The sequence below is a fragment of the Kribbella sp. NPDC059898 genome, assembly GCF_042730855.1.
Lineage (GTDB): Bacteria > Actinomycetota > Actinomycetes > Propionibacteriales > Kribbellaceae > Kribbella.
In genome coordinates, this window is the sequence record NZ_JBHWKR010000020.1 from 54,967 (window position 1) to 110,375 (window position 55,409).

At 70.1% G+C, this 55,409-nt stretch carries 50 protein-coding genes (1 of these 50 running past the window's edge); 35 read left to right on the top strand and 15 right to left on the bottom strand.

Annotated features, from left to right (window positions below; all coding sequences use genetic code 11):
- Positions 1-162, top strand: partial view of a class I SAM-dependent methyltransferase gene (locus tag ACFV9C_RS39765; RefSeq protein ID WP_380202284.1) — the 3' end only. Its footprint begins 678 nt before the window's first position; 162 of the gene's 840 nt are visible here — the last part of the coding sequence; its start codon lies off the left edge, out of view; it ends in the stop codon at positions 160-162.
- Here the strand turns inward: ACFV9C_RS39765 and ACFV9C_RS39770 are convergent.
- Complete coding sequence (locus ACFV9C_RS39770; protein WP_380202286.1) at positions 116-787, bottom strand: uridine kinase; 672 nt, start codon at positions 785-787, stop codon at positions 116-118. The genes ACFV9C_RS39765 and ACFV9C_RS39770 overlap by 47 nt on opposite strands.
- Entirely contained in the window at positions 774-1,262 is a 489-nt protein-coding gene (locus tag ACFV9C_RS39775; RefSeq protein WP_380202288.1) for a hypothetical protein, read from the bottom strand. The genes ACFV9C_RS39770 and ACFV9C_RS39775 overlap by 14 nt, the downstream gene beginning before the upstream one ends.
- Before the next feature lie 88 nt (positions 1,263-1,350).
- On the opposite strand from ACFV9C_RS39775, the gene ACFV9C_RS39780 reads away from it, so the two are divergent.
- Positions 1,351-1,842 (top strand): SseB family protein, encoded by a 492-nt coding sequence (locus ACFV9C_RS39780; protein WP_380202290.1) that lies wholly within the window; start codon positions 1,351-1,353, stop codon positions 1,840-1,842.
- A 51-nt stretch (positions 1,843-1,893) separates the two neighbouring features.
- On the opposite strand, the gene ACFV9C_RS39785 is transcribed toward ACFV9C_RS39780, so the two are convergent.
- The 3 genes from ACFV9C_RS39785 to ACFV9C_RS39795 form a co-directional block, all read right to left on the bottom strand.
- On the bottom strand, positions 1,894-4,356 hold the full coding sequence (locus tag ACFV9C_RS39785; protein WP_380202292.1) for an FtsX-like permease family protein: 2,463 nt from the start codon (positions 4,354-4,356) through the stop codon (positions 1,894-1,896).
- An 84-nt stretch (positions 4,357-4,440) separates the two neighbouring features.
- The gene (locus ACFV9C_RS39790) at positions 4,441-5,190 is read right to left on the bottom strand and encodes an ABC transporter ATP-binding protein (RefSeq protein WP_380202294.1); all 750 of its coding nucleotides are present in this window, start codon (positions 5,188-5,190) and stop codon (positions 4,441-4,443) included.
- Positions 5,187-5,612, bottom strand: a complete 426-nt coding sequence (locus ACFV9C_RS39795) for a DUF1707 domain-containing protein (RefSeq protein ID WP_380202296.1) — start codon at positions 5,610-5,612, stop codon at positions 5,187-5,189. The genes ACFV9C_RS39790 and ACFV9C_RS39795 overlap by 4 nt, the downstream gene beginning before the upstream one ends.
- Positions 5,613-5,754: 142 nt before the next feature.
- On the opposite strand from ACFV9C_RS39795, the gene ACFV9C_RS39800 reads away from it, so the two are divergent.
- Together ACFV9C_RS39800 and ACFV9C_RS39805 are read left to right on the top strand one after the other, a co-directional pair.
- Positions 5,755-6,468, top strand: a complete 714-nt coding sequence (locus ACFV9C_RS39800; protein ID WP_380202298.1) for a TetR/AcrR family transcriptional regulator — start codon at positions 5,755-5,757, stop codon at positions 6,466-6,468.
- A 63-nt stretch (positions 6,469-6,531) separates the two neighbouring features.
- Complete coding sequence (locus tag ACFV9C_RS39805) at positions 6,532-7,686, top strand: serine hydrolase domain-containing protein (RefSeq protein ID WP_380202300.1); 1,155 nt, start codon at positions 6,532-6,534, stop codon at positions 7,684-7,686.
- Here the strand turns inward: ACFV9C_RS39805 and ACFV9C_RS39810 are convergent.
- Positions 7,676-8,836 (bottom strand): glycosyl hydrolase, encoded by a 1,161-nt coding sequence (locus tag ACFV9C_RS39810; protein WP_380202302.1) that lies wholly within the window; start codon positions 8,834-8,836, stop codon positions 7,676-7,678. The two genes, ACFV9C_RS39805 and ACFV9C_RS39810, sit on opposite strands and share 11 nt — an antisense overlap.
- Positions 8,837-8,876: 40 nt before the next feature.
- Complete coding sequence (locus tag ACFV9C_RS39815; RefSeq protein ID WP_380202304.1) at positions 8,877-9,893, bottom strand: LacI family DNA-binding transcriptional regulator; 1,017 nt, start codon at positions 9,891-9,893, stop codon at positions 8,877-8,879.
- An 84-nt stretch (positions 9,894-9,977) separates the two neighbouring features.
- On the opposite strand from ACFV9C_RS39815, the gene ACFV9C_RS39820 reads away from it, so the two are divergent.
- From ACFV9C_RS39820 to ACFV9C_RS39830, 3 genes are read left to right on the top strand one after another with little or no spacing between them, the layout of a single operon-like run.
- Entirely contained in the window at positions 9,978-11,273 is a 1,296-nt protein-coding gene (locus tag ACFV9C_RS39820; protein ID WP_380202306.1) for an ABC transporter substrate-binding protein, read from the top strand.
- On the top strand, positions 11,273-12,151 hold the full coding sequence (locus ACFV9C_RS39825) for a carbohydrate ABC transporter permease (RefSeq protein ID WP_380202308.1): 879 nt from the start codon (positions 11,273-11,275) through the stop codon (positions 12,149-12,151). The genes ACFV9C_RS39820 and ACFV9C_RS39825 overlap by 1 nt, the downstream gene beginning before the upstream one ends.
- Positions 12,148-13,053, top strand: coding sequence for a carbohydrate ABC transporter permease (locus ACFV9C_RS39830; protein ID WP_380202310.1), 906 nt, complete (start codon positions 12,148-12,150; stop codon positions 13,051-13,053). Before ACFV9C_RS39825 ends, ACFV9C_RS39830 begins: the two co-directional genes overlap by 4 nt.
- On the opposite strand, the gene ACFV9C_RS39835 is transcribed toward ACFV9C_RS39830, so the two are convergent.
- Complete coding sequence (locus ACFV9C_RS39835; RefSeq protein WP_380202312.1) at positions 13,043-13,885, bottom strand: phosphotransferase; 843 nt, start codon at positions 13,883-13,885, stop codon at positions 13,043-13,045. The two genes, ACFV9C_RS39830 and ACFV9C_RS39835, sit on opposite strands and share 11 nt — an antisense overlap.
- 85 nt (positions 13,886-13,970) lie before the next feature.
- Between ACFV9C_RS39835 and ACFV9C_RS39840 the strand changes: the two genes are divergently transcribed.
- From ACFV9C_RS39840 to ACFV9C_RS39850, 3 genes are all read left to right on the top strand, one after another.
- Positions 13,971-14,651, top strand: a complete 681-nt coding sequence (locus ACFV9C_RS39840; protein WP_380202314.1) for a TetR/AcrR family transcriptional regulator — start codon at positions 13,971-13,973, stop codon at positions 14,649-14,651.
- On the top strand, positions 14,648-15,664 hold the full coding sequence (locus tag ACFV9C_RS39845; protein WP_380202316.1) for an FAD-dependent oxidoreductase: 1,017 nt from the start codon (positions 14,648-14,650) through the stop codon (positions 15,662-15,664). The genes ACFV9C_RS39840 and ACFV9C_RS39845 overlap by 4 nt, the downstream gene beginning before the upstream one ends.
- Positions 15,665-15,745: 81 nt before the next feature.
- On the top strand, positions 15,746-18,250 hold the full coding sequence (locus ACFV9C_RS39850; RefSeq protein WP_380202318.1) for an FtsX-like permease family protein: 2,505 nt from the start codon (positions 15,746-15,748) through the stop codon (positions 18,248-18,250).
- Between the two features lie 51 nt (positions 18,251-18,301).
- Here ACFV9C_RS39850 and ACFV9C_RS39855 read toward each other — a convergent pair whose 3' ends face one another.
- Positions 18,302-18,676 (bottom strand): DUF1844 domain-containing protein, encoded by a 375-nt coding sequence (locus ACFV9C_RS39855; protein WP_380202320.1) that lies wholly within the window; start codon positions 18,674-18,676, stop codon positions 18,302-18,304.
- 296 nt (positions 18,677-18,972) lie between these two features.
- On the opposite strand from ACFV9C_RS39855, the gene infC reads away from it, so the two are divergent.
- The 6 genes from infC (at position 18,973) to ACFV9C_RS39885 (ending at position 22,985) form a co-directional block, all read left to right on the top strand.
- On the top strand, positions 18,973-19,650 hold the full coding sequence (gene infC / locus ACFV9C_RS39860) for a translation initiation factor IF-3 (RefSeq protein WP_380202322.1): 678 nt from the start codon (positions 18,973-18,975) through the stop codon (positions 19,648-19,650).
- A 90-nt stretch (positions 19,651-19,740) separates the two neighbouring features.
- A complete protein-coding gene (rpmI, locus tag ACFV9C_RS39865) occupies positions 19,741-19,935 on the top strand; it encodes a 50S ribosomal protein L35 (protein ID WP_141853049.1) in 195 nt (64 codons plus the stop codon).
- A gap of 76 nt (positions 19,936-20,011) precedes the next feature.
- A complete protein-coding gene (gene rplT, locus ACFV9C_RS39870) occupies positions 20,012-20,404 on the top strand; it encodes a 50S ribosomal protein L20 (RefSeq protein WP_380202324.1) in 393 nt (130 codons plus the stop codon).
- Positions 20,405-20,424: 20 nt separating this feature from the next.
- Positions 20,425-21,228, top strand: a complete 804-nt coding sequence (locus tag ACFV9C_RS39875) for a TrmH family RNA methyltransferase (protein ID WP_380202326.1) — start codon at positions 20,425-20,427, stop codon at positions 21,226-21,228.
- Positions 21,225-22,115 (top strand): CehA/McbA family metallohydrolase, encoded by an 891-nt coding sequence (locus ACFV9C_RS39880; protein ID WP_380202328.1) that lies wholly within the window; start codon positions 21,225-21,227, stop codon positions 22,113-22,115. Before ACFV9C_RS39875 ends, ACFV9C_RS39880 begins: the two co-directional genes overlap by 4 nt.
- A 162-nt stretch (positions 22,116-22,277) precedes the next feature.
- Positions 22,278-22,985, top strand: a complete 708-nt coding sequence (locus ACFV9C_RS39885) for a hypothetical protein (protein ID WP_380202330.1) — start codon at positions 22,278-22,280, stop codon at positions 22,983-22,985.
- Here the strand turns inward: ACFV9C_RS39885 and ACFV9C_RS39890 are convergent.
- Complete coding sequence (locus ACFV9C_RS39890; RefSeq protein WP_380202332.1) at positions 22,975-23,679, bottom strand: TetR/AcrR family transcriptional regulator C-terminal domain-containing protein; 705 nt, start codon at positions 23,677-23,679, stop codon at positions 22,975-22,977. The two genes, ACFV9C_RS39885 and ACFV9C_RS39890, sit on opposite strands and share 11 nt — an antisense overlap.
- Before the next feature lie 55 nt (positions 23,680-23,734).
- Between ACFV9C_RS39890 and ACFV9C_RS39895 the strand changes: the two genes are divergently transcribed.
- From ACFV9C_RS39895 to ACFV9C_RS39935, 9 genes are all read left to right on the top strand, one after another.
- Complete coding sequence (locus tag ACFV9C_RS39895) at positions 23,735-25,255, top strand: MFS transporter (protein ID WP_380202334.1); 1,521 nt, start codon at positions 23,735-23,737, stop codon at positions 25,253-25,255.
- Positions 25,256-25,267: 12 nt separating this feature from the next.
- Positions 25,268-25,612, top strand: a complete 345-nt coding sequence (locus ACFV9C_RS39900; RefSeq protein WP_380202336.1) for a hypothetical protein — start codon at positions 25,268-25,270, stop codon at positions 25,610-25,612.
- A gap of 115 nt (positions 25,613-25,727) precedes the next feature.
- Complete coding sequence (locus tag ACFV9C_RS39905; protein WP_380202338.1) at positions 25,728-26,684, top strand: hypothetical protein; 957 nt, start codon at positions 25,728-25,730, stop codon at positions 26,682-26,684.
- A gap of 147 nt (positions 26,685-26,831) precedes the next feature.
- A complete protein-coding gene (gene pheS, locus ACFV9C_RS39910) occupies positions 26,832-27,941 on the top strand; it encodes a phenylalanine--tRNA ligase subunit alpha (RefSeq protein ID WP_380202340.1) in 1,110 nt (369 codons plus the stop codon).
- Positions 27,941-30,727 (top strand): phenylalanine--tRNA ligase subunit beta, encoded by a 2,787-nt coding sequence (locus ACFV9C_RS39915; RefSeq protein ID WP_380202342.1) that lies wholly within the window; start codon positions 27,941-27,943, stop codon positions 30,725-30,727. The genes pheS and ACFV9C_RS39915 overlap by 1 nt, the downstream gene beginning before the upstream one ends.
- Before the next feature lie 151 nt (positions 30,728-30,878).
- Complete coding sequence (locus ACFV9C_RS39920; RefSeq protein WP_380202344.1) at positions 30,879-32,423, top strand: gamma-glutamyltransferase; 1,545 nt, start codon at positions 30,879-30,881, stop codon at positions 32,421-32,423.
- A 42-nt stretch (positions 32,424-32,465) separates the two neighbouring features.
- Complete coding sequence (locus ACFV9C_RS39925; RefSeq protein ID WP_380202346.1) at positions 32,466-33,440, top strand: glycosyltransferase family 2 protein; 975 nt, start codon at positions 32,466-32,468, stop codon at positions 33,438-33,440.
- Complete coding sequence (locus tag ACFV9C_RS39930; protein ID WP_380202348.1) at positions 33,437-35,647, top strand: hypothetical protein; 2,211 nt, start codon at positions 33,437-33,439, stop codon at positions 35,645-35,647. Before ACFV9C_RS39925 ends, ACFV9C_RS39930 begins: the two co-directional genes overlap by 4 nt.
- 81 nt (positions 35,648-35,728) lie before the next feature.
- Positions 35,729-41,446 (top strand): Ig-like domain-containing protein, encoded by a 5,718-nt coding sequence (locus tag ACFV9C_RS39935; RefSeq protein ID WP_380202350.1) that lies wholly within the window; start codon positions 35,729-35,731, stop codon positions 41,444-41,446.
- Positions 41,447-41,523: 77 nt separating this feature from the next.
- Here the strand turns inward: ACFV9C_RS39935 and ACFV9C_RS39940 are convergent, their stop codons facing one another.
- The 3 genes from ACFV9C_RS39940 to ACFV9C_RS39950 are packed head-to-tail and all read right to left on the bottom strand — an operon-like array spanning position 41,524 to position 43,550.
- Complete coding sequence (locus ACFV9C_RS39940) at positions 41,524-42,042, bottom strand: GNAT family N-acetyltransferase (RefSeq protein WP_380202352.1); 519 nt, start codon at positions 42,040-42,042, stop codon at positions 41,524-41,526.
- Positions 42,043-42,075: 33 nt separating this feature from the next.
- Positions 42,076-42,960, bottom strand: coding sequence for an RNA polymerase sigma-70 factor (locus tag ACFV9C_RS39945; RefSeq protein ID WP_380202354.1), 885 nt, complete (start codon positions 42,958-42,960; stop codon positions 42,076-42,078).
- The gene (locus ACFV9C_RS39950) at positions 42,957-43,550 is read right to left on the bottom strand and encodes a carboxymuconolactone decarboxylase family protein (RefSeq protein ID WP_380202356.1); all 594 of its coding nucleotides are present in this window, start codon (positions 43,548-43,550) and stop codon (positions 42,957-42,959) included. The genes ACFV9C_RS39945 and ACFV9C_RS39950 overlap by 4 nt, the downstream gene beginning before the upstream one ends.
- Positions 43,551-43,669: 119 nt before the next feature.
- On the opposite strand from ACFV9C_RS39950, the gene argC reads away from it, so the two are divergent.
- Genes argC through ACFV9C_RS39990 form a run of 8 tightly spaced genes read left to right on the top strand, consistent with a single transcriptional unit; the run spans position 43,670 to position 51,533 of the window.
- Complete coding sequence (gene argC, locus ACFV9C_RS39955) at positions 43,670-44,701, top strand: N-acetyl-gamma-glutamyl-phosphate reductase (protein WP_380202358.1); 1,032 nt, start codon at positions 43,670-43,672, stop codon at positions 44,699-44,701.
- Entirely contained in the window at positions 44,698-45,900 is a 1,203-nt protein-coding gene (argJ, locus tag ACFV9C_RS39960; protein ID WP_380202360.1) for a bifunctional glutamate N-acetyltransferase/amino-acid acetyltransferase ArgJ, read from the top strand. Before argC ends, argJ begins: the two co-directional genes overlap by 4 nt.
- The gene (gene argB, locus ACFV9C_RS39965) at positions 45,897-46,775 is read left to right on the top strand and encodes an acetylglutamate kinase (RefSeq protein WP_380202362.1); all 879 of its coding nucleotides are present in this window, start codon (positions 45,897-45,899) and stop codon (positions 46,773-46,775) included. The genes argJ and argB overlap by 4 nt, the downstream gene beginning before the upstream one ends.
- Positions 46,772-47,971 carry an acetylornithine transaminase gene (locus ACFV9C_RS39970; protein WP_380202364.1) on the top strand — a complete coding sequence of 400 codons (1,200 nt, stop codon included), beginning with the start codon at positions 46,772-46,774 and terminating at the stop codon, positions 47,969-47,971. The genes argB and ACFV9C_RS39970 overlap by 4 nt, the downstream gene beginning before the upstream one ends.
- Entirely contained in the window at positions 47,971-48,903 is a 933-nt protein-coding gene (gene argF / locus ACFV9C_RS39975; protein ID WP_380202366.1) for an ornithine carbamoyltransferase, read from the top strand. The genes ACFV9C_RS39970 and argF overlap by 1 nt, the downstream gene beginning before the upstream one ends.
- Positions 48,900-49,412: an arginine repressor gene (locus tag ACFV9C_RS39980; RefSeq protein WP_380202368.1), complete on the top strand. Its 513-nt coding sequence runs from the start codon at positions 48,900-48,902 to the stop codon at positions 49,410-49,412. Before argF ends, ACFV9C_RS39980 begins: the two co-directional genes overlap by 4 nt.
- An 11-nt stretch (positions 49,413-49,423) precedes the next feature.
- Positions 49,424-50,851, top strand: coding sequence for an argininosuccinate lyase (gene argH, locus ACFV9C_RS39985; protein ID WP_380202370.1), 1,428 nt, complete (start codon positions 49,424-49,426; stop codon positions 50,849-50,851).
- A 10-nt stretch (positions 50,852-50,861) separates the two neighbouring features.
- Positions 50,862-51,533: a DNA-3-methyladenine glycosylase gene (locus ACFV9C_RS39990; protein ID WP_380202372.1), complete on the top strand. Its 672-nt coding sequence runs from the start codon at positions 50,862-50,864 to the stop codon at positions 51,531-51,533.
- Here ACFV9C_RS39990 and ACFV9C_RS39995 read toward each other — a convergent pair.
- Positions 51,530-51,766: a hypothetical protein gene (locus ACFV9C_RS39995; protein WP_380202374.1), complete on the bottom strand. Its 237-nt coding sequence runs from the start codon at positions 51,764-51,766 to the stop codon at positions 51,530-51,532. The two genes, ACFV9C_RS39990 and ACFV9C_RS39995, sit on opposite strands and share 4 nt — an antisense overlap.
- Positions 51,767-51,820: 54 nt before the next feature.
- Positions 51,821-52,477 carry an LLM class flavin-dependent oxidoreductase gene (locus ACFV9C_RS40000; RefSeq protein ID WP_380202376.1) on the bottom strand — a complete coding sequence of 219 codons (657 nt, stop codon included), beginning with the start codon at positions 52,475-52,477 and terminating at the stop codon, positions 51,821-51,823.
- Between the two features lie 109 nt (positions 52,478-52,586).
- On the opposite strand from ACFV9C_RS40000, the gene ACFV9C_RS40005 reads away from it, so the two are divergent.
- Complete coding sequence (locus tag ACFV9C_RS40005) at positions 52,587-53,624, top strand: App1 family protein (RefSeq protein WP_380202378.1); 1,038 nt, start codon at positions 52,587-52,589, stop codon at positions 53,622-53,624.
- 60 nt (positions 53,625-53,684) lie between these two features.
- Positions 53,685-54,977 carry a tyrosine--tRNA ligase gene (tyrS, locus tag ACFV9C_RS40010; RefSeq protein ID WP_380202380.1) on the top strand — a complete coding sequence of 431 codons (1,293 nt, stop codon included), beginning with the start codon at positions 53,685-53,687 and terminating at the stop codon, positions 54,975-54,977.
- Positions 54,978-55,409: the final 432 nt, after the last annotated feature.

Sequence of the window (55,409 nt, forward strand, 5' to 3'; positions counted from 1 at the left end):
CGGGCGCGGGCGCTGGAGCGCGGTGACGCGTACATCGCCGACCTGCGCGCGCGGTACCTCGCGGCAGCGCCCGTCGGCGAGTGGACCCACCACCCGCAGGCGCGCCTGATCGCCGTCAGGAAGCAGCAGAGTCGTGGAGAGGCAGCGCCACCGACGTCGTGACCAGTTCGAGCTCCCGGTCGAACGGGATCGACGAGTTGCCGTCGACGATCACGTGCGCCCGGGACCGGGTCGCCTGCTCGGCGAAGTGGTCGCGCTCCCAGCGCATCCACTCCAGCCAGTGGTCGCGGAGCGCCTCGCCGTCGCGTTCGATCCCGCGGTCCAGGCGGACCTGGTTGGACGTCTCGACCCACAGCCGCAGCGACTGCCAGTGCGCGGCGTCCCGGTCGCAGGCGGTGACCCCTTCGACGATCAGCAGGTCGACGGTGTTCGGTACGACGTGCAGCTCGTCGTACGCGCGCTTGTACCAGTCGTACCGGCGGTAACGTCCCTCGCGGCCGTCGGCCAGCCGTTGCAGGACGTGGTCGCGGAGCAGGGCGAATCCACGCTCGGCTCCGGTCCAGCCGTCGTATAGGTCGTCCATGTGGATCACGGAGGTGTTCAGGTCGCGCAGTTTCGCGCGGGCCTCGAGGCGGGCGGCGACGGTGGTCTTGCCGGAGCCTGCCGGTCCGTCGATGCCGATCAGCCGGATCCTGCCCAGGCGCGGGGGGCCGGCCTGAACGTTGTCCAGCAGCGAGTCGATGGTCAGGGGGGAACCGTGGTCAGCGGTTTTCTCAGTTGATTCCATGGCGCTTCAGGATGTCCTCGATCTCGTCGAACTCCGACGATTCCGGCTGCTTCGCCTTCCCCTTTGACGGCTTGGCAGCTTTGGCGGTGGTAGCTGAGGCCGGCGCGGGTCCCGTGCTGGTCAGCTCTCCCGCGGGCGAGGCGGGTTTCTTCTTCTCCGATGCCTTGGGTGTGCGGCCGCGGGCGATGCCGGAGACGACGTACAGCACGACCGAGACGCCGAACAGCGCGACCCCGGCCCAGACGGTCGGCGAGAAGATCAGGTGGGCGGCCCAGCTCACGACCGAGCGTACGACCTCCCAGAGAACCTTCAACAGGCCGGTCATGTACAGGGACACCGGCAGCAGCGACCAGGCCACCCCACGCGTCCCCGCCGCGATCCCGCGCCGCCGCCAGGCGAACCACGAGCCGATCAGTCCGAGCAGCGTCAAGCCCGCACAGAGCGGCAGTAGCGTCGAAGCGTCGTAAGTAGGCACATATCCAGGCTCGCACAGATGGCCCGTGAACCAAGAGGGGAACAGCCCTGACGTACCCCTGAAACAGTGGACAGGGGAGAATGCAGGCGTGCAACCAGAGCGGCGCTTGGCCTTCACCGGGTTCGACAACGACGACGGTACGGCGGATCCGGCGCTGGCGGCCGCGCTGGCCGCGGGGGACGAGGGTGCGATGCTCGCGGCGCTCACCCGGGTCCGGCTGCTGGTGCCGGTGGTGGCGATGCTCGGCGAGGTGGAGTACGACGAGAACGGGCTCGCGCGGGACAAGACCTCCGACATGGCCGTCGTACTGCTCCAGGGGCAGGACGGGCGGAACGCGCTGCTCGCGTTCACCGGCACCGAGAGCCTGGCCCGCTGGGATCCGGCGGCCCGCCCGATGCCGCAGCGCACCGAACTGGTCGCCACCGCGGCGGTCCAGGAGGGCGCGGCCGCGATCGTCCTGGACATCGCCGGCCCGGCCACGGGCGTGATCGAGACCGACGACGTACGGCGCCTGGCCGCCGGCCTCCAGGTGGTACGCCTGGAAGACGGCGGCTACGCGTGGGTCGAACCCGCGGGCTGACCCGCTGTCCGGAAAGAACTTCGCGCCTGGTGACGACTTCTTTCCGCAAACTCAGCCGAGCGGTGAGCTGAGGGCGTCCATCGGCTTGGCGCGCATCGCGATCCGGCCGGTGATCGCGGTCGTCGGCAGCACCAGGAGCAGTACGACGGCCACCCAGGCGAGCAGGATCCACGCCGGCCCGGACGGGAGCGGCCAGCCACGGGTCGCGACCGCGATCGGGAACACCGTGAACGCCGCCGTGACCAGCCCCGCGACCAGCCCGAGCGCCGCGATCAGCAGCCCCTCCAGGCCGAGCATCCGGGACACCTCGCGGCGCGTCGACCCGGTCAGCCGCTGCAGCCCGAACTCGCGGCGCCGGTCCAGCACCGCGACCGCGATCGTGTTGATCGAGGCGATCGCCGTGTACGCGACCGCGATCGCCGCGAGCAGGTAGCCGATCCACGCGTCCACGCCGAGCCCGGTGTCCAGCCCGTCGGCAAGCACGCTCCGGCCGCCGATCGACGTACCGGGCCACTTGGACAGATCGGTCTTGAGGGCGGCCTTCTTGTTATCGGTCTTCAGCAGCAGTTGGCTGGGGAGGCCGGTCGTGGTGTGGGCGGCGAGGAGTTGCGCGGGGAGCAGGAGGGACTCGTAGCCCGACGGTCCCTCGGCCAGCGCGACCACCTTGAGCTTGACCAGCGCGGCGTCGCCGAGCCGTACGCCGAGCTCCGAGCCGACGTCGACCTTGAGCTTCTTCGCCGTACCGGGCGGGATCGCGATCGTGTTGCCCGTCAGGTCGTCGAGAGAGCCCTTCTTCACCTTGCCCTTGTAGACCGGGCCGCTCAGCCCGAGCAGCGGCCAGGCGTCGCTGGTGTGGGACTTGTCGTACGGCTCCTCGATCCAGCCCTTGCTGCGGACCAGTTCGGAAACCTTGGTGACACCCGGGATGGTCTGGGCGGCGGCGGTCAGCGACGCGGGGATGCCGCCGGTGGTGGAGCTGATGACGACGTCGCCGTCCAGGTTCTTGGTGAAGGCGTCGACGGCAGCCTGTTGCTGGGTGGTCTGGGAGTAGATGTTGCCGATGGCAATTGCTGTGGCGATCGTGATCGGGACCAGGATCGCGCCGAACTGGACGGCGCGGACGCGGAGGTTGATGACGGCGAGGGTGCCGCTGGTACCGCGCTTCTCCACCAGGCGGGTGATCCGGGGGAGCAGGGCGCGCCGGATGACGAGCGGGGCGAGTACGGCGACCGCGATCGAGCCGGTCAGACCCGCCGGGCCGCCGATCGCCGCGGCGTTGGCCGGACCCATGAACGGGGTGGAGAGCGCGATCGCGACGGTCCCGCCGGCGAAGACCAGGCCGATCAGCAGCCGGACGCGACCGAGCGCGACGTTCGGTACGGCGGCCTCCGCGAGCGCCTGGATCGGCCGGATCCGGGCGGCCCGGGCGGCGGCGAAACCCACCGTGACGCGCAGTACGGCGAAGGTCAGTACGGCGGCGCCGGCGAACGGGAGCGGGCCCTGGTCGAAGCGCAGCTGCGGCGGGACGATGCCGCCGTCGGCCAGCATCCCGAAGATCCAGGTGCCGGCGATGCGCCCGCACAACAGGCCGAGGACGAGGCCGAGGACGCCGACCACCATGGTCTCGGCGATCACCATCTTCCCGACCTGACGCGGGGTGGCACCGCTGGCGCGGAGCAGCGCGAGTTCGCGGCGGCGCTGGCGCACCGAGAGGCCGATGGTGGCGGACACCACGAGCGCCATCACCACGGCCACCATGCCGCCGAACACGCCGGACATGATGATCAACGGGAGGCTCGTCGCGATTCCCGAGAACTCCGCGACACCTCGCTCGTCCCCGGTGTACGCCTTCACCCCGACGGGGAGGTCGAGCCGCTTCACGAGGTCCCGCACCGACGTACCGTCCGCCGGAAACACCCCGATGGCATCCACGCCGGCCGGTACGTCGGCGTCCGCGAAGAAGATCGCCGGTACGTCGACCTGGTGCTCGGCGTGCGCCGTACCCGCGAGCGTGTACGTCCGCGGCTCACCCGCAACGGTGACCGTCACTCGATCCCCAAGCTTGCTGCCCCCAACCAGCCGCTCGTCCAGTACCACCTGTCCGCTCCGCGGCGCCTGCCCTGCAGTCAGCCGGTACGGCGTGAGCGCAGCAGCCGCCCACCCATGCCCAGCAAGCACGCCTGCGGCGGGGGTGAGCACTGCGGGGAACGAGCGGTCGGGGACTGCCTTCTCCACACCCGGGGTGTTCGTGAGTTTCGTGAGGAGGGTGGGGTCTACGCGGTGGCGTTCCGGGAGGGCGGCTGAGCCGCTGCCGTCCGGTGGGTGGTAGGCCGGGTCGCCGGTGACGACGATGGGGGCCGCGGCGAGGCGCTGGGGTGGGGCGTTCAGGCGGAGACCGGTTTCGAGGAGTCCTCCGGCGGCGCTGAGCAGGGCCCCGCCGAGCAGGACCGCGACGAAGATCGCGAGGAACGCGGCGGTCCGGTACCGCAGGGTGGTGACGGCGAGGCGGAACATGATCCGGGTCTCCTTTGGGCAGGTAGAACGAACGGTGGGGACGAGGTGGGTCAGGCCGAGGCGCGGAGGTGCGCGCGGGAGCGGTCAGCCGGTGGTCGTGGAGCGGCGGGTGGTGCTGAGGTGGGCGAGTTCGGCGGCAACGGTTGCCGGGGTGGGGGCGGTCGACTCGGAGACGATCCGGCCGTCGACGAGGAAGACCACGCGGTCGGCGTACGACGCGGCGACCGGGTCGTGGGTGACCATGACGATCGTCTGACCGAGCTGGCGGGACTGGTCGCGGAGCAGCGTCAGGACCTCGAGCGCAGTACTGGTGTCGAGCGCCCCCGTCGGCTCGTCCGCGAACGTGATCGCGGTCCGCCCGGCCAACGCCCGAGCGATCGCGACCCGCTGCTGCTGTCCACCGGACAGTTCGCTCGGCCGGTGCCGGACCCGTTCGCCGAGCCCGACGCGCCGGATCACCTCGCTCACCCACGCGTTGTCCGGCTGCTTCCCGGCCAGCGTCATCGGGAGTACGACGTTCTGCCGCACGGTCAGCGCCGGCATCAGGTTGAACGACTGGAAGACGAACGCGACATGCTCCCGCCGCAACTCCGTCAACGCCGTCTCGTCCAACCCGTCCAACGACTGCCCGGCCAGCTCCACCGACCCGGCCGAGGGTGTGTCGAGCCCGGCCGCGCAGTGCAGCAACGTGCTCTTCCCCGACCCCGACGGCCCCATCACCGCAGTGAACGAGGCGGCGGCAAACCCGTACGTCACCCCGGCCAGCGCATCAACCGCGCCAGGCCCCGTGCCGTACACCTTCCGTACGTCGGTCAGCTGCACCGGCGCACTCATGCGGCGACCAGTACGTCGCTCTTGCGGTGGTACGACTCGTTCGTCCACCACAGCATCGCCACGATCGCGCCGAGGCCGAGGTCCGACCACAGCCACCACGGACCGTCGAAGTGACCGAAGACCGCCAGCGCCACCCAGACCACGAACTGCACGACGCAGGCGACCAGCCAGACACCGGTGAAGGCCTGCAGCGCCAGCGTCAGACCGCGCGGCGGGGCGGCGTTCGCGACGCCGGACAGGATGTTCCGGAGCTCGCCGCGGGTTCGGGCCGCGAGTACCCGGTCGTGCCGGTCGCTCGCCTGGGACGGGGTGAGGGCGGCCTGCCGTACGGCGCTGTCCAGCCGGGCGATCGCGGCGCGGCGGTCGGCGTCGGTGAGCGCGACCTGGTCGGGGGTCAGCAGGGCTTCGAGCAAGGTGTTCATGGGAGTGGGTCCTTTCCGGCGGGTTCCGATGTGAAAAAGCGTATAGGTTGAACAGTTTCGCCCACGCGGTGCTCAGGACCCGTTTCGAGGTGGTGCTAGCACCCCTTTTCCGGGCTGTCCGGCGTACGACAGGATGGGAGGTATGACCGAGGACCGCGGGGAGCTGCCGCCGGGGCTCGCCCTCTCCTGGGGTGTGCAGCCGGTGCAGCGGCGCGGCCCGAAGCCGGCCCTGACGGTCGAGCAGATCGTGGCCACCGGCATCGAGTTCGGTGACCGGGACGGGTTCGAGGCGATCTCGCTGCAGCGGATCGCGGGCCGGCTCGGCGTCACCACGAACGCGATGTACCGGTACGTCCGCTCCAAGGAAGAGCTGATCGTGCTGGTCCACGACAAGGCGATCGGCCCGCCGCCGGAGCTCCCGGAGGGCTGGCGGCCGGCCGCGATCGCGTGGGTCGATGCCCAGGTCAAGCAGTACGCCGAACGCCCGTGGCTGCTCGACGTACCGATCCGTGGCGCGCCGTTCACGCCGAACGTGCTGCGCTGGGTCGAGGTGATGCTCGCGGCGCTCGACCAGACCGGGCTGAACCAGCACGACAACCTCGGCTGCCTGATGCTGCTGGACGGCTGGGCGCGCAACTACGCGGGCCTCGCGCGGCAGCTCGGCAACCGGGACGGCACGCCGGTGCAGGCCGAGCAGGTCGGCCGGTTCCTGGTGCCGCGGCTGGTGGAGGGCGGCTACCCGACGGTGGCGTCGCTGTACCTGAACGCGGAGTACGAGGACGAGCTCGACGACGACCTGGAGTTCGGGCTGGCCCGGATCCTGGACGGTATCGAGGCGCTGATCGCGAAGCAGTAACGCCAGGGAAACAGCTCGCCGAGTTGGATCTCAGTGGTCATCGATCACGTGAGGAGCACTCCCTTGGCACAGCAGAGCAGCAGGCGCACGTTTCTCCGGCGGTCAGGTCTGGCGCTCGTACCGGTGGTCGCCGGTGGCGCCTGGGCCCGTCCCAGCTCGGCGCGGGAACCCGGGTCGTTCGACGAACTCGAGAAGTACCTGGACAAGCTCCAGGCCGACGATTCGTTCTCCGGCACGGTTCTGGTGCTGAAGGACGGTCGCACGGTGCTGTCGCGCTCGATGGGGTATGCCGATCGGGAGCGGCGAATCCGCAACCGGGACGACACGATCTTCTGTCTCGCCTCGGTGACGAAGCTGTTCACCGGGGTCGCGATCGGGCAGCTTGTGCAGCGGGGGGCGCTCGACCTGGTCGATCCGATCGGCAAGTACCTCAGTGGATTCGAGGCCGGCGACAAGGTCACGATCCACCAGTTGCTCACGCACACCTCGGGCCTCGGCGACTACATGCAACTCCCCGGGTACTGGGAGGAGTCCGCGACCTGGACGACGCCGCAGCAGACCATGGACGGCATCCTGCGCTACATCCGCACCGAGTCGCTCGCGTTCGCGCCGGGCACCGCCTCGAAGTACAGCAACTCCGGCTTCCACGTCCTCGGCTGCATCGTGGCGAAGATCGCGGGCGTCTCGTACTACGACTACATCCGTACGAACATCTTCCGCCCGGCCGGTATGACGTCGTCCGGCTTCACCCTGCTCAGCCAGTGGCGGACCGACCGCCGGTTCGCGCATCCGTACCCCACCGACGAGTCCGGCACGCGGTACGACGCCCTCGCCGCGGGCAGGTTCGGACTGATCGGCACCCCGGCGGGCAACGCGTTCGCGAACGCGCCCGACCTGGTGCGGTTCGTCGAGGCGCTGACCGGCGGCAAGCTGCTGAGCCCGACCTGGCGGGACGTGTTCGTGACGCCGAAGTTCTCGCTCGGGACGCTGCCGGCCAAGCCCGGGCTGCCGGAGATCATCAACTTCTTCGGGTACGGCGTGGACAGCTCGATCCTCAACGGCGGACTAGTCACCGGCCACACCGGCGGCGCACCGGGCGTCAGCACGAGCGCCGAGTGGTACCCGGAGCTCGGGTACACCGCCGTACACCTCGGCAACTACGACCCGGCCCCCGGTACGAACGTCAACCAGGAACTGCGTCAGGTGCTTACGAGCTGATCCGGACCGGGCCGTCCGCGCGGGCCGCGACCCACCGCCGGTGGAACTCGCTGCCGGGGGCAACTTCCGCACGCCGGTCCGGCTCGGTCCGCAGGTCGACCGGTGCGGTCAGCGTGGCCACCGGAGCCTGCCGCGGTACGCCGTTCAGCCGGACGTCGGCGATCACCTCCGCGAACGCCTGCGCCGCCGGCTTCCGCTGATGGTCGACGGTGAACAGCCCGAGGTCGTACTCACGGTCCGGGAAGTCGAGCAGTCGCCGGTCGATGTCGTGCGACGACCACCACGTCACGCCGTACAGCGCCGGATTCGTCAGCACGTGCGAGACCGTACGGCGGGTGAACTCGGCCTGCAGGTCGACGGGAATGTCCGGACCCGGTACGCCGACCTCCTGCAGCCAGACGGGCCGCTCCGATGCGAGCGACCGGGCGAGCTCGACCAGGTAGTCGGCGTGCGTGAGCGTGGCCGGCCCGAGCGGACCGTCCACTCGTGAGACCCCGTTGAAAACCCACGAGTGCACGGTCGTCAGGTCACCCAGGTCCACGGCGTCCGTCGCGAGGAACGGGTGGTCGCCCTTGTACCAGGCGTCATCGAAGACCGAGTGCAGCCCGAGGACGTTCGGCGCCGCCTTCTTCAGCGTGATCAGCAGCTCGTGTGCCCACGCCGTCGAGGTCGCGGGGGTGGTGGAGCTGTCCGGCCAGAGGTTGTTGACCTCGTTCCCGAGCGTGATCGCGAAGACGTTCGGCCGGCTCGCGACCGCGCGCGCCACGGTGTCGACGTACGCCGTGAGGCCCTCGCGGACCGTCGGGTCCTCGAACAGGCTGCTCTTGTGCCAGGTCAGCACCCACGACGGCAGGAAGTCGAAGCTGGACAGGTGCCCCTGGATCAGGTCGACCGCGACCGTCAGGCCGTGCTCGGCCGCGGCGTCGATGGTGTCCAGCAGGTCGGCGATCGCCTGCTCGCGGATGATCGCCCGGTTCGGCTGGATCCACGGCCAGACCGGGAACACCCGGACGTGGTCGAGACCCATCCCGGCGAGGTCGGCGAAGTCCCGCCGGACCGCGTCGCCGTCGTAGTCGAGCCAGCTGTAGAACCACCCCGCCGACGGGACGTAGTTCGCACCGAATCTGGGCGCGGTGGTCTGCAATGCCATGCCGGGGATGCTAAATCGGTTTAGGCCGGTAGCGCAAACATTACGCGGGTGGGGCTGTCGACTCGCGCACGGTGAGCACCGGATCGGCGCTGCGCCGGTTGATCACCGTGGCCGGGTCGGCGATCGTGTCCAGCAGCACCTCCGCGGCCTGGCGGCCGAACTCGAAGGTGTCCCGCGACAGCGCGGTCAGCGCCGGGTGCATCAGCTGGGTGAGGATCGAGTCGTCGAACGCGACGATCGACAGCTCGCCGGGCACCGCGACGCCCATCTCCATCGCGACCCCGAGGCCGGCCACCGCCATCACGTCGCTGTCGTAGACGATCGCGGTCGGCCGGTTCGGCTGGGAGAGCAGCTTGCGGGTGATCGCGGCGCCCTCCGCGTCGCTGAAGTCCGTGGTCAGCGACGGCGCGTCGAGCAGCCCGAGCCGCGGCGCCGCGTCCCGGACCGCGCGGATCCGGCGCTGGGTGTGCTGGAAGTTCGGCGTACCGGCGACGTGGGCGATCCGGCGGTGGCCGAGCGCGGCCAGGTACTCGACGATGGCCAGCATCGCGTCCCGGTCGTCGGCCCAGACCGAGGCGAGCGCGCCCTTGCCGCCGCGGCCGCCGATCACCACGGCCGGCAGCTCCAGCGCCTTGAGTTCGTCGATCCGCGGGTCCTTCACGGTCAGGTCGACCAGGATCACGCCGTCCACTCGGTGCTCCGACGCCCACCGTCGGTACACCTCGATCTCGGCCGCGGTGTCCTCGACGATCAGCAGCTGCAGCGAGATCGACTCCGCGGACAGGCCGGACTGGACACCGGACAGCAGGTGCGCGAAGAACGGCTCGACGCCGAGTGTCCGGGCCGGCCGGGCGATCACCATCCCGACCGAGTCCACCCGGGACGCGCCGAGCGCCCGCGCCGCGCTGTGCGGCCGCCAGCTCATCTGCTCGGCGATCTTCAGGATCCGCTCGCGGGTCGCGTCGCTGACCCCCGGCCGGCCGTTCAGTGCGAACGACACGGCGCCCTTCGACACCCCGGCCCTGGTCGCGATGTCCGCGATCGTCGGTCTCGCCATCGTGGTACCTCCTGCCCTTGACAGCGGATTCTACGATGTGGATAGTTCGGGAGCTATACCGGTTTATCAAATCCAGGAGATCCCATGCGTAGACGCCGTCCGGCGCTCGTGGCACTTCTTGCCGCCGCCGCCCTCACCCTCGCCGGCTGCGGCCTCGGTTCCGAGGACTCCGGCAGCAGCAGCGGGGCCAAGCCGACCGTGGACGCGAACGCCCAGGTGACCGGTGAGGTCAGCTTCCAGACCTGGGCGCTGAAGCCCAAGTTCACGTCGTACGTCGAAGGCGTGATCAAGGCGTTCGAGGCCAAGTACCCGGGCACCCACGTCACCTGGCTGGACCAGCCGGGCGACGGCTACGACAAGAAGGTGCTGAGCCAGGCGTCGGCCGGCCAGCTCCCGGACGTGACCAACCTGCCGCCGGACTTCGCGCTGTCGCTGGCCAAGCAGAACATGCTGCTCGACGTCGCCGCCGCGGACCCGAAGCTGAACGACGAGTACGTCGCGGGCGGTGTGCAGGCGTACCAGTACCAGGGGATGAGCGGCACCTTCGGCTACCCGTGGTACCTGAACACCGACATCGACTACTGGAACGCGACCAAGTTCGCCGCGGCCGGCCTGGACGTGAAGAACCCGCCGAAGACCTTCGACGAGCTGCTCGCGGCCGCGAAGACGATGCACGACAAGACCGGCGGCAAGGAATACCTGATGTCGCGGCTGCCGGGGATCGGCGACTTCACCAACGCCGGGATCAAGATCCTCTCCGACGACGGCAAGAAGTTCGTCTTCAACACCCCCGAGGCCGCGGCGCTGCTGGACAAGTACCGCGACGCCTACAAGGCCGGATACATGCCGCGCGACATCCTGACCAACGAGTACCTGGGCAACTCGAAGCTCTTCACCCAGGGCAAGGTCGCCTGGACCACCGGTGGTGGCAACGCGATCCAGGACTTCATGAAGGACAACCCGTCGCTGAAGGGCAAGGTCGTCCCGTCGCCGGCGCTCGACACTCCGCCGCTGTACGTGCAGGGCCTGTCGGTGTCGGCGAAGACCAAGAACCAGGCCGCCGCGATCGCGCTCGCCCGGTTCGTCACGAACGCCGAGAACCAGGCCGCGTTCGCGAAGATCGTGAACATCTTCCCGTCCACCAAGGCCTCCGCGCAGGACCCGTACTTCTCGAAGTCCGACGGTACGCCGGAGAGTGACGCGAAGGTGCTCGCGTTCCAGTCGCTGGCCAAGGCGAAGAACCTGCAGCCGCCGGTGATCAGTGGTGCGACCAACGACTTCATCGGGCAGCAGATCTCGCTGGCGATCTCCGGCAAGATCTCGTCGCAGGCGGCCCTCGACGCCGCGGTGGCGAAGGCCAACCAGCTGCTCACCTCCTGATGCGTTACAACCGGTGGTTCACCCCGTGGGTGCTGGTGATCCCAGCACTCACGTGGTTGCTGGTGTTCAACCTGTGGCCGTCGATCAACACCGTCATCCTGTCGTTCACGAACGCCAGGCCGATCGGCGGCGGCCACTTCGTCGGGCTGAAGAACTTCGAGACCCTGCTGCACGACGAGCAGCTCCGCTGGGCCCTGCTGAACAGCGTGATCTACATGGTGGTCTGCCTGCCGTTCCTCACGGTCCTGCCGCTGCTGCTCGCCGTACTGGTGGAGAAGAAGCTGCCCGGGATCACCTTCTTCCGTACGGCGTTCTACACGCCGGTGGTCGCGTCCGCGGTCGTGGTGGCGCTGATCTGGCAGTGGATCCTCGACGACCGCGGCCTGGTCAACGGGCTGGCCGAGAAGCTCGGGTTCATCTCTGGGCCGTTGCCGTTCCTGTCCGACCAGTGGCTGTTGTTGCTGAGCGCGATCAGCCTGACGATCTGGAAGGGGCTCGGGTACTACATGATCATCTACCTGGCCGCTCTCGGGAACGTCGGGCGGGAGCTGCACGAGGCGGCCGCGGTCGACGGCGCGTCGCCGCTGCGCCGGTTCATCCACGTGACGATCCCCGGCGTCCGGGGGACGATGATCCTGATCTCGATCCTGATCTCGGTGTCGGCGCTGCGGGTGTTCTCGGAGCTGTTCATCCTGAGCGGCGGCAAGGGCGGACCGGGCGGCCGGGACAACTCGGTCGTGATGCTGATCCAGCAGTACAGCCAGGGCTTCGAGGGCAACCTCGGGTACGCGTCGGCGCTGTCGATCGTGCTGTTCTTCGTCACCGTCGTACCGATGCTGGTGCTGGCGCGCCTGAACCGTAGAGGAGCCGAGGCATGACGGCTGTGACCGAGCGACCCGTCTCGAAACCTTCAGCTTCTCCGGCCGGCAAGCGCAGCCGTTCCTTCGGGTTCAACTCGGTGTCGCCGCGGGAGAAGGTCGCGCGGTACGTGCTGCTGGTGTTCGTGCTGCTGATCACGATCGGGCCGTTCCTCTGGCAGCTGTCGACGTCGCTGAAGGGCTCCGGCGACGACATCTACACCCGGATCCCGCGACTGCTCCCGGCGCAACCGACGTTCAGTCACTACAAGGAAGTCACCGACACCATCCCGGTGCTCGACTATGCGCGGAACTCGCTGGTGGTCGCGTTCCTGGTTGTCGGCGGCAACATCATCGGGGCGTCGCTGGCCGGGTTCGCGATCTCGCGGCTGCAGTTCCGCGGGCGGAAGATCGTACTCGGGCTGTTCCTCGCGACGCTGGTGCTGCCGGGCGAGGTCACGATCATCTCGCAGTACGTCACGGTCCGGGAGTTCGGGCTGGCGAACACGCTGTTCGGTGTCGCGCTGCCCGGCATGATCGGCGCCCTGAACGTGCTGCTGATGTACAACGCCTTCCGGGCCTTGCCGCTGGAGGTGGATCAGGCCGCGATCGTGGACGGCGCGAACGCCTGGCAGCGGTTCGTGTACATCGGGCTGCCGTCCGTGCGCGGGACGATCAGCGTGATCGCGATCTTCGCGTTCATCGGCGCCTGGGACGACTTCCTCTGGCCGCTGATCGTGCTCACCGATCCGAACAAGTACACGCTGACCGTCGGCCTGCAGTACCTGTCCGGGACGTTCAGCAACAACCCGCGGCTGATCGCGGCCGGCACGATGATCGCGTTCATCCCGATCGTGATCGTCTTCGCCACCCTGCAACGGTTCTTCTTCAAGGGCGTCGAGGAAGGCGCGGTCAAGGGGTAGGCGCGGCGAACTCCAGCCAGTGGGTGACGTCCGCCGCGGTGTGATGACGGATCGACCAGTCGACCTGGCGGAGCGCCATGTGAGCCCAGTAGAGGCGCAGTACGCCGGGTTCGAGGGCGGCCCGGAGCAACTCGTCGTACCAGGCGAGGTCCGCGCCGGGTAGCCGGACGTGGGCGCTGAACCGCAGTGTGACCAGGCCGAAGCGCCGGTCCCCGCGGCCGATCCCGTCCCAGTCGACGATGCCGGTGATGGTGCCGGCGTCGTCGACCAGCACGTTCCCGGGGTGGAAGTCGAGGTGCACCAGGTCGTTGCCGGTCATCCCGCCGGGCTCACTACGCCCGACCTCATGGATCCAGCCGAGCAGCTTCCGGGTGCGGTCGTCGTACCGCTCGAGGGACTCGTGCAGGCAGAAGCCCGGGCCGCTCTCCAGCAGGTACATCGACGGCACGGGCAACTCGGGCGCGATTCCGGCGAACCGGTCCGCCAGCGCGATCATTGCCTCCAGCAACGCCCGGTCCACCTTCTCCGGCGCCCGCCCCGGCAGCCGTTCCTGCACCACCCCGCCGGCGGTGACCAACTGGTACCGCGGCACCGGCAACCCCAGCCCCCGCGCCGCGTCGAGCGCAGCCGCCGTACGCCGCAACTCCTCGACCCCACCGGCCGCCCGCGTCAGCACCCCGTCCCGCCCGTCCTGCCACCGCACGAACGCCGCCCCCACCTCACCACCGTCCGCCGCCCCGACGAACTCCAGCCCGGCCCCGGTACTGCGATTCACCTCGTCCACCAGCCGGCGCGCGTCGAGCTTCGGGACAGGAGGCGGCAGATCGTTCACCTGCCGACCGTACCGGCGGCGAGCTGAACTGCCGACCGGATATCACGAACTTGTTCGTAACGAACATGTTCGTTACCTTGGAGAGGTGAACGAGGAACCCAGGAGCAGGAGAGAGCGGCCCGCGAAGGCGGCGTTGTCGCGGCGGGGGATCGTCGCGGCCGCGGTCGAGGTGATGCGGGCCGAGGGGATGGGCCGCGTGACGATGCGGCGGCTGGCGAAGGAGCTGGATACCGGGCCGGCGTCGCTGTATGTGTACTTCCGGAACACCGCGCTGCTGCACGGTGCGGTGCTCGACGACCTGCTGGCGGCGGTGGACCTGTCCGCGGTGACGGCTGCGGGTGGCTGGCGGGAGCGGGTCGCTTCGGTGCTCACGTCGTACACGCAGGTCTTGTTCGAGTATCCGAGCCTGGCGCAGTCGGCTGTGTCGGCGCGGCCCGCGGGGGAGAACTACCTGCGGCTGGTCGAGGGTTTGCTCGCGTTGCTGGACGAGGGCGGCGTACCGCCGGCGCAGGCTGCGTGGGGTGTGGATCTGCTGCTCCAGTTGGCGACTGCGACCGCTGCCGAGCATGCCGGCGGGGAGGACCCGGAGGCGTGGGGTGTGGCGCGGGCCGCGTTGCTCGCGGTGCGGCCGGAGACGCATCCGCGGATCGCGGCGCTCGGCGAGGACCTGTTCAGCGGGCCGGGGGAGCGGCGGCTGGCCTGGGGGATCGACGTACTGCTCAGCGGGGTGCTCGGCACTCCACGGACGGGAGGTGAGTCGGCATGATCGCAATCATCGGTGCCGGGCTCGGCGGACTGATGCTGGCCCGGATTCTGCACGTCAACGGCATCGAGGCCGTCGTCTACGAGGCAGACGCGTCGCCGGCGGCACGGACGCAGGGCGGGATGCTCGACATCCACGAGGACTCCGGCCAGCTCGCGCTGCGCGCGGCCGGGCTGTACGACGACTTCCTGCCGCTGGTGCTGCCGGGCGGCGAGGCGATGAAGGTGTACGACAAGTACGCCGTACTGCGGCACGCGGACGACGGCGGCAACGGCCGGCCAGAAGTACATCGGAAGGCCCTGAGGGACCTGCTGATCAACAGCCTGCCCGACGGCATGATCCGCTGGAACTCGAAGGTCGACGGCGAACGGCCGGACGCGGACCTAGTCGTCGGCGCGGACGGCGCGTGGTCGAAGGTGCGGGCGCTGGTGTCGGACGCGGTCCCGCGGTACGCCGGGATCTCGTTCGCGGAGCTCGACCTGCTCGATCCCGACGGACGGCATCCGGAGAGCGCGGAACTCGTCGGCGGCGGGTCGATGTTCGCGCTGTCGGACGGGCGCGGCCTGCTCGTGCACCGGGAGCCGGATCGTCTGCATGTGTACGCCGCCTACCGGGCGACCGAGCATGCGCCGATCACGGCCGAGGTGCTGGAGACGACGTTCGCCGGCTGGGACGACGCCCTGCTCCGGCTGATCCGCGAGGCCGACGGCGAGCTGATCCCGCGGCCGATCCACGCGCTGCCGATCGGGCACCGGTGGAAGCCGGTGCCGGGCGTCACGCTGCTCGGGGATGCGGCGCACCTGATGTCCCCGTTCGCCGGCGAGGGCGCCAACCTCGCCCTGCAGGACGCCGCCGAACTGGCGGCCGCCCTGGTCGCGGGCGATCCGCTGGACAGCTATGAGTCGGCGATGTTCGACCGCGCCGAACGGTCCGCCCGCGAGTCGGCCGAGAACCTCGAGGTCTGCTTCGCCCCGGACGCCCCGACCGGACTGGTCAATTTCTTCCGCGGGCTCTAGCTGCGAGGTCAATCAAGTTTGCGCCGTAGATACCGGGTATGCATACTCAGTATCCATGGTGAACGAGCAGGGGTTGGTGCCGTGAAGCTCCTCAACGACTGGGTTCTCGCGTTGCGGCTGGCCCGCCGTACGGCGCGACGCACGCTGGGACGGACCCTGCTGATTGCTGCGCTCGTCGGCCTGCCTGTGCTCGCCGGTAGCTGGTTCAGCGTCGTGCACCGCGCTACGCACCCCACGGGCGAGCCGTTGGCGCGCACGGTCCTCGGGTCGGCAGATGCGCGGCTCACAGCGCCGTCTGCCCGCACCGACGTACGCCGTGCGCTGCCGAGCGGGTCGCAGTACGCCAGGGCGAAGTCGCTCGCCAGCGACATCGAACTGCGTGGCAACGGGGCCGCCCTGAACGTCGGACTCGCCACGGGCGACTTCACGAACACCATGCTTGCCGGGACGTACCGCCTGGACGCCGGGCGGATGCCTGCGAAGGCCAGCGAGGTCGCGCTGTCACCTGTGCTGGCGGACCACCTAGGGCTGCACCCTGGCGGTGCGCTGACGGCTGCGAACGGTACGAGGTACCAGGTCGTCGGCATTGCCCGCACGCTCGACCTCCCGAAGTCGCGGCTGGTGTTCGCGACGCCCGCAGTAGGCGACCCGGACTCGCAAGCGGAGTACCTGGTCGACCTGCCGAACGGCGTGGACGTCAACGCGCTGGCTGAGAAGCTGAGCAAGCAGGGCATGACTCTTGAATCCAGGGCCTCGGTTATCGACCCGCCTGCGACGCCCCGTGGTCCCGTTGGTGGTGCGGCGGCACGTGTGCTCATCGTCGGCTTCGGCGTACTGGAGCTCGTGCTGCTCGCAGGTACAGCGTTCGCTGTCGTAGCGCGTCGGCAGACCCGGGAGCTCGGTCTAGTCACCGCGGTCGGAGGTACGTCGGCCGACGTACGACGGGTCGTGCTGGCGCAGGGGCTGTACGCCGGACTGCTAGGCGCGGGCGGTGGGCTCGTCATCGGCGTGGTGACCGCGCTGGCCGGGAAGTCCTGGTGGGAGGACGCGACGTCGACGTTGATCACGGGCTGGCAGCTCCCGTGGCTGCAGCTGCTCGGAGTGGTTGCCGTCGGGCTGGTCGCAGGGCTCGCGTCGGCGCTCGTCCCGGCGATCGGGGCGGCGCGACGGCCACCGTTGGCTGCCTTGGCCGGGCGGTTCAGCGCGGTCGTGGGAGCGGTCCGGCTCCGGCGGTTCACGCTCGTACTGGTGGCGGCCGGGCTGGTGCTTTCGGTGATCGGCAACATCCAGCTGGCGTCCGCGCTCGACACCGCCCGGCAGCAGCGCGCGGCCGCCGATCCCGCCCAGATCTCCCGGGTCGCCTCGGCCTCGCCGACCCTTCCGGTCGTGGTGGTCGTCGCCGGTATCACGCTCGTCGTCGCCGGGCTGGTCTGGATGCTGCCCGCCCTGGTCGGCAAGGTCGCCGGGCGGTTCCGCCGCCTGCCGCTGAGCATGCGGCTCGCGCTCCGGGACGCGTCGCGGCACCGGCACCGCACCGGCCCGGTCACGGCGGCGATCATGATCGCGGTCGCCGGTACGACGGCGCTCGCGTTCGCGGTGGTGAACCAGTCCGCCGCGAAGGCGCAGAACTACGAGCCGGCCGGGCGGATCGGGGACGCGGTCCTCCGGTTCGACGGCGACATCCCGTACTCGGCGCAACTCGTCGACAGGGTCCAGGCCCTGCTGCCGGTGGAGCACCGCTATGAGGTCGGCACCGTCGTACTGAACGGCACGAAGGCGACCGACGGGTACGTCGCGAACGGCAGCGTCTACTCGACCGGGTACTCGTTGACGGCGGTCGATCCGGCGTACATCGCCCGGTTCCTCGACTGGGGCCGGCGGGCGGCCGCGGCGCTGCGGCAGGGGAAGGTCGTCGTACCGCTGGCGACGATGGCGAACGACGGGACGGTGAAGCTCGCGCGGGGGGACGACCTCGACGGGCGTCAGACGATCCGGTACCCGGCCGCGGTCGTGCCGTCGCCGCCGAAGGCCGGTGTGCTGGCCTGGTCGGCGCTGATCAGCACCGATGCCGCGCGACAGCTGGGCACGGCCGGCGTGGATGCGGTCCACTTCAGTTTGCGGGAGGAGCCGAGCGCGGCGCAGTTGGCCGCGGTCGCGCGGCTGCTCGGTCATGAGGACGCGTTGAAGGTTGAGCACGGGTACCAGAGCCCGGTGCGCAAGGCGTCGATCGGGCTACTGATCGCAGGGCTGGCGGCAACGCTGCTCGGCGTGGCCATGTCGGTCGCCTTGTCGATGTCCGAAGGGCGTGCGGACTTCGCCACGCTTGCTGCGGTCGGTGCGCCGCCCAGGATGCGTCGCGGGCTCGCGGCTGCGCAGGGCTGGTTCCTCGGGCAGCTCGGTTGTCTGCTTGGCGTAGCCGTGGGCGCTTTGTACGGGTTCACCGCGCACAGCGTTGTCGGGTCGCCGACGGTCGTCGTGCCGTGGGCCGTGATCGCCGGCGTCGCCGTACTCGTGCCCTTGTTCGCTGCCGCGGTGCCTTACGCGCTGACGCGCTCCAGGTTGGAGCTGGTACGCCGTGCGGACTGAGCTGGATGTGGGCGCGGAAGGGTGGTGTACTTGCCCGCGCCCACGCCGGTCCTACTTGGCGGCCGCCGGGTACACGGCGCCGGTGTACTTCTCACCGGGACCCTGACCCGGCTCGTCCTGGATCGAGCTGGCCTCCCGGAACGCCAGCTGCAGCGAGCGCAGCCCGTCCCGCAGCGGCGCCGCGTGGTGGTGCCCGAGGGACGGGGAGGCCGCGTCCAGCAGGCCGGCCAGCGAGTCGATCAGCGACCGCGCCTCGTCGAGGTCCTTGTGCTCCGGCAGGTCGGCGGCGAGGCCGAGGTTGACGGCGGCCGCGCTCATCAGGTGGAGTGCGGCGGTGGAGATGATCTCCACGGCGGGCACCTCGGCGATGTCGCGGGAAGCGGTCGCGAGGGGGTCTGGCTGCGGAGTGGCATCTGCGTCGGTCATGCTGCTACTCTTACACGGCGACCGACCTGGTCCGTTGGTGACCCCTGACCGGAATAGTCAAGGGACAACGACGGTTCAAGTCTAAGCGGAGGGCCACCTCCCACCCAGTCGATGAACAGTCGGCGGGTCCCGGTCAACGTACGGCGTACCTCCCCTCCAGGGTCGGGACGTCGTACCGCTGGGAATTGGGCCTTCGTGTGATCGCACGAGGGCCTTCTGTTTTCCAGGGGGACTTCGGGTGATCACGAGGTGGCATCCAGTACGAGTTCAACCCAGGAGGACCCATCACCACTGATTTGCGCGTCAACGAGCGCATCCGCGTTCCCGAGGTGCGGCTGGTCGGACCGAACGGTGAGCAGGTAGGCATCGTCCGGATCGAGGACGCACTGCGGCTGGCCCAGGAGGCCGACCTCGACCTGGTCGAGGTCGCGGCGACGGCCCGGCCTCCGGTCTGCAAGTTGATGGATTTCGGCAAGTACAAGTACGAGACCGCGCAGAAGGCGCGCGAGTCCCGCCGGAACCAGACCAACACCATCATCAAAGAGATGAAGCTGCGGCCGAAGATCGACCCGCACGACTACGAGACCAAGAAGGGTCACGTGGTGCGGTTCCTGAAGGCCGGGGACAAGGTCAAGATCACCATCATGTTCCGCGGACGTGAGCAGTCCCGGCCCGAGCTCGGGTTCCGGTTGCTGCAGCGGCTGGCCGAGGACGTCAGCGAGCTCGGCTTCGTCGAGTCGTCGCCGCGTCAGGACGGCCGGAACATGATCATGGTGCTCGGACCGCACAAGAAGAAGTCCGAAGCGCGCGTGGACGTGGAAGCCGAGAAGGCGCAGCGGAAGGCCGAGCGGGAGGCCGAGGAGGAAGCGGAGCGCAAGGAACGCGCCGAGCAGGCCCAGGCTCACGAGGCCGAGCGCGCCGCCGGCGCAACCAAGAAGCCGAAGGGTCCGGCCGACAACCTCGACCCGGAGTGACCGATCGCTCCGGCCGTCAGGGGAACCGCAGCGGCCGGAGCCGGCACACCGAAGATCGAGTCAACGAAGAAACTCAGGAGCAGAACAGCCATGCCGAAGATGAAGACCCACTCGGGGATGAAGAAGCGGGTCCGGGTCACCGGGTCGGGCAAGATCCGTCGTGAGCAGACCGGTATCCGGCACCTCGCCGAGGCGAAGTCGTCGAAGCGCAAGCGTCGCCTCTCGGGCACCGTCGAGGTCGCCCCGGCGTACGTGAAGAAGGCCAAGAAGCTGCTCGGCATCTGACGCACTTCCCCTCCCGAACCATCCCCCGTCGTCGGCAGTCCTGTCCACGGCGCAGAAATACAAGGAGTAACACCTCATGGCACGCGTGAAGCGGGCAGTCAACGCCCACAAGAAGCGTCGTACCGTACTGGAGCAGGCCAGCGGTTACCGCGGCCAGCGCTCGCGGCTGTACCGCAAGGCCAAGGAGCAGGTCACTCACTCGCTCGTCTACGCCTACCGTGACCGCAAGGCGCGCAAGGGCGACTTCCGCAAGCTGTGGATCCAGCGCATCAACGCCGCGGTCCGCGCCGAGGACCTGACCTACAACCGCTTCATCCAGGGTCTGCGCCTGGCCGAGGTCGAGGTGGACCGCAAGATCCTCGCCGACCTCGCCGTCAACGACCCGGCCGCGTTCTCCGCGCTCGTGCAGGTGGCCAAGGCCGCCCTGCCGGCGGACGTGAACGCGCCGAAGTCCGACGCCGCGGCCTGAGCACCACCCGTACCCCACAAGTGGCGAGCCCTGGTCTGTTGACCGCGCAGTCCGCGCGGATCAAGCAGGCCCGGCGGCTCGCCACTCGTGCGTTCCGGCGCAAGACCGGCCGCTTCCTGGTCGAAGGCCCCCAGGCCGTCCGGGAGGCGCTCGAACACCGCGAGCTCGTGCTCGAGGTGTACGCCGAACCCGCCGTCGCGACCCGTCACCGTGACCTGCACGACCTGGCCGCGGTGGCCGGCGTTCCGTGGTTCGAGGTGGACCGGGCGGCGATCGAGGCGCTGAGCGAGACCGTCACGTCGCAGGGCGTGGTCGCCGTCTGCTCGCTGGTGGACGTCCCGCTGCGGACCGATGCGGTCACGCTGATCGCGGCCGGCGTCCAGGTCCGCGACCCGGGCAACGTCGGTACGTTGATCCGTACGGCGGACGCCGCCGGCGCGGATGCCGTCGTACTGTCGGCGGAGTCCGTCGACCCGCACAACCCGAAGGCCGTACGGGCCAGCGTCGGCAGCATCTTCCACGTGCCGATCACCACCGACGTCGACATCGTGGCCGCCGTACGGGCGTGGCGCGAGCAGGGACTGCAGGTGCTCGCCGCGGACGGGTACGGCGCGACCGATCTGGACACGTGCATCGACGACGGCACACTGGCAAAGCCGACCGTGTGGCTGTTCGGGAACGAGGCGCACGGTCTGCCGGACGGCATCAACGCGGTCGTGAACCACTCGGTGAAGGTGCCGATCTACGGCCGCGCCGAGTCGCTCAACCTGGCCACCGCCGCGGCGATCTGCCTGTACGCGTCGGCCCGCGAGCAACGCCGATGATCTTCGACCTGCCAGGCCGGTTCTGGCGCGGGAACCTGCACACGCACTCGAACCGCTCCGACGGGTTCCTGTCCCCGGCGGAGACGGCGCAGGTGTATCGGGACGCGGGGTACGACTTCGTGTCGATCACCGACCACTTCCGCCCCGAGTACGGCTACCCGGTCACCGACACCCGCGACCTCCGCACCGGCACCTTCACCACCCTCATCGGCGCCGAACTCCACGCTCCGCGGACGGAAGCCGGCCAGCAATGGCACATCGTCGCCGCCGGCCTCCCCCTCGACTTCCCACCCCCGTCCGCCTCTGAAGACGGTCCTGGGCTGGCGCTGCGGGCCCGTGCCGCCGGGGCATTCGTCGGCATGGCCCATCCGTCCGCTTCACTCCTGACAGCGTCGGACGCGGAGAGCCTGGATGCCGCCCACTCGATCGAGGTCTACAACGCCCTGGCCGACCGCGAGAACCGCGGCGACAGCTGGCACCTCACCGACGTCCTCCTGAACCGCGGCCACCGCTTCACCACGTACGCCGCCGACGACGCCCACCTGCAACCCCAGGACCCGCCGCCCTGCCAGGCCTGGGTCCACGTCCGCGCCGAGTCCCTCGACCCCGACGCTCTCCTGACCGCGCTGAAGGCCGGCCACTTCTACTCCAGCACCGGCCCCGAGCTGTACGACGTACGCATCGAGGGCGACGAGATCACCGTCCACTGCTCACCCGCCACCAAGATCCTCCTCACCGGCGGCCACCCCGGCGCCGAGGTTGCCCAAGGCACCAACCTCACCGAACACACCTTCCCCCTCCGCCTCTTCCGCGGCACCCACTGTCGCCTCACCACCGAAGACACCACCGGCCACCGAGCCTGGACGAACCCGATCCATCTCGGTTGACGTCCCGCCGGGCCACGTGTCAGCGTTGGGGTAGTGCGCGTCAGGGCGCCTCCTCTTCGCGGCAAGCACTGAGTGCACCTGGACTGCTGGATCTCGAGTCATGGCCGATGGACCCTTCGGGACGGCCTGGTCAGCGGAGCGGGTCGTCTGGAAGGACTGTCGATGTCGACCACACCGCTGCCTGCGAAGGCGAGTCTCAGTCAGTTGCGCGCGCGGGCGAAGGAGCTGCGGAAGGCGGTCGTCAAAGGGCGGCCGGACGCGGTCGAACGGGTGCGGACGTACCATCCGGCGTACGACGGCGCCGGGTTCACGCTGCGGGACGCGCAGCTGACGATCGCCCGCGAGTACGGGCTGGCGAGCTGGCCGGAGCTGATGGAGAAGGTGGCGACCGAGCTCGTCGAGGGGCGGGAGCTGCACCGGTACTTCGGGGTCGAGCTGAACAACGAGACCTGGGACCTGCTCGAGGAGATCGACGAGACCAGCCCGCTCGAGGACCAGGAACGCCTGCTGTACGGCGCGTACGCCGCCTGCCTGCACTGGCTCGAAGCCGGGAACGAGGCCAACCACGCCCGCGGCGAACACCTGATCGCCCGCGCGGCGCTCCGGATCGGCCGCGCCGAGGTCGGCCTGCAGCACGCGCGCCGATGCCTCGAACTCGTCCTGGCGTATCCCGCACAGATAGGCGACTGGGACGAGCCGTTCGCCCGCGAAGCGCTCGCCCGCGCGTTGGCGGCGACCGGCGACACCGTCGGCGCACGCCGAGAGCTGGAGCGCGTCGAGGAACTGACGGTGGCGATCTCCGACGAGCGGGACCGGGTGGTGCTGCGCGAGGAGCTCGCGAAGGGGCCCTGGTTCGGTCTTACCTCCTGACGCGGGCCTGGAGCCCGTCGAGGAGCGCGTCGAGGCCGTAGACGAAGGTCTCGGTGAGGCTGGTGTCGAGGTCGGAGCCGGTCCGGCGGCGGACGGACGCCTGCATCTCGGGGTAGTCGCCCGCCGCCAACTGGGCCTGTTCGAGCAGGTCCGCGACCCACTCCTGCTCGGACTGCCCGGACCGGCGGTGCATCTCGCGGGTGGCGACCTCGGCGCTGGCCGTACCGAGCGCGTACGACATGACGCTGCCCAGCGCCAGGTCGACCTCCTTCTCGGAGAACCCGGCCGCCCCGAACAGCACCACGCCGCGCGCGCCGAGTCGCATCGCCTTCGGCCCGATGCTCGGCCGGGTGTACATCACCTCGGGCAGCCACGGATGCCGCAGGACGGCGGACCGCAGGCTGTGGCCGAACAGCAGCGCCCCGCTCCGCCACCCGGCCAGCTCCGGCTCCGGTACGTCGATCTCGCCCCAGACCTCGTCGATCAGCAGGTCGATCAGGTCGTCCTTGGTCGGCACGTGCCAGTACAGGCTGGTGGCGCCGGCGCCGAGCTTGGCCGCCAGCTTCCGGATGCTCAGCCCGGTGACGCCCTCGGCGTCCAGCACCTGCATCGCGGCGGCCACGATCTGCTCCCGGCTCAGCGTCTCGCGCGCGGGTGACGCCTTCCGTTCGCGGGTCCAGATCGTCTCTCTCATGCGCCCATCCTACTAACCACTCGCACGATGTACGAGTTCGTCGTACAGTGTGCGAGTGACTAGTACACCGTTCGAGTCCACCGAAGCCGCGACCGGGCATCCCCGGCGCTGGTGGATCCTGCTGATTCTGTGCCTGAGCCTGATGGTGCTCGTCGTCGACAACACCGTCCTGAACCTGGCCATCCCGTCGCTGATGCGCGACCTGGACGCGACGCCGGCGGACATCCAATGGGTGATCGACGCCTACATCCTGGCGTTCGCGGGGCTGCTGCTGACCGCGGGCAGCCTGTCCGACCGGTACGGGCGCCGCAAGATGCTGCTGATCGGCCTGGTGCTGTTCGGCGCCGCCTCGCTGCTCGCCACGCTGGCCGCGAACCCGTGGCAGCTGATCGCCTGCCGCGGGCTGATGGGCGTCGGCGGTTCGCTGCTGATGCCGAGCACGCTGTCGCTGCTGTTCACGGTGTTCCCGCCGGAGGAGCAGCGCAAGGCGATGGCGGGCTGGTCGATGGTCGCGATGGTCGGCGTGGTGGCCGGTCCGACCGTGGGCGGCGTACTGCTGAACCACTTCTGGTGGGGCTCGATCTTCCTGCTGAACGTGCCGATCGCGGTACTGGCGATCATCGGCACGGTGGCGCTGATCCCCGAGTCGAAGGGCCCGGCCCGCGACGTCGACCCGGCCGGTGCGGTGCTGACGATCGTCGGGATGGCCTCGATCGTGTGGGCGATCGTGTCGATCCCCGGCAACGGCTGGGCGTCGGCGAAGGTGCTCGGCGGGCTGGCGGTCGGGATCGTCGCGCTGACCGCGTTCGCGCTCTGGGAGAAGCGCAGCGTGCATCCGATGGTGCCGCTCGCGCTGTTCAAGGACCGGCGGTTCAGCGGGACGAGCTTCTCGATCGTGCTGCTGTCGTTCACCGCGGGCGGGCTGATGCTGGCGTTGACGCAGTACCTGCAGTTCGCGCTCGGGTACTCGCCGCTGAAGGCGGGGCTGGCGCTGATCCCGTACGCCGTGGCCGCGACCGTGTTCAACGTGCTCGGCGCGACGCTCGGGAAGAAGCTGGCGGACCGGACGCTGATCGCGCTCGGGCTGATCGTCATCGCGGGCGCGTTCGGGATCCTGACGCAGGTGTCGGACTCGACCGGGTATGGGCTGCTGATCCTCGGGCTGCTGGTGATGGGGGTCGGCGGTGGCCTGGCCGGCCCGGCGGCGTACACCTTGCTGATGCAGGCCGTTCCGGCGGAGCACCGTGGCGTCGGGTCGGCGATGAACGACACCGTCCAGCAGACGGGTGCCGCGCTGTCGGTCGCCGTACTGGGCAGTGTGCTCGCGGCGGCGTACTCCTCGGCCCTGCCGGACTCGGTACCGGAGGCCGCGCGGAAGTCGATCGCGGACACGCTCGCGCTCGGCCCGGACTTCTTCGCCGCCGCCAAACACGCGTTCGTCGACGCGATGTCGATCGCGATGACCGTCGGCGCGATCGGCGCGGTCGCCGGTGCGGTCGTCGCACTCACAGTCCTCCCGAAGCCCGAGCCGAAGGTCCGGGACCAGGTCACACCGGTGGACGACCCGGTGCACTGACAGCATGCAGGCGTGCCTGCGTTCCAAGAGGTCGCCAACGCTGTCCTGTTGGCGCTGCTGATCCTGCTGCCGTTCGCCCTCGGAACGATGCTGAGCGGACGGTCGCGGGGGAACCGCCGGGTGCTGAAATGGGCCCGGCGGCTGTCGATCACCACCGTGCTGCTGGCGATCGCGTACGACGTGACCGGCGCGGTCTGCCTGATTCTCGCCGAGCCGGCCCCCGGTCACGAACCGTGGACCGACCCGTCCGCCGTCGTCGACTACCCGACGTTCTTCCTCCCGATCGGCGTCGGAGCCTTCCTAGCCGCCCTAGGCGTCCTGATCGCCGCCATCCGCGCCCGCCACCGCCTGGGTTAGCCCAACCTGGGGAGCATTTCGTCCCGGACGGGGAAGAAATGCTCCCCACATCGGCTGTCCACAGGGAGCGAGAGGACCGGTCGGACGGTGGGGTGACGCGTGCATGTTCTTGGGCGTGGAGGAAGCAAGCGCCCGTTCGTTCGGGGAACTGCGCCGGCGGCAGGCTGGTGCCTTCAGCCGGGCGCAGGCCATCGCGCACGGGATCACCGACAAGGTCTTGCTCGGGCGTCGGCGTGGCCGGCAGGTGCAGCGCGTGCATACCGGTGTGTACGTCGACTTCACCGGACCGCTGCCGTGGGAGACCAGGATGTGGGCGGCGTGGCTGTCGTGTGGGCCGAGCGCCGCGCTGACGGGTACGACGGCGCTCCGGCGGTACGGCGTCGCCGTGGACTCGGGGGACGGGCGGATCCACATCGCGCTACCGCATCCGCGCCGGGTTCGGCAGAAGGCCGGGATCGTCGTCACGCGGCATCGGCGGTTGTCCTCGCTTCTGCAGCCCTCTCGTGAACCGCCGATCGTGCGATTGGAGGTCGCGCTCCTGGTCGTCGCCGGTGCGACAGCGGATGTCTCGGGGCGGGCCGCCGTACTGTTCGACGCCTGCCGGGAGCGCCGGACGACACCGGCCCGGTTGCTGGCGGAACTGGAGTCGCTCCCGGAGTTGCCTGGACGGCGCATCCTTCGGCGGATCCTGTCCGAGGCGGCCGAGGGCGTTCAATCGTTCCTCGAGCAGGCGTACCTCCGGCGCGTCGAGCGTGCACACGGGCTGCCGCGGGCGCGACGACAGGTCCGGGCCGCGGACGCCGGCGCCGTCGTCTACCGGGACTCCGAGTATTCGCCGTACGGCGTGATCGTCGAGCTGGACGGCCAGGCGGGTCATGCGGACGCGGCGAGTCGCTGGCGTGACATGACGAGGGACAACGCGGCCGCGGCAAGTGGCAAGCTGACGCTGCGATTCGGCTACCGGCTGGTCACCGACCCGTGTGGGACAGCCGCCCAGGTGGTCGCCGCCCTCCACTACCGCGGCTGGCCCGGCCACCCCCACCCCTGCTCCGCCGCGTGCCCCCTGAGCTGACCGGGTTGGGGAGTATTTCGTGCCGATCCGGGGGCAACATCCTCCCCAACCTGGGCTGAGCTGGGTGGTTGTGGACGGGCGATTCACGGTATTGGGGTTCGGGTTTCTAGACTGCAATCCGCAGAAGTTCCGAATTGAGAGCGAGCCATGTCCGGTCCCAACACTGATTACGACCCGGTCGAAGTGACGCCGCTGCATGCCGAAGAGGTGGAGCGGACCCGCGACGAGGCGCTGACGGCGTTTACCGGGGCGGCCGATCTGGCCGCCCTGCAGGAGGCGAAGTCCGCTCATCTCGGCGACAAGTCGCCGATCGTGCTGGCCAACCGGGAGATCGGCGCGCTGCCGCCGCAGGCCCGCAAGGAGGCCGGGCAGCGGATCGGCGCCGCCCGGAAGGCGATCAACGAGGGGTTCGCGGCCCGGCTCGCGGTGCTCGAGGCCGAGCACGAGGAGCTGATGCTGGCCACCGAGCGCGTCGACGTGACGCTGCCGTGGCACACCCCGGAGCTCGGCGCCCGGCACCCGCTGTCGCTGATCTCCGAGCAGGTCGCGGACGTGTTCACCGCGCTCGGCTGGGACGTCGCCGAGGGTCCTGAGGTCGAGGCCGAGTGGCTGAACTTCGACGCGCTGAACTTCCAGCCCGACCACCCGGCCCGGCAGATGCAGGACACCTTCTTCGTCGAGCCGGCCGGCTCCGGCAAGGTGCTGCGGACGCACACGTCGCCGGTGCAGGCCAGGTCGATGCTGACCCGCAAGCCCCCGATCTACGTGATCTGCCCGGGCCGCGTGTTCCGCACCGACGAACTGGACGCGACGCACACGCCGGTCTTCTACCAGGTCGAGGGACTCGTTGTTGACGAAGGGATCACGCTCGCGCACCTGAAGGGCACGCTCGACCACTTCGTCGTGTCGATGTTCGGCGAGGGCCTGGAGGCCCGGCTGCGGCCGAACTTCTTCCCGTTCACCGAGCCGTCGGCCGAGGTCGACCTGAAGTGCTTCGTCTGCCGCGGCGCGTCCGTCGGCAACCCGGACCGCCCGTGCCGCACCTGCGGCAGCGAGGGCTGGATCGAGTGGGGCGGCTGCGGTGTGGTGAACCCGCGGGTCCTGCAGGCCAACGGCATCGACACCGAGCGGTACTCCGGGTTCGCGTTCGGCATGGGCCTGGAGCGGACGCTGATGTTCCGCAACGGGGTCGAGGACATGCGGGACATGGTCGAGGGTGACGTGCGGTTCAGCCGCCAGTTCGGGATGGAGATCTGATGCGGGTCCCACTGTCATGGCTTCGTGAGTACGTCGACCTGCCGGCCGACGTCACCGGTCGCCAGGTCGCGGAGCAGCTGATCCGGGCCGGCCTCGAGGTGGAGACCGTCGAGGAGTCCGACCTGACCGGGCCGCTCGTGGTCGGCAAGGTGCTGACGTACGAGAACGAGCCGCAGAAGAACGGCAAGACGATCCGCTGGTGCTCGCTGGACATCGGCAAGGACGAGCCGCAGTGGGTCGTCTGCGGTGCGCACAACTTCGAGGTCGGCGACCTGGTGATCGTGGTGCTGCCGGGCGCCGTGCTGCCCGGCGGGTTCGCGATCGCGGCGCGGAAGACGTACGGGCATGTCTCCAACGGGATGATCTGCTCGAGCGCGGAGCTCGGGCTGGGCGACGACGGTACGCACGGGATCGTGGTGCTCGAGCCGGGCGAGGCTGCGCCGGGTGACGACGCGATCGAGCTGCTCGCGCTGCGGGATGACGTACTCGACATCGCGGTGACGCCGGACCGCGGGTACTGCCTGTCGATCCGCGGGGTGGCGCGCGAGGCGGCGACGGCGTACGGGGTTTCGCTGCAGGATCCGGCCGCGTTGGAGCTGAACGGGTCGGGTTCGGGCGGCTACCCGGTGCGGGTGGACGACGCCGAAGCGTGCAGTGTTTTCGTCACGCGGACGGTGACCGGGATCGACCCGAAGGCGCTGTCGCCGCGGTGGATGCAGAAGCGGTTGCTCGCGTCCGGGATGCGGCCGATCTCGATCGGGGTCGACGTCGCGAACTACGTGATGCTCGAGCTCGGGCAGCCGATCCACACCTATGACGGGGCCCGGCTGGCCGGCGAGATCGTCGTACGGCGGGCGACCGCGGGCGAGAAGCTGATGACGCTCGACGACCAGACCCGCGAGCTGGACACCGAGGACCTGCTGATCACCGACGACTCCGGCCCGATCGGCGTCGCCGGGGTGATGGGCGGCGCGTCGACGGAGATCTCCGAGAACACCGCCGACGTGGTGATCGAGGCCGCGCACTTCGACCCGATCGTGATCGCGCGCGCGTCCCGCCGGCACAAGCTGTCGTCGGAGGCGTCGCGCCGGTTCGAGCGCGAGGTCGACCCGGCGCTGCCGAGGTACGCCGCCCAACGGGTGGCCGACCTGCTGGCCGAGTACGCCGGCGGCACGATCCTCCCCGACGAGACGGTGCTCGTCACCCACCCGTCCCCGGCCCCGGTAACCCTCCGCGCCGACCACCCCGCGCGCGTCGCGGGTGCCCCCATTACCCTCGCGGAGACGCTTGAGCACCTCCGCTCGGTCGGCTGCACCGTCGAGCGGGCCGACGCGGGCGCGATGCCCGCCCCGCTCGCGGTGGGCGTGCACGCCCCGGCGCTGCTGATCGAGCCGGCGCAGAGCGTGGCCGGAGGCAGTTCGGCGACAGCCGCAGCCGGCGGTGCGGCCACCACCGGCCCGACCAGCTCCGCGACCGCCGGTCGCGGCACGGGTGCGGTGGGGGTGCTTGAGGCTGCCGACCTCGTCGGTGACGATCTGCTGACGGTGGTTCCGCCGTCGTGGCGGCCGGATCTGCGGGATCCCAACGACTTCGCCGAGGAAGTCATTCGGCTGTTCGGGTACGACAACGTGCCGTCGATCCTGCCGGCCGCTCCTGGTGGGCAGGGGCTGACCGTGTCGCAGAAGCGGCGGCGGAAGGTGGCGACCGCGCTGGTCGGCGGGGGGCTGACCGAGGTCGTGTCGTACCCGTTCACCGGCGAGGCCGACTTCGATGCGCTCGGGCTCCCGGCCGACGACTCCCGGCGTACGACGGTGAAGCTCGTCAACCCGATCTCCGACGAAGAGCCGTCGATGCAGACGACGCTGCTCGCGACCCTCCTCCGGACCGCCGAGCGGAACGTCGGCCGGGGTGCGAGCGACCTGGCGATCTTCCAGACCGGACTGGTGTTCCTGCCGAAGGCGGAGACGAAGCCCGCGCCGCTGCCGTCGGTCGCGCACCGGCCGAGCGACGCTGAGATCCAGGCGCTGTACGACGCGCTCCCGGACCAGCCGCTGCACGTCGGCGTCGTGCTGACGGGTTCGCGGACGCCGACCGGTTGGTGGGGCAAGGGCAGCCCGGCGGGCTGGGCGGACGCGGTGCAGATCGCGCGGCTGATCGCGTCCGTGGTCGGCGTCGAGCCGACCGTCCGGAACGTCGAACTCGCGCCGTGGCACCCGGGCCGATGCGCGGAATTCGTGGTCGAAGGCCCTGACGGCTCGGGCGGCTCGGGCTCGGGCGGCTCCGGCCCTGACGCCTCCGGCTCTGACGGCTCCGGCTCGGGTGGCCTCGGCGGCTCCGGTGCGGGTGGCGCCGGCGGGAAGGTCGTTGGGCATGCGGGCGAGCTGCATCCGAAGGTTTGTCAGGCGTTCGGGTTGCCGGCCCGGTCGAGTGCGGTCGAGCTGGACCTGGACGCGCTGATCGCGGCGGGTCCGGAGTCGATCGCGGCGCACCCGTTCTCGTCGTACCCGGTGGCCAAGGAGGACGTGGCGCTGATCGTCGCGGCCGACGTACCGGCGGCCGACGTGCAGGCGGCGCTGGCCGAGGGTGCGGGCGACCTGCTGGAGTCGGTGCGGCTGTTCGACGTGTACACCGGCGAGCAGATCGGCGAGGGCAAGAAGTCCCTCGCCTTCGCCCTCCGCTTCCGCGCCCCCGACCGCACCCTGAAGGAGAACGAGGTGGCCGACGCCCGCCAGTCCGCCGTCCAGGTGACGGTCGACCGCTTCAACGCCGTCCAACGGGTCGGCTGACACCCATGCCCACGGGCCCCCGCTCAAGCCGCCCGGTCGCTTCACGCCGGGTGTGCTTGAGGGCGTTTTCGTGCCGCTTCGGTGGGTGCGGCCCTGCGCGGCAACCTGTTGGGCCGGACCCGGCGGTTCGCGGCGTGAGCGGCGGCTTGCGATGAGTGCGGGGCATCCGCGGGTCGCCGTCGCGGCGCCGAATGCGGCAGCTGCCGACGCGGGGGTGCGGGTGGCGGCCGAGGGTGGGAATGCGGTGGATGCGGCGATTGCCGCGACGCTGGTGACGATGGTGAACGAGATCGGTGTGGTGTCGCCGGCCTCGGGTGGGTTCGTCACGTTGCAGGTGGCGGGGGCCGAGCCGGTCACGATCGACGGGTGGGTGGAGATGCCGGGCCGCGGCCTGCCGGGGGAGCGGTTCGGGCAGGGGGTCTGGGACGTCACCACCGACTACGGCGGCGGTACGACGACCACAGTCGGCCACGGTTCCGTCGCGACACCGGGCGGGATGAAAGCACTCGACCTCGCGCACCGCCGTTCCGGCAAAGCACCCTGGCGTGAGGTGGTCCAGCCCGCGATCGACGTCGCCCGGAACGGCTTCGCGCTGAGCCGCACCTCCGGGTACTACCTGGGCTTCACCCACGAGATCATCTTCGGCTGGCACCAGCCGAGCCACGGCGTCGTGCACTACGACGACGGCACCGTGATCAAGGCCGGCACTACGGTCGTCATCCCCGAGCTCGCGGAGGCGCTCGAGCTGATCGCCCGCGACGGCGCCGAGACCATGTACACCGGCGATCTCGCGCGCCTCCTGGTCGAGGACATGGCGGCGAACGACGGCATCCTGACCGCCGAGGACCTCGCGGCGTACGAGGCGATCGTCCGCCCGGCCCTGATCGTCCAGCAGAACGGCTGGCGCCTGGCCACCAATCCGCCGCCCGCGGTCGGTGGTGTGGCGGCGGCCGCCATGCTCGCGCTGCTCGACAGCGTGCCGGCCGACGGCAGCTGGCGCCAGTCCGAGCTGGAGCGGCTGATCGACGTGCAGTACGCCGTCCTCGGCCGCCGGCTCGCCGAGCTCGACGCGGAGGACGTCCGCCGGCTCGAAGGGCAGAAGCTGCTCGACCTGGCCGCGGCCGGCGACCTGCGCGCGCTGACCTCGCCGAGTACGGCGACCGTGTCGGTCGTCGACGACGAGGGTGACGCGTGCGCGATCACGGTCTCGTCCGGGTACGGCTCGGGTGTTCTCACGCCCGGCACCGGCATCTGGCTGAACAACGCGCTCGGCGAGCAGGAGCTCCTGCACGGCGGCCCGCACAGCCTCGCTCCGGGCACGCGGCTGACGTCCAACATGGCGCCGAGCGTCGCCCGCAGGGACAGCGACGGTGCCGTGCTCGCGATCAGCTCGCCCGGTTCGGACCGGATCCCGACCGCGCTCGCCCAGGTGTACGCGCTCTACACGCACGGTGGTCTGACCCTCCGCGAGGCCGTCGAGCATCCGCGGCTGCATGTTCGTGTCCGCGAGGACGTGGTCGTGGACTACGAGGACGACCTGCCGGTGTCCGGCTCGACCGCGCTGCCGACCCGGGCGATGCCGCCGCACTCGATGTACTTCGGCGGTGTCGCGGCGGCGTTGTGGGATCCGGCCGACGGACTGCTCGCGGTCGGCGACCCGCGGCGTACGGGTGCGGTGGCGATCTCGCCGGCGTAGCGCACGCTAAGGTCGATCCCTGATCTGGAGGTAGGTAAGCCAATGCGGGACAAGCCCGAGCTCTCCGTCGTCGTGCCGATGTACGACGAGGAAGAGGTGCTGCCGATCTTCTTCGAGCGGATGCATCCGCTGCTGGACGGGCTCGGGATCAGCTACGAGCTGCTGGTCGTCGACGACGGCAGCCGGGACCGCACTGCCGCCCTGCTCCTGGAGGCCGCGAAGGACTGGCCGCAGCTCCGTGTCGTCCGCCTGCTGCGGAACAGCGGTCACCAGGCCGCGCAGTCGGCCGGCTTCCGCCGCGCCCGCGGCCGGTACGTCGTGACGATCGACGCCGACCTGCAGGACCCGCCGGAGGTGATCGCCGAATTCCTGCGCGCGGTCGAGAAGGAGGACGTCGACGTCGTGTACGGCGTCCGCTCCGACCGTTCGAGCGACTCGTGGGCGAAGCGGACGACCGCCCGGCTGTACTACCGGTTGATGTGCCGCCTGGTCGGCAAGGAGATCCCGTTCGACGCGGCCGACTTCCGGCTGGTGACCCGCCGGGTGGTCGACGCCGTGAACGCGCTGCCCGACGACGGCCGGGTGTTCCGGCTGGTGATCCCGTGGCTCGGCTTCCCGAGCACCGAGGTGAAGTACGTCCGGGCGGAGCGCGCCGCCGGGACGACGAAGTACAGCGTGTCGAAGATGGTGCGGCTCGCGTTCGACAGCGTGACGGCGTTCTCGGCGGCGCCGTTGCGGCTGGCGACCTGGCTCGGGCTGCTCGGCGGCGCGATGTCCGGCCTGTTCGTGATCGGCGCGCTGGTGATCAAGCTGACCGGCCGGAGCATCCCCGGCTGGACGTCGACGGTGCTCGCGGTGAGCGTGATCGGTGCGATCCAGTTGCTGTGTCTCGGGCTGCTCGGTGAGTACGTCGCGCGGCTGTTCCAGTCGAGTCAGCGCCGTCCGCAGTTCCTCGTCGGCTACGACAGCCTCGACGACCACGGGCACCAGGAGCCCGTCCACGAAAGCACCAGATGAGGCGGTCCGCCCCTTGGCTGCTGCCGATCCTGGTGGCGGTCGGCGGGTTCGTCTCGCTGGGTGACGTCGGTGCTGGTCCGATCCTCAAGTACGCCGCGTACTTCGCGGGCGCGATCGCACTGCCTGGGACGTTGCTGCTGCGGGCGGCGTGGCGCAGTACTGGCAACTGGGCCGAGGATCTCGGGCTCGGGTCGGTGGTCGGCGCGACCTGGCAGCTGATCGGCTGGGCGATCTTCACCGCGCTCGGCTGGCAGCGTTGGCTGATCGTCTGGCCGGCGTTGGTGCTGGTCGGTTTCGCGGTCGCAGGGCGTCGGTACTTCCGGATCGCCGACCCCAAGCCGCTGCCGTTCGCATGGACCGTCGGGTTGGCGGTGTCCGCGGCGGTGATGGTCGGCGCGACCACGCTCGGCGTGATGGCGTACCACCCGATGCCGCCGTACGGCGAGGCCTACTACCCGGACCTGCTGTACCACTTGTCGATGGTGCACGAGCTGACGCGTTCCGTACCGCCCGAGCTGCCACAGGTCGTCCACGAGCGCCTCGACTACCACTGGTTCGCGAACGCCGACATGGCCGCGGCCGTGGACGTCACGCGACTGACACCGCTCGTCGTACTGTTCCGGCTCTGGATCCTGCCGTGGCTGGTCGTGTCGCTGCTCGTGTGCGCAACACTCGCCAGGACCGTCAGCCGCACGTGGTGGACCGGCGTACTCGCGGCACTCGCCCTAGCTGCGCCGCAGTTGTTCCTGCTCGTCGACACGAGTGTGAACCTCGCACCGCCGGTCAGCCTGCTCAGCCCGTCCCAGACGTTCGGCATGGTCGCGGCTGTTGCCGTAGCGGTGTTCCTGATCGAGCTGCTCTTCAGAACCGGCAGCCACCGCCTCTGGCTGCTCATCGTCCCGGTAGCTGTTGTTGGCGGAGGCTCCAAGCCAACCGTGCTGCCATTGCTCGTGGCAGCCGTTGGCCTTGCCGCCCTGTACCTACTTGTGACAACACGACGCATCCCGTGGCGTCTTGTCGGTACGGCGGTCGTCCTGCTCGTTGTTGGCGCCACGACCTTCCTGACAGTTGCCGGAAGCACCAGCGGCTCAAGCGTGCAGTTCCTCGCCGTACTGAAGTCCCTGCCCGTCTACACCGCGGCCACTGGCGACAAGACGCAGCCTGGTGACGGCGGACTGATCCTGCCCGCGCTGGCGCACGGTGAGGTGCTAGGAACGCTCAGCCTGTTGCTAGGGCTGCTCTTGACGCTGCAAGCGATGTCCTGGGCGGGCTTCGGCGTCGTCGGCAAGCGGGACCCGATCGCTTGGTTCCTGCTCGGCGCGATGGTCGCGGGCTGGATCGGCTACCTGCTGATCGATCACCCGTCGGTCAGCGAGTCGTACTTCGTCTACACCGCGGCACCGTTCAGCCTGGCCGGCGCGGGCTGGTTCGCGGCGACCAGTGCGCGCGCCTCGGGACGCCCGCTTCCGATCGCGGTCGCCGCGTTCATCCTCTCGATCGGGTACGCCGGTCTGCTCGTCTGGGCGCGCGGTGTCCCGGCGGCCTCGACCGGCCGGCAGTTGTGGCTGACCACCCGGATGCTGCTGGTCGTCCTCGGCATCACGTTGTTCCTGCTGCTCGTGTGGCGGCTGACGTTGCGGCAAGCCGGCGGCGGGATGTTCCTCGTACTCGTGCTGCTGTCCACCGCGCCGATCAGCTCGTTCGCGCAGAGCGCCGTCCACGGCGACACCGAGAAGGCGCCGACGTACCGCGCGGCGCGCTGGTGGGTGTACCCCGACGAGGCCGAGGCCGCGTTGTGGCTCGGTCAGCACTCGGGGCAGTACGACGTGGTCGCGACGAACACGTGGTGCCGCCCGGCCGGCTCACCAGCGCCGGGCTGCGACGCCCGCGGCTACCTGGTCAGTGGCATCGCCGGCCGCCGCACGCTCCTCGAAGGCTGGGCGTACACGAACCAGGCGATGGCCGCGCAGGGCCACGGCGGCCGCCGCTACACCGAGCAGCCGTCCCCGTGGCCGGACCGGTTCGCGCTCACCGAACGGGCCCTGACCACGCCGACGGCGCAGGTGCTGCGGCAGTTGCGCGACGAGTACGGCGTCCGCTGGCTGTACGCCGACGGGCGCAACGGACCGATCGCACCCGCCCTCGATCAGCTCGCGGTCCGGCGACACAGCATCGGCAAGGTCCGGATCTACGACCTCGGAGCGTGAACTTCCCGTAACATCAGGTCAGCAAGGCCTGCCCGCCCGCGGCCGTAGCGTCGATCGTGATTGCTCGGGAGGGCTGGACACATGCGGGCAACCCGACCGGGGGCCATTCTTCTTGTCACCGGCCTGCTGAGCCTCGGCACGCTGACCGCGAACGCCTACGAGGTGCCGGTCACGCCGTTCACCGCGGGAGCGACCACGGTGATGCCGGGCTCCGGGCTGCGGCAGACGATCACGGTGAGCGGGCAGACCGAGCTCGGCGACCCGACGACTGCCGGGTTCCGCGGTGCGGCCACGTACAAGCCGGCGATCGCGACCGGTACGCCCGCGCAGGACGTCGTGGTGAACACCGGCGACTGCGCGTCCACCGGCGGCTGCGGCGACCGCGGCACCGTGACGATCGCGTTCTCGCAGCCGGTCCGCAACCCGGTCCTGCACCTCGGCGGCATCGGCGGATCGGTCACCCGCACGGTCAGCGGCCGGACCGTCGCGCAGTCCGAGCTGCACGCGATCCTCAAGCTCGGCACCGCCGGCGTCAGCCTGACGAAGGTCGGCACCGGCAACAACCTCGCGGTCACCAGCGACACGATCACCGCCGCGAACGACGACACCGGCCCGAACTGCGTGAACACCAAGTCGCCGTCCGGCCTCGACACCTCCGCGACCGCCGCCTGCGGCTCGGTCCGCGTGAACGGCGTCGTCACCAAGGTCAGCTTCACCGTCTCGGCGGTGTTCACCAAGCACCCGAAACTGCCCGCGCTGAACAACGGCTCGTCCGGCGACGCGTTCTCGATCGTCGCGTCCGCCCCCGAGAACTTCAGCCACGCGCCCGCGACGTACGGCTCGGCCTGGTCCGTGCTGAGCGACGTGCGCCTCGGCGCGAACGCCCCGGAGGACAACCCCGACCTCGCGAACGGCACCGTCGGCCCGATCACGCCGCGACCCGGTGACGGTATCGACTTCACGCCGCTGCACACCGGGCGTACGTCGTACTCCGCCGACCTGCACCTCACCGGCGCGTCGAAGGCCGGGCGGGCGTGCGGGTGGATCGACTTCAACGTCAACGGGGCTTTCGACCAGGGCGAGCGGGCCTGTGCCGCGTTCGCCGCGAAGCAGTCGACGGTCACGCTGCGCTGGTCCGAGATCGCGCCGAAGGCGGGTACGTCGTACGCGCGGCTGCGGGTCGGCTACAACGAGGCGCAGGTGGAGAAGCCGACCGGTGCGGCCGATGCCGGTGAGGTCGAGGACTACCCGTTCGCGATCACGCCGCCGCCTCCGCCGGTGCTCGCCGACGACACCGTGACGACCGGGTTCGGTACGGCAGTCGTGGTCAAGGTGCTGGCGAACGACAAGTCCGGCGATCCCACCGCGCAGCTCGTCCCGTCCACGCTGTGCATCGTCGACGGCCGGCAATGCACCCAGATGGTGAACGTGGTCGGCCAGGCGAAGTACGTCGCCAACGCCGACGGCACGGTCCGCGTCGAGCCCGTGCCCGGCTTCGTCGGTCCGGCCAAGCCCATCACATACCGCGTTGCCGACAGCAACGGTACGACGGCGACCGCGAAGCTGACCGTGACCGTGTCGCTGCCCGACCACCCGGTCGCGATGCCGGACACCGCGACCACGGCGCAGAACGTCAGCGTGTCCGTGAAGCCGCTCGCCAACGATCACGCGGCCGCGGGCGTGCAGCTCGTCCCGGGTTCCGTCGTACTGCGGGATCCCGCCGACGCCACGTTCAAGAAGCAGGTGGTGATCCCGGGCGAGGGCACGTACGTCGTGAAGCCTGACGGTGGCGTGGACTTCGTCCCGAAGCCGCAGTTCACCGGCGTCGGTACGTCGATCGGGTACCGGGTCAGCGACACCACGAAGCAGACGGCCGAGTCCACGCTGACCGTCACGGTCACCCCGGTGACGCCGACCGCGAACGGCGACTCGGTCTCGACCGCGTTCGACACCGCCGTCGTCGTACCGGTGCTCGACAACGACCTGCCCGGCTCGCCGGACGCGCCGCTGGTACCGACGACGCTGCGACTCGTCGACCCGATCAGCAAGCGGCTCGTCGACAAGCTGACGATCCCCGGCCAGGGTGCGTACCTGGTCGCCGACGGCAAGGTGACGTTCGACCCGCTGCACGGCTTCACCGGCGTCGGTACGCCGATCACCTACCAAGTGCTCGACAAGAACGGTACGGCGGCCCGCGCCGAGCTCACCGTCTCCGTCGCCGCGCCCGGCCCGCCGGTCGCGAACCCGGACACGATCACCACGCTCCAGGGCCGGACCGTCGTCGTACCCGTCCTCGACAACGACGAACCCGGTCCGACCGGCGCGGCCCTGAAGCCCGGCACGGTCCGGCTGCTGACGGCGACCCAGCCGGTGCTGTCGCTCGTCGTCCCCGGCCAGGGCAAGTACGTCGTGAAGGCCGACGGCAAGGTGCTGTTCGACCCGCTCCCGTCCTTCAACGGCACCGCGACCGCGGTCGGCTACCAGGTTGCCGACAGCAACGGTGCGATCGGGCGGTCGACGCTGACCGTCCGCGTGACCAAGGTCCAGCCGGACGCGTCCGACGACACCGCGGGGACGGCGTACGGCACCCGGGTGACAGTGCCGGTGCTCGCGAACGACGACGCCGGCGACCCGTCCGTACCGCTGGTGCCGAGCACGGTACGGCTGATCGACCCGACTACGAAGCTGCCGACGGCGACGCTGGTGATGCCGGGCCAGGCGACGTACACGACGACCGCGGACGGCACGATCGAGTTCACGCCGGCGCCGAAGTTCACCGGCGCCGCGACCCCGGTCAGCTACCGGGTCGCCGACGTGAACGGTACGACGACCACCGCGACCCTGACCGTCACCGTCGCGAAGCCCGCCCCGCCGACCGCCGAGCCGGATACCGCGACCGGCAAGCAGAACGTCCCGCTGCGCCTGAGCCCGCTGGCCAACGATCTCCCCGGCGTCGGCACGGTCCTCGACCCGCACAGCCTCACGCTGGTGGATCCGGCGGACGGTTCGCTCAAGAAGCTGGTGAAGATCCCGGGCCAGGCGACGTACCAGGTCAACCCGGACGGAACGGTCACCGTCGATCCGCTGCCGGCCTTCACCGGAGCGGGCGCGAAGGTGACGTACCGGGTCTCCGACGAATTCGGGCAGACCGCGCGCTCGACCATCACGGTCACGATCGCGCCGGTCACCCCGGTCGCGCGCGACGACACCGCGCGGACGCCGTACGGCAAGCGGGTCACGGTGAGCGTGCTCGCCAACGACAAGCCGGGCGATCCGACCGCGCCGCTGGTGCCGGGCAGCCTGCAGCTCGTCGACCCGGCCGACGGGCGGGCGAAGGAAGCGGTGCGGATCCCGAACGAGGGCGAGTACACGGCCGTCGGCGGAGCGGTGCAGTTCGATCCGAGTGCGACGTTCCGCGGTCCTGGTACGCCGCTGACGTACCAGGTGGCCGATACGAACGGAACGAAGGCGACCGCCCGGCTGACCGTCACCGTCGGGCAGCCGCCGATCGCGATCGCCGACACCGCCTCCACGCTGCAGAACGTGACTGTGACGGTCAACGTGCTGTCCAACGACCGCCCGGGCACCGACGCGACGCTCGACCGTGGCTCGGTCGGCCTGAACGGATCGGCCAAGCAGGTCACAGTTGCCGGGCAGGGCACGTACACGGTGCAGCCGAGCGGGGCGATCACGTTCGATCCGCTGCCAACCTTCCGCGGCAAGGCGACGCCGGTCACCTATCGGGTTGCTGACTCCGACGGCAACTACGCCGTCGCCACACTGACCGTCGCCGTCACGCCGGTCACCCCCGTAGCCGTCGACGACTCGGCGATCACGCCGTACGGGCGGGCCATCACGGTGAACGTGCTGGCGAACGACAAGCCCGGCGACCCGTCGGCCCCGCTGAAGCCGGGCAGCGTCGTACTGAAGAACGCGGCCGGTCAGTACGGCAAGACGCTGACCCGCGCGGGCGAGGGCACGTACGCCGTGGACGCGTACGGCGCGGTGAAGTTCACGCCGGCGAACGGGTTCCACGGCGTGACCACGCCGACGACGTACCGGATCGCCGATGCCAACGGGACGACCGCCGAAGGCCTGCTGCTGGTGACGGTCGGCCAAGGTCCGAAGGCGGCGCCCGACCCGGTCGGCACCCAGCAGAACGTGACGGTGACGGTCGACCCGCTCGCCAACGACAAGCCCGGCACCGGCGCGCAGCTCGACCCGGCGTCGCTCCAGCTGTACGGCGCGGCGTGGGGACCGAAGGTGGCAATCCCCGGGCAGGGCGTGTTCACGGTGAAGGCCGGCAAGATCACCTTCGATCCGGAGCCGGCGTACCGCGGGGTCGTGTCGGTCGCGTACCGGGTCAAGGACACGACCGGGAACCTGGCCGGCGCGACGGTCACCGTGACGGTCGCGCCGGTCGTCCCGGTGGTGAAGGACGATCTCGCGACCACGCCGTACAAGACCGCGATCACCGTCGACGTCCTCGCGAACGACGCGCCGGGTGACCCGAGTGCACCGCTCGTCCCGGGCGGCCTGCGACTGCTCGACCCGGTGACCGGCGCCCCGCTGCCGGCGCTCGTCGTACCGGGGGAGGGGACCTTCACCGTGCAGCCGTCCGGCGCGATCCGGTTCGCGCCGCTGGACGGGTACGCCGGGGTCGCGGTCCCGGTCGGCTACCAGGTTGCCGACCGCAACGGAACGGTCGGATCCGGCACGCTGACGGTCACCGTCGACGCCCGGCCGATCGCGATGCCGGACGTGGCGCGCACCAAGCAGCACGTCGCGGTGACAGTCGACCCGCTCGCCAACGACCGGCCCGGCCCGGGCGCGAAGCTCGACCCGGACTCGCTGCTGCTCGTCGGCCCGGACGGCGCGCTCGTCGACCAGGTGACTGTGGCGGGCCAGGGGTCGTACGTCGTCGCGAACGGCAAGGTCACGTTCAGCCCGGAGCCGACGTTCTCCGGAACCGCGCTGCCGGCCGCGTACGAGGTCAAGGACAGCGACCAGAACGCGGCGCGCTCGACCATCACCGTGACGGTGCTGCCGGTCCGGCCGGTGGTCGTCGACGATAGCGCCGAGACGGCGTTCGGTACGGCGGTGGTCGTGAACGTGCTCGGCAACGACAAGCCCGGCGACCTGTCCGCGCCGCTGCGCCAGGATTCCGTCGTACTGCGGGATCCGGCGGACGGCAAGGAGAAGAAGTCGGTGACCGTGCCGCGCGAAGGCACCTTCGCGGTCGGCGACGGCGGTGCGGTCACGTACACGCCGGTGAAGGGCTTCGTCGGAACCACGCGAGCGCTCGTCTACCGCGTCACCGACGCGAACGACACCTCGGACACCGCGCTGCTGGACGTGACCGTCGCCGGTCCGCTGCTCGCGAAGGCGGCGCCGGACACGGCGACCGGCACGCCGGGCAACCCGGTGACCGTGAACCCGTTGCTGAACGACAGCGGCACGATCCGGCCGAGCTCGGTCTGCCTGCGGACATCGACCGGCACCTGCTCGAAGAACGTCACGAACGGCGCGGGCACCTGGTCGGTCGGCACCGACGGAACGGTCACGCTCAAGCCGGTGGCCGCGTTCACCGGCACAGCGAAGATGACCTACGAGACCGACGGCACGACCGCCGCCCCGGTCAAGTTCACCGTCGGCGCCGAGCCGGCCGACCAGCCGCAGCGCTACAACCGCACCGAACTGCCCCCGACCGGCGGCCCGCCCGCCATCTTCCTCACCCTCGGCGTGCTGATGGCCGCCCTCGGCGCCACCCTCGTCGTCCTCGCCCGCACCCGGAAGTGAATCCCCAGGCCATCACAATCGCCCCCCGCGGCGCGGCCGCACGCCTGGGCCGGCCCAGAGCGGCCGATTGTGATGGCCTACAGATCCATCACCATCATGATCTCGTCGCGGTAGTCGTCGGACGCGACCCGGATCGCCCGCGGATGCGTGCCGACGACGCGGTACCCGAGCGGTCCGTAGAAGTCCTCCAGCCCGAGACCGCCGCGGATCGTCAGCTGCAGCTGCTCCAGCCCGAGGTCGTTCGCCGAACCGCGCAGCCCCTCCATCAGCAACCGCCCGGCGCCCTGCCCCTGGCAGTCCGGGTGCACCATCACCCGCAACACCGTCCGCCAGTGCGGCTGCAGCGCGCTGCTGCGGGTCACCAGCATGCCCATCCCGACGTACCGCTCCCCGACGTGCAACACCCCCAGCACATCGAGCCCGGCCGCGACCCGGCCGAGCGCGCCGTCCAGGTTCTGCGCGATCTCGGCCGTCGGCGCGGGCGCCGTGTACCCCACCGCGCCGCCCGCGTTCGTCGCCGCCACCCACGTGTCCAGCAGGTCCGCCCGCAACCCCGGATCGAGTGCCTCGTCCGGTTCTGCCTCCAGGTACTTCACCGCACCTCCATCTGCGACTGAGTTGCAGATAGCTTACGGCTCCAGGGTGTGCAGCAGCGGTACGGTGCCCAGCTTGTCCGGGTTCCGGATCAGGTACAGCTCGGTGATCCGGCCGTCCGCGCTGGTCATGAACGTGACGGTGTCAGGCTGGTCGTCGAAGTATGCGACGTAGGCGAGCTCGTCGTTCAGTGTCGCCATCCGGATCTCGAACCCCGGGTTGTCCGCGAGCACCGCGAACAGCCAGCGGGCGATCTTCTCCGCGCCCTCGATCGGCCGCAGTGCGGCCCGCTTCTTGCCGCCGCCGTCGCTGATCAGTACGGCGTCCGGCGCCAGCAGCGCGACCACCTCGTCGAAGTCGCCGGACCCGGCGGCCTGCATGAAGCGCATCGTCAGCTCGTCGTGCCGGGCCTTGTCGACGCGGTGCCGCGGCTGCCGGGCGTGGACGTGTTCGCGGGCCCGATGGGCGAGCTGCCGGACGGCGGCCTCGGACCGCCCGAGCGTGTCCGCGATCTCGTCGTACGGCAGGTCGAAGACCTCACGCAGGACGAAGGTGGCGCGCTCGAGCGGGGACAGCGTCTCGAGGACGACGAGCATCGCCATGCTGACCGAGTCCGCCAGCTCGACCGCGGCGGCGGGATCGTCGTCGTCGGCCGCGAGCGGCTCGGGCAGCCAGGGGCCGACGTACTGCTCCCGCCGGGCCTTCTGCTCGCGGAGCTTGTTGAGCGCGAGCCGGGTGGTGATCCGGATCAGGTACGCGCGCGGATCCCGGATCTCGGCGTGGTCGATCGCGGACCAGCGCAGCCACGCCTCCTGGACCACGTCCTCTGCGTCGCTGACGCTCCCGACCACCCGGTACGCCGCCCCGATCAGCACCTGGCGGTGCTCGGCGAACTCGGCCGCGAGCTGGTCGTCCGTCATTGCACCGGCCTCAGTCTTTCCTTCCCGCCCCCGAGCGAAGCGAGGGGGCGGGTTTCGCAGGTTTCTTTGAAGCCCTGGCTGGTGAGGCCGAGCGCGGCGTTCGTCCGCGAGCGGTAGTTCTCCAGCGAGACGACCGCCGTGAGCTCGACCAGCTGCTCGTCGGTCAGGTCGGCACGCAACCGCTCGACCTGCTCGTCGGTGACCTCCGGCGGGGTCGCCGTCATCGCCTCGGCGTAGTCCATCACCGCGCGCTCCAGATCCGAGTAGACGTCGCTGTCCCGCCACCCTGGCACATCCCGCAGCTTGGCCTGGTCGACACCCTGGTGATGGAACTCCCAGTACCCGAAGTCCATGCACCAGCTGCACCCGATCCGCGCCGACGTCACCATCACCGCGAGCGCCTTCAGTCCTGGGTCCAGCTTGTTCCACCGGGCGGCGGAGCCTTCCATCATCAGCATCGTGGTCAGCACCCGCCGGTTGTGCAGCGCCGCCGTGCCCGGGTCCAGCACCTCGCCGTACTTCCGCCGGCTGCCCCACTCGGCCAGCCGGACGAACCACGTCCGCTTGTGCTCCATCTCGATCCGCGCCATCTCACCCTCCAGGTCGTCGTCCCCCTTACGGACACGCGACTGTGGAAGGCTGTGACATGAGCCGGGTCACAACCCGCCCGTCGTTGGATATTCTTCCGGATAATGGCATACTCATTCACATGAGCGTGAAGGTGGCGGTAGCCGGTGCCAGCGGATATGCGGGAGGCGAGCTGCTCCGGTTGCTGAGCAGCCACCCGGACGTGGAGATCGGCGCGCTGACCGCCGGCGGGAACGCCGGTACGGCGCTCGGCGTGCACCACCCGCACCTCGTGCCGCTGGCCGGGCGCCTCCTGGTCGAGACCACGGCGGAGAACCTCGCCGGTCACGACGTGGTGTTCCTGGCCCTGCCGCACGGACAGTCCGCCGGAATCGCCGAGCAACTCGGCGACGACGTCACCGTGATCGACTGCGGCGCGGACTTCCGGCTGCTCGAGGCCGAGGCGTGGATCGAGTTCTACGGCGGCGAGCATGCCGGCTCGTGGCCGTACGGACTCCCGGAGCTCCCGGGTCAACGGGACAAGCTCCGCGGGTCGAACCGAGTCGCCGTACCGGGTTGTTACCCCACCGTCTCCACCTTGGCGCTGCTTCCCGCCGTACAGCACGGACTCGTCGACGCCACCCAGCTCGTGGTCGTCGCGGTCAGCGGTACGTCGGGCGCGGGCAAGGCCCCGAAGGCGCATCTGCTCGGCGCTGAGGTGATGGGATCCGCGTCGGCGTACGGCGTCGGCGGCGTCCACCGTCATACGCCGGAGATCGAGCAGAACCTGTCGCCGTACGCCTCGCAGCCGGTGAGCGTCTCGTTCACGCCGGTGCTGGCGCCGATGGCCCGCGGCATCCTCGCGACCTGCAGCGCACCGATCACGTCCGGGACGGACGTGACGAAGCTTCGGCAGGCCTACGAGGACGCGTACGCCGACGAGCCGTTCATCCACCTGCTTCCCGAGGGACAGTGGCCGCAGACGCAGGCCACCCTCGGGGCGAACACCGTGCAGTTGCAAGTCGCCCTGGACCAGCGCACCGGCCGCGCCGTCATCGTGGCCGCGATGGACAACCTCACCAAGGGCACCGCCGGCGCCGCCGTGCAGTGCATGAACCTGGCCACCGGTCTCGACGAGACCCTGGCCCTGCCCCTCGTAGGAGTAGCCCCGTGACCGTCGCCGTCACACCCGCCACTCACGTCGATCGGAGCGCCGGGGTCACCGCGCCGGCGGGCTTCCGCGCGGCCGGAGTGATCGCCGGGATCAAACCAGCCGGTACGCCGGACCTCACCGTCGTGGTCAACGACGGCCCGCACGACGTCGCCGCCGGCGTGTTCACCACGAACAAGGTGAAGGCCGCGCCGGTGCTCTGGTCGCAGCAGGTGCTGACGGCCGGTGCGCTGAAGGCCGTCGTGCTGAACTCGGGCGGCGCCAACGCGTGCACCGGGCCGGAAGGATTTCAGGACACGCACAAGACAGCGGAGAAGCTCGCCGCGGTCCTGGGCGTCGGCGCTGCGCAGATCGGCGTATGTTCTACCGGCTTGATCGGTGAGCGACTTCCTATGGATGTGTTGATTCCTGGGATCGATCAAGCGGTTGCCGCGCTGGCTGACGGTCCTGAAGCCGGGCTTGCCGCGGCGACCGCGGTGATGACGACCGACAACGTGCCGAAGCAGGCCGCGTTGAAGCACCCGGACGGGTGGAGCATCGGCGGCTTCGCGAAGGGCGCCGGCATGTGCGCGCCGAACATGGCGACGATGCTGAGCGTCCTGACCACCGACGCCGTACTCGACCAGCCGCACCTCGACCACGCGCTCCGGAACGCGGTCGGCAAGACGTTCAACCGGCTCGACGTCGACGGCGGTACGTCGACCAACGACACCGTACTGCTGCTCAGCTCGGGGGCCTCCGGGGTGACCGTGACACCCGAGGCGTTCGAGGCCGCGCTGACCGCACTGGCTGCTGACCTGGTGAAGCAGTTGCAGGCGGACGCGGAGGGCGTCACCAAGCACGTGAGCATCACGGTCCAGGGCGCGGCGTCCGATGCCGAGGCACTGGTCGCCGCCAAGATCGTTGCCGAGGACAACCTGTGCAAGACCGCGTTCTTCGCCTCCGACCCGAACTGGGGCCGGATCGCGATGGCGGTCGGCAACGCCCCGACGGCGTTCGACCCGTCGCTGCTCGACATCACCTTGAACGGCGCGGCCATTTGTGTTGCCGGTGGCAAGGGCGTCGACCGTTCCGAGGCCGACCTCAGCGGCCTCGAGATCGACGTGGTCATCGACCTGCACGCGGGCCCGGCGTCGGCGACGGTCCTCACCACGGACCTCTCGCACGCGTACGTCGAAGAGAACTCGGCCTACTCCTCGTGAACAGTCATGCAGATGCGGTCGAGAAGGCCGCCGTACTCACCGAAGCCCTTCCGTGGCTGAAGGAGTTCCACGGTAAGACGGTCGTCGTGAAGTACGGCGGGAACGCCATGGTCGACGACAAGCTCAAGCAGGCCTTCGCCTCCGACATCGTGTTCCTCCGGTACGCCGGGGTCCGGGTCGTCGTCGTGCACGGCGGCGGGCCGCAGATCAGCGACATGCTCGGCCGGCTCGGCATCGACAGCGAGTTCCGCGGCGGGCTCCGGGTCACCACGCCCGAGGCGATGGACGTCGTCGGCATGGTGCTGGTCGGCAAGGTCGGCCGCGAGCTGGTCGGGCTGCTGAACGCGCACGGCCCGTTCGCGGTGGGGATGTCCGGCGAGGACGCGGGCCTGTTCACCGCGGAACGCCGGACCGCGCTGGTCGACGGCGAACAGGTCGACATCGGGCTGGTCGGCGACGTCGTCGAGGTCCGGCCGGAGGCGGTGATCGACCTGATCGACGCGGGCCGGATCCCGGTGGTGTCGACGATCGCCCCGGACGAGGACGGCCAGGCGCACAACGTGAACGCCGACACCGCGGCGGCCGCGCTCGCGGCGGCGCTCGGGGCCGAGAAGCTCGTCGTACTCACGGATGTCGCCGGGCTGTACCGGAACTGGCCGGACAGCGACGAGATCATCACCCAGATCGACACCGACGAACTGGCCGAGCTGCTGCCGACGCTCGCGTCCGGGATGGTCCCGAAGATGGAGGCCTGCCTGCGCGCGGTCGAGGCGGGCGTGTCCCGAGCGACCGTGATCGACGGCCGGGTGCCGCACTCGCTGCTGCTGGAGATCTTCACCGACGCCGGAAGTGGAACCCAGGTGATCCCCTCATGACCGAATTGCTGACCGTCGACGGCACCCAGGCCGCGCTCACCTCGCGCTACTCGGGCGCGCTGATGAACACCTTCGGGGCGCCGAAGCGCGTGCTGGTCCGCGGCGAGGGCGCGTACCTGTGGGACGCCGACGGCAACAAGTACCTCGACCTGCTCGGCGGGCTCGCGGTGAACTGCCTCGGCCACGCGCACCCGTTCGTGGTGTCCGCGGTGACCTCGCAGCTCGCCACGCTCGGCCACGTCTCGAACTTCTTCGCGTCGGCGCCGCAGATCGCGCTGGCCGAGAAACTGCTCGGTCTCTTCGATGCCCCGGGCAAGGTGTTCTTCACGAACTCCGGCACCGAGGCGAACGAGGCCGCGTTCAAGATCACCCGGCGCACCGGCCGAACCAAGATCGTCTCCACGATCGGTGCGTTCCACGGCCGGTCCATGGGCGCGCTCGCGGTCACCTGGAAGCCGGCGTACCGCGAAGCCTTCGCGCCGCTCCCGGGCGACGTGGAGTTCGTGCCGTACGGCGACGCCGAGGCGCTGGCCGCCGCGGTCGACGACGAGACGGCGGCCGTGGTGCTCGAGCCGATCCAGGGCGAGAACGGCGTCGTCGTACCGCCGGACGGGTACCTGCGGGCCGCGCGGCGGATCACGTCCGAGCACGGCGCGCTGCTGTGGATCGACGAGATCCAGACCGGGATCGGGCGGACGGGGGACTGGTTCGCCTTTGAAAGAGACGGGATCACGCCGGACCTGGTGACCGTGGCGAAGGGCCTGGGCGCGGGTATCCCGATCGGCGCCTGCATCGGGCTCGGCGCCGCCGCCGACCTGCTGCAGCCGGGGAACCACGGGACGACGTTCGGCGGCAACCCGGTCGCGGCGATCGCCGGACTCGCGGTGCTGACCGTGATCGAGCGGGACGGCCTGCTCGAGCAGGTGAATGCCATCGGCAACCACCTCGCCTCGGCGGTGACCGGGCTCGGCCACCCGCTCATCCAGGGTGTCCGCGGGCGCGGGCTGCTGCTCGCGATCCAGCTCGCGAAGCCGGTGTCGGACCAGCTCGCGGCGCTCGCGCTGGAAGCCGGGTTCGTGGTGAACAACCCGATCCCGGACGCGGTGCGGCTGGCGCCGCCGTACATCCTCAGCAAGGCTGACGCAGACAGTTTCGTCGCGGCCCTCCCCGGGCTGCTCGACAAGGTGGAGATCTGATGGTGAGGCACTTCTTGCGGGACGACGACCTGTCGCCGGTCGAGCAGGACGAGGTCCTCACCTTGGCCGCCCAGCTGGCTGACGATCGTCTTTCCCACCAGCCCCTGACCGGACCGAAGACCGTCGCGGTGATCTTCGACAAGACGTCGACGCGGACCCGGATCTCGTTCGCGGTCGGGATCGCGGAGCTCGGCGGGTCGCCGCTGATCATCGACGCGCAGACGTCGCAGCTCGGCCGCGGCGAGCCGATCGCGGACACCGCGCGGGTGCTGGACCGGCAGGTCGCGGCGATCGTCTGGCGGACGTTCGCGCAGACCCGGCTCGAGGAGATGGCGGCCGCGTCGTCGGTGCCGGTCGTGAACGCGCTGACCGACGAGTTCCACCCGTGCCAGATCCTCGCGGACCTGCAGACCGTCCGGCAGCACAAGGGCGCGACGGCCGGGCTGAAGCTCGTGTACCTCGGCGACGGCGCGAACAACATGGCGCACTCGTACCTGCTCGGCGGCGCGACCGCCGGCATGCACGTCGTGGTTGGCTCGCCGGCCGAGTACCAGCCCGATTCGGCGATCCTCGCTCGGGCCGCCGAGATCGCCGCGGAGACCGGCGGATCGGTGGCCTGGACCGCCGACGCGGCTGCCGCCGTGGACAGCGCCGACGTACTGGCCACCGACACCTGGGTGTCGATGGGGCAGGAGGCCGAGGCGGCCGAGCGCGAGGCGCCGTTCGTGCCGTACGCCGTGACCGAGCAGTTGCTGGCGAAGGCGAAGCCGGACGCGATCGTGTTGCACTGCCTGCCCGCCTATCGTGGCAAGGAGATCGACGCGGCCGTGATCGACGGACCCCAGTCGGTCGTCTGGGACGAGGCCGAGAACCGGCTGCACGCGCAGAAGGCGCTGCTGTCGTGGCTGCTGGCAAGGAGTTTCGAGGGATGAGTGTCGCCGTACCGACCACCAAGACCGCGCGGCAGCAGCGGATCGTCGATCTGCTCGGGCGGCAGCCGGTCCGGTCGCAGACCGAACTGGCCGACCTGCTCGCCGCGTCCGGCCTCGTGGTCGGGCAGGCGACGCTGTCCCGGGACCTGGTGGAGATCGGTGCGGTCAAGGTCCGCGACGCGACCGGCCAACTGGTGTACGCCGTACCGGGGGAGGGCGGCGACCGTACGCCGCGCGCCGGCGAGGCAGCCGCCTTCGAGGCCCGGCTGGCCCGGGTCGCGTCCGAACTCCTGGTCTCCGCCGAGGGCAGCGCCAACCTGGTAATCCTCCGAACCCCGCCGGGAGCGGCCCAGTACTTCGCGTCGGCAATCGACCACGTAGGCCTGGACGACGTTCTCGGCACCATCGCCGGCGACGACACCGTCATGGTCGTCTCCCGCAACCCCACCGGCGGCGAGGCCCTCGCTACCCGCTTCTTGTCCCTCGCCGCCCGCTCCGAACCGAAGTAGAGGAAGTTGTCGTGAGTACTGCAGAGAACGCCGCCCGGGACTCAGCTCTCTGGGGGGCCCGGTTCTCGGGTGGGCCGGCTGATGCGTTGGCGGCGTTGAGCAAGTCGACGCAGTTCGACTGGCGGTTGGCGCCGTACGACATTGCCGGCTCGAAGGCCCACGCGAAGGTGCTGCACCGTGCGGGGCTGCTGTCGGACGACGACCTGGCCGCGATGTTGACGGGGCTTGACGAACTGCTGGCCGACGTACTCGCTGGTCGCTTCCTGCCTGCCGAGGCCGATGAAGACGTGCACACGGCGTTGGAGCATGGCTTGCTGGACCGGCTCGGGCCGGAGCTCGGCGGCCGGCTGCGCGCGGGGCGGTCCCGGAACGACCAGGTCGCGACGCTCTACAAGGCCTATCTGCGCGAGCACGCGCGGATCGTCGGGCGGCTGGTGGTCGAGCAGATCAAGGTGCTGGCGGAGCAGGCCTCGCAGCACCTCGGTGTGGCGATGCCGGGTCGTACGCACCTGCAGCACGCGCAGCCCGTCCTGCTGTCGCACCACCTGCTCGCGCACGCGTGGCCGTTGATCCGGGACCTCGACCGGCTCGCCGACTGGGACGCCCGGGTCGCGGCGGACTCGCCGTACGGCTCGGGTGCTCTGGCGGGTAGCTCGCTGGGGCTGGATCCGGTGTTCGTCGCAGTCGAGCTCGGGTTCACTAACTCCTCGGCGAACTCGATTGACGGTACGTCGGCGCGGGACTTCGTCGCGGAGTTCGCGTTCGTGCTGGCGCAGATCGGTATCGACCTGTCGAGGCAGGCTGAGGAGATCATCATCTGGGCGACGAAGGAGTTCGGTTTCGTCGAGCTGGACGACGCGTTCTCGACCGGGTCGAGCATCATGCCGCAGAAGAAGAACCCGGACATCGCGGAACTCGCCCGCGGCAAGGCGGGCCGGCTGATCGGCAACCTGAGCGGGTTGCTCGCGACGCTCAAGGCGCAGCCGCTCGCGTACAACCGCGACCTGCAGGAGGACAAGGAGCCGGTCTTCGACTCCATCGACACGCTGGAGGTGCTGCTGCCCGCGTTCACCGGGATGATCCGCACCCTCCGCTTCAACACCGCCCGCCTCGAGGAGCTCGCACCCCAGGGCTTCTCCCTGGCAACGGACATCGCCGAGTGGCTGGTCCGCCAGCAAGTCCCGTTCCGGGTCGCCCACGAACTCGCGGGCGCCTGCGTCCAGGCCTGCGAAAAGCGCGGCATCGAACTCTGGGACCTCACCGACGAAGACCTCGCCGCGATCTCCCCGCACCTCACCCCCGACGTCCGCACAGTCCTCACCGTCCAGGGCTCCCTGGCGTCCCGCAACACCCGAGGCGGCACCGCCCAGCCCCAAGTAGAAGCCCAACTGACCGAACTCCACACCCGCCTGACCGAACACACCACCCGCCTCGCTTAAGGTGCTGCGCATGCGGCGTTCTGTTCTGGCTGGGCCCGTGGTGGAAGTGGCGCCGAAGCTCCTGGGGATGGTGCTGCGCAGCACCACCCCGGACGGGACAGTCGCCGTACGCCTCACCGAGGTCGAGGCGTACGACGGCGCTAACGACCCCGGCTCCCACGCCTACCGCGGACCGACCGCCCGTACCGAGGTGATGTTCGGCCCGCCCGGCCACCTGTACGTGTACTTCACCTACGGCATGCACTTCTGCATGAACGTCGTCGCCGGCCCCGACGGCAAACCCTCCGCCGTACTGCTCCGCGCCGGCGAGGTCGTCGAAGGCCTCGACCTCGCCCGCGCCCGCCGCGGTCACCCCGTCGAGCAGCCCGTCGCCTTCAACCAGTCCGCCGTACGCAAAGGACCCGTCACCAAGCTCCCCAAGCCGAACCCCGATCGGGACCTGGCCCGCGGGCCTGCCCGCCTGTGCGTTGCCCTAGGCATCGGACGCGAAGGCAACGGCACGGACCTCCTCGCGAAGAACGCCCCCATCCAGCTCCTCGACGGCCCGGGCTACGAGGGCGTACCGTCAACCGGCCCCCGCGTGGGCCTCCGCGACGCTGCCGACCGCCCGTGGCGCTTCTGGATCCCCAACGACCCCACGGTCTCGCCGTACCGCCCGCACGTCCCCAAGAAACGCCCCTAACGCCCAGCCAACTCCAGCACGTAATCCAGCTGCGGCAACCCGTGCTCCACCTCGGGATCCGGGAACAGCCCGACGTGGTCCACCCCGGCCGCCTCCAACCCGTCGAGATGCGCCGCCGCGTCCTCCACCGTCCCGATCGCACCGACCGCCGTCCACCAGTCGCGCGGCATCCCGACCAGCGCGGCCTCACCGCCCGCCTCGTACAGCTTCCGCAGCTCGTCGAAGAACGGCAACGCGGTCAGCTGCGGTGCCTTGTCCGCGATCCGCCACCCGAGCCACGGCGCGGTTCACTCGTACGCCGCTTTCCGGTCGTCCCGCACGCACATCGCCGTGAACGTCGCGACCACGAACCCGTCGGGCGATCCGGCGTACTCCACCGACTGCCGCACGTACGCCGCCGTCGCGGGCTCCGCGAGTACGACGCCGTCCGCGACCCGGCCCGCGAGCGCCATCGACTTCGGCCCTTGGACGCCGAGCAGGATCGGCGGCACCACGGCCGGCGGCGCGTCGAGCTGCACCTTGTCGAGGTACACCTCCTTGCCCTGGAAGCTGACCTCCTCGCCGCGCAGCAACCGGGTGACGCTCATCGTCACCTCTTCGAGCGCCGTCAGCGGCGACTTGGGTCGCACCCCCATCTGCCCCATCCAGGACTGCACCCCATGACCGATGCCCGGCAGGAACCGCCCCGGCCCCAGGGCCTCCAGCGTCGCGAACTCCATCGCGGTCACGGCTGCTGTCCGCACCACGCCCGGCACGATCCCGAGCCCCACGGTCAGCCGCTCGGTCGCCGTCAGCGCGGCCGACACCAGCGACGGGCCGGCGGTGAAGAAGCAGTCCTCGATGATCCACAGCTCGTCCGCCCCGCCCTGGTCGAGGCGGCGGGCGACGTCGGTGACGAGCGCGGCCGGATAGGTCCGCGGGAAGCACATTCCGATGGCGGTCATGGGACGACGGTAGGTGGTCGTGCAGACAGTTTGTGAACGCCAGGTCAAAGCTGTCCACGGCCCGCGGGTGCGGACGACTAGCGGCCCGTGCTCCGGGTAGGTTTCTGGTATGGCCCGTCCGCACTACGCATCCCGTCTCGAGGACTGGTTCAACGCCGGGGTGCAGGTGGTGTTGCGGCGGCGCGGCTGGCAGGAGCGGATCATCCCGCAGGTCGGGTACGGCAACACCGAGTTCGTCCGCGTGCTGGCGCGGGTGGTGCTCGGCCGGGACGCGCGCAACCAGCCGCGGTACGACGAGGACCAGGTGGTGCGCGGGTGGCGCGCGTTCGTGACGGCGCCGGCGACGAAGGTGCCGGTCACGGTGACGGTCGACGGGCAGACGTTCGACACGGTCACCGACCGCGGCGGCTTCATCGACCTGACGGTCCCGGTGGTGCTGCCGCCGGGCTGGCACGAGATCGTGCTGGGCGTGCACGGCGACCGGCAGGCCCGGGCGCGGATCTTCGTCCCGGATCCGGACGCGACGTTCGGTCTGGTCAGCGACATCGACGACACGGTGATCCTGACGATGCTGCCGCGGCCGATGATCGCGGCCTGGAACACGTTCGTCCGCGACGAGCAGGCGCGCCGCGTCGTACCGGGGATGGCAGGCCTGTACGACGAACTGCTGGCGGACCACCCGGGCGCGCCGATGTTCTACCTGTCAACGGGGGCGTGGAACACCGCTCCGACGCTGACTCGCTTCTTCGCACGCCACGGGTATCCACCGGGGCCGCTGCTGATGACGGACTGGGGACCTACGAACACGGGCTGGTTCCGGAGCGGCCAGGAGCACAAGCGGACCGCCCTGCGCCGGCTGGCGCGTGAGTTCCCGAAGGTGCGTTGGGTGCTGGTCGGTGACGACGGTCAGCACGACCCCCAGCTGTACGGCGACTTCGCACAGTCGCACCCGGACCACGTGCTCGCTATTGGCATCCGCCAGCTGACACCGGCCGAGCAGGTGCTGTCCCACGGCCTCCCCGTGCCGAACGCGGACCCTGGCGCCCACGACCCGCACCGGCCGACGGCGGTCACGGTGCAGGGCCCGGACGGGCATGCGCTTCGTCCGCAGCTGCGTTCGGTGCTCACGCGTCCGGAGACCACCTGAGCGGCCGGTTCTCGCCGTACAGGACACTAGTGGTGACCGACGTACTCGAGGAGAGAACTAGTGACCGAACGCCGCACTCAGGTACTTGACGACCTGGAGAGCCGTGGCCTGATCGCCCACTCGACCGATCCGGACGCCCTGCGGGCCTCGATGGCGGCGGGGCCGATCACCTCGTATGTCGGTTTCGACCCCACCGCGCCGAGCCTGCACATGGGGAACCTGCTGCAGCTTTTGACACTGCGCAGGCTCCAGCTCGCCGGCCACAACCCGATCGGGCTCGTTGGTGGCGCCACTGGGTTGATCGGCGACCCCAAGGAGACCTCCGAGCGGGTGCTGAACCCCAAGGACCTCGTCCACGAGTGGGTCGAGCGCGTGCGGGGGCAGGTGGAGAAGTTCATCGACTTCGACCAGTCGCTGCCGAACCCGGCCCGGATCGTCAACAACTACGACTGGACCAAGGACCTCAACACCCTCGACTTCCTACGTGACATCGGGAAGCACTTCCCGGTGAACCGGATGCTCGGGCGTGAGGTGGTGAAGGCGCGGCTGGAGCAGGGGATCAGCTACACCGAGTTCAGCTACGTCCTACTGCAGTCGCTTGACTTCCTGGAGCTGTACCGGCGGCACAACTGCACGCTGCAGACAGGTGGCAGCGACCAATGGGGGAACTTGACGGCCGGCGTGGAGCTCATCCGCCGTACGGACCAGGGCAAGGCGCACGCGTTGGCGACGCCACTGGTCACCAAGGCGGACGGGACCAAGTTCGGGAAGACCGAGTCCGGGACTGTGTGGCTGGACCGGGAGCTGACGACGCCGTACGCGTTCTACCAGTTCTGGTTCAACAGCGACGATCGCGACGTGATGCAGCTCGTGCGCTACTACACGTTCCGTACGCCGGAAGAGATCACCGCGCTGGAGCAGGCAACCGCTGAGCGTCCACAGGCACGGGAAGCGCAACGCGTGCTGGCTGAAGACGTGACGACGTTGGTGCACGGAGCCGACGAGACCCGGAGCGTGCAAGAAGCGTCGAAGGCGCTGTTCGGCCAGGGAGAGCTGGGGTCGCTCGACGGCGCCACGCTCGTCGCCGCACTCCGCGAGGCGCCGCATGTGGAGCTGGGCGCGGGTGAACAGATGCCGTCGTACGGCGACCTCCTGGTGAAGTCCGGGCTGGTCGCGAGCAAGTCGGCGGCCCGGCGGACGGTGTCCGAGGGCGGGGCGTACCTGAACAACGAGAAGGTGAAGGACGCGGAGTACGTGCCGGCCGCGGACGACCTGCTGCCGGGCGGCGTGCTGGTACTGCGCCGCGGGAAGCGTTCATTCGCAGGGGTTCTGGCCTCGCTGGCACAGGGCTGAGGCCTGCCGCCGGCCCGGATGTCGGGGTGGGCCTCCACTCCCACATCCGGGCGGCCGAAGGCAAATTGCAAGGCTGTGATTCAGCGCACCGGGGGCCGATTTGACCGGCTACCTGCGAGCCACGTAATGTTCTTCTTGTTGGAAGCGAGGCGCGGGACGCGAAAGCGGCCGGTCGCTCCAAAACCCCCAAAGGCTAGCTCAGCCGGATCGTGTCTTCGGACTCGGGTCGGCCAGCAAGACGCGGGTGGGGATCGAGAAAAACTGGGTCTTGACTCGGTGGATCTGATCCGGTAGAGTAACGCAGGTTGCCCCGGGAGCCTGGCTGCAAGGCCAAGCTGCGGTGTGCGTCCGATTCTTGAGAACTCAACAGCGTGCCGAAAGTCAATGCCGAAAGATGCATTAACCCCGTCCACAGGCATTAGATGACGATCC

Excerpts from the sequence above, each read along its gene's own strand:
- ACFV9C_RS39800 (WP_380202298.1), top strand. The coding sequence starts at position 5,755 with ATGACCGAGGACCGCGGGGAGCTGCCGCCGGGGCTCGCCCTCTCCTGG.
- ACFV9C_RS39990 (WP_380202372.1), top strand. The coding sequence starts at position 50,862 with ATGCGGCGTTCTGTTCTGGCTGGGCCCGTGGTGGAAGTGGCGCCGAAG.
- rplT (WP_380202324.1), top strand. The coding sequence starts at position 20,012 with ATGGCACGCGTGAAGCGGGCAGTCAACGCCCACAAGAAGCGTCGTACC.
- ACFV9C_RS39790 (WP_380202294.1), bottom strand. The coding sequence starts at position 5,190 with ATGAGTGCGCCGGTGCAGCTGACCGACGTACGGAAGGTGTACGGCACG.
- ACFV9C_RS39770 (WP_380202286.1), bottom strand. The coding sequence starts at position 787 with ATGGAATCAACTGAGAAAACCGCTGACCACGGTTCCCCCCTGACCATC.
- ACFV9C_RS39890 (WP_380202332.1), bottom strand. The coding sequence starts at position 23,679 with ATGAGAGAGACGATCTGGACCCGCGAACGGAAGGCGTCACCCGCGCGC.
- ACFV9C_RS39810 (WP_380202302.1), bottom strand. The coding sequence starts at position 8,836 with ATGGCATTGCAGACCACCGCGCCCAGATTCGGTGCGAACTACGTCCCG.
- ACFV9C_RS39970 (WP_380202364.1), top strand. The coding sequence starts at position 46,772 with ATGACCGAATTGCTGACCGTCGACGGCACCCAGGCCGCGCTCACCTCG.
- ACFV9C_RS39920 (WP_380202344.1), top strand. The coding sequence starts at position 30,879 with ATGAGTGCGGGGCATCCGCGGGTCGCCGTCGCGGCGCCGAATGCGGCA.
- ACFV9C_RS39885 (WP_380202330.1), top strand. The coding sequence starts at position 22,278 with ATGTCGACCACACCGCTGCCTGCGAAGGCGAGTCTCAGTCAGTTGCGC.
- ACFV9C_RS39980 (WP_380202368.1), top strand. The coding sequence starts at position 48,900 with ATGAGTGTCGCCGTACCGACCACCAAGACCGCGCGGCAGCAGCGGATC.
- argC (WP_380202358.1), top strand. The coding sequence starts at position 43,670 with ATGAGCGTGAAGGTGGCGGTAGCCGGTGCCAGCGGATATGCGGGAGGC.
- ACFV9C_RS39945 (WP_380202354.1), bottom strand. The coding sequence starts at position 42,960 with ATGACGGACGACCAGCTCGCGGCCGAGTTCGCCGAGCACCGCCAGGTG.
- ACFV9C_RS39785 (WP_380202292.1), bottom strand. The coding sequence starts at position 4,356 with ATGTTCCGCCTCGCCGTCACCACCCTGCGGTACCGGACCGCCGCGTTC.
- ACFV9C_RS39825 (WP_380202308.1), top strand. The coding sequence starts at position 11,273 with ATGCGTTACAACCGGTGGTTCACCCCGTGGGTGCTGGTGATCCCAGCA.
- ACFV9C_RS39915 (WP_380202342.1), top strand. The coding sequence starts at position 27,941 with ATGCGGGTCCCACTGTCATGGCTTCGTGAGTACGTCGACCTGCCGGCC.
- ACFV9C_RS39925 (WP_380202346.1), top strand. The coding sequence starts at position 32,466 with ATGCGGGACAAGCCCGAGCTCTCCGTCGTCGTGCCGATGTACGACGAG.
- ACFV9C_RS40000 (WP_380202376.1), bottom strand. The coding sequence starts at position 52,477 with ATGACCGCCATCGGAATGTGCTTCCCGCGGACCTATCCGGCCGCGCTC.
- ACFV9C_RS39880 (WP_380202328.1), top strand. The coding sequence starts at position 21,225 with ATGATCTTCGACCTGCCAGGCCGGTTCTGGCGCGGGAACCTGCACACG.
- rpmI (WP_141853049.1), top strand. The coding sequence starts at position 19,741 with ATGCCGAAGATGAAGACCCACTCGGGGATGAAGAAGCGGGTCCGGGTC.
- ACFV9C_RS39845 (WP_380202316.1), top strand. The coding sequence starts at position 14,648 with ATGATCGCAATCATCGGTGCCGGGCTCGGCGGACTGATGCTGGCCCGG.
- ACFV9C_RS39950 (WP_380202356.1), bottom strand. The coding sequence starts at position 43,550 with ATGGCGCGGATCGAGATGGAGCACAAGCGGACGTGGTTCGTCCGGCTG.
- argF (WP_380202366.1), top strand. The coding sequence starts at position 47,971 with ATGGTGAGGCACTTCTTGCGGGACGACGACCTGTCGCCGGTCGAGCAG.
- pheS (WP_380202340.1), top strand. The coding sequence starts at position 26,832 with ATGTCCGGTCCCAACACTGATTACGACCCGGTCGAAGTGACGCCGCTG.
- ACFV9C_RS39815 (WP_380202304.1), bottom strand. The coding sequence starts at position 9,893 with ATGGCGAGACCGACGATCGCGGACATCGCGACCAGGGCCGGGGTGTCG.
- ACFV9C_RS39855 (WP_380202320.1), bottom strand. The coding sequence starts at position 18,676 with ATGACCGACGCAGATGCCACTCCGCAGCCAGACCCCCTCGCGACCGCT.
- ACFV9C_RS40005 (WP_380202378.1), top strand. The coding sequence starts at position 52,587 with ATGGCCCGTCCGCACTACGCATCCCGTCTCGAGGACTGGTTCAACGCC.
- ACFV9C_RS39830 (WP_380202310.1), top strand. The coding sequence starts at position 12,148 with ATGACGGCTGTGACCGAGCGACCCGTCTCGAAACCTTCAGCTTCTCCG.
- ACFV9C_RS39935 (WP_380202350.1), top strand. The coding sequence starts at position 35,729 with ATGCGGGCAACCCGACCGGGGGCCATTCTTCTTGTCACCGGCCTGCTG.
- ACFV9C_RS39795 (WP_380202296.1), bottom strand. The coding sequence starts at position 5,612 with ATGAACACCTTGCTCGAAGCCCTGCTGACCCCCGACCAGGTCGCGCTC.
- ACFV9C_RS39930 (WP_380202348.1), top strand. The coding sequence starts at position 33,437 with ATGAGGCGGTCCGCCCCTTGGCTGCTGCCGATCCTGGTGGCGGTCGGC.
- ACFV9C_RS39820 (WP_380202306.1), top strand. The coding sequence starts at position 9,978 with ATGCGTAGACGCCGTCCGGCGCTCGTGGCACTTCTTGCCGCCGCCGCC.